This window comes from Nocardia sp. NPDC050413 (assembly GCF_040655475.1).
Lineage (GTDB): Bacteria > Actinomycetota > Actinomycetes > Mycobacteriales > Mycobacteriaceae > Nocardia > Nocardia coubleae.
The window spans coordinates 1-54421 of sequence record NZ_JBFAJZ010000001.1; the positions used below are offsets into that span (position 1 = coordinate 1).

Annotated in this window: 61 protein-coding genes (1 of these 61 cut by a window edge); 35 read left to right on the forward strand and 26 right to left on the reverse strand. The window is 68.1% G+C overall.

What is annotated here, in order from left to right:
- Positions 1-622: 622 nt before the first annotated feature.
- From AB0I19_RS00005 to recN, 5 genes are read left to right on the forward strand one after another with little or no spacing between them, the layout of a single operon-like run.
- Complete coding sequence (locus AB0I19_RS00005) at positions 623-1516, forward strand: HAD-IIA family hydrolase (protein WP_357142790.1); 894 nt, start codon at positions 623-625, stop codon at positions 1514-1516.
- 13 nt (positions 1517-1529) lie between these two features.
- Positions 1530-1814, forward strand: coding sequence for a hypothetical protein (locus tag AB0I19_RS00010; protein ID WP_357142792.1), 285 nt, complete (start codon positions 1530-1532; stop codon positions 1812-1814).
- Between the two features lies 1 nt (position 1815).
- Positions 1816-2637: a TlyA family RNA methyltransferase gene (locus AB0I19_RS00015; protein WP_357142794.1), complete on the forward strand. Its 822-nt coding sequence runs from the start codon at positions 1816-1818 to the stop codon at positions 2635-2637.
- Positions 2634-3590 (forward strand): NAD kinase, encoded by a 957-nt coding sequence (locus AB0I19_RS00020; protein WP_357142796.1) that lies wholly within the window; start codon positions 2634-2636, stop codon positions 3588-3590. Before AB0I19_RS00015 ends, AB0I19_RS00020 begins: the two co-directional genes overlap by 4 nt.
- A complete protein-coding gene (recN, locus tag AB0I19_RS00025; protein WP_357142798.1) occupies positions 3568-5340 on the forward strand; it encodes a DNA repair protein RecN in 1773 nt (590 codons plus the stop codon). The genes AB0I19_RS00020 and recN overlap by 23 nt, the downstream gene beginning before the upstream one ends.
- On the opposite strand, the gene AB0I19_RS00030 is transcribed toward recN, so the two are convergent.
- On the reverse strand, positions 5341-5760 hold the full coding sequence (locus tag AB0I19_RS00030) for an SRPBCC family protein (protein WP_067493939.1): 420 nt from the start codon (positions 5758-5760) through the stop codon (positions 5341-5343).
- A 114-nt stretch (positions 5761-5874) separates the two neighbouring features.
- On the opposite strand from AB0I19_RS00030, the gene steA reads away from it, so the two are divergent.
- The 11 genes from steA to der all read left to right on the forward strand — a co-directional run bounded on the left by steA (position 5875) and on the right by der (position 17661).
- Complete coding sequence (steA, locus tag AB0I19_RS00035; RefSeq protein WP_357142800.1) at positions 5875-7074, forward strand: putative cytokinetic ring protein SteA; 1200 nt, start codon at positions 5875-5877, stop codon at positions 7072-7074.
- A complete protein-coding gene (locus AB0I19_RS00040; protein WP_357142802.1) occupies positions 7071-8012 on the forward strand; it encodes a copper transporter in 942 nt (313 codons plus the stop codon). The genes steA and AB0I19_RS00040 overlap by 4 nt, the downstream gene beginning before the upstream one ends.
- A gap of 192 nt (positions 8013-8204) precedes the next feature.
- On the forward strand, positions 8205-9926 hold the full coding sequence (locus AB0I19_RS00045) for a CTP synthase (protein WP_067493949.1): 1722 nt from the start codon (positions 8205-8207) through the stop codon (positions 9924-9926).
- A gap of 18 nt (positions 9927-9944) precedes the next feature.
- Positions 9945-10598, forward strand: coding sequence for an NUDIX hydrolase (locus AB0I19_RS00050; protein ID WP_181698627.1), 654 nt, complete (start codon positions 9945-9947; stop codon positions 10596-10598).
- A 24-nt stretch (positions 10599-10622) separates the two neighbouring features.
- A complete protein-coding gene (gene xerD / locus AB0I19_RS00055; protein ID WP_357142804.1) occupies positions 10623-11561 on the forward strand; it encodes a site-specific tyrosine recombinase XerD in 939 nt (312 codons plus the stop codon).
- A 189-nt stretch (positions 11562-11750) separates the two neighbouring features.
- Positions 11751-12644 carry a ParA family protein gene (locus tag AB0I19_RS00060; RefSeq protein ID WP_067494410.1) on the forward strand — a complete coding sequence of 298 codons (894 nt, stop codon included), beginning with the start codon at positions 11751-11753 and terminating at the stop codon, positions 12642-12644.
- A gap of 17 nt (positions 12645-12661) precedes the next feature.
- Positions 12662-13537, forward strand: a complete 876-nt coding sequence (locus tag AB0I19_RS00065) for a segregation/condensation protein A (protein ID WP_357142806.1) — start codon at positions 12662-12664, stop codon at positions 13535-13537.
- Positions 13534-14190: an SMC-Scp complex subunit ScpB gene (scpB, locus tag AB0I19_RS00070; protein WP_357142808.1), complete on the forward strand. Its 657-nt coding sequence runs from the start codon at positions 13534-13536 to the stop codon at positions 14188-14190. Before AB0I19_RS00065 ends, scpB begins: the two co-directional genes overlap by 4 nt.
- A gap of 8 nt (positions 14191-14198) precedes the next feature.
- Positions 14199-15506 carry a pseudouridine synthase gene (locus AB0I19_RS00075; protein WP_357142810.1) on the forward strand — a complete coding sequence of 436 codons (1308 nt, stop codon included), beginning with the start codon at positions 14199-14201 and terminating at the stop codon, positions 15504-15506.
- A 68-nt stretch (positions 15507-15574) separates the two neighbouring features.
- Positions 15575-16249 (forward strand): (d)CMP kinase, encoded by a 675-nt coding sequence (cmk, locus tag AB0I19_RS00080; protein WP_357145022.1) that lies wholly within the window; start codon positions 15575-15577, stop codon positions 16247-16249.
- The gene (gene der / locus AB0I19_RS00085) at positions 16246-17661 is read left to right on the forward strand and encodes a ribosome biogenesis GTPase Der (RefSeq protein WP_181698632.1); all 1416 of its coding nucleotides are present in this window, start codon (positions 16246-16248) and stop codon (positions 17659-17661) included. The genes cmk and der overlap by 4 nt, the downstream gene beginning before the upstream one ends.
- Before the next feature lie 41 nt (positions 17662-17702).
- Here der and AB0I19_RS00090 read toward each other — a convergent pair whose 3' ends face one another.
- The gene (locus tag AB0I19_RS00090) at positions 17703-18299 is read right to left on the reverse strand and encodes a TetR/AcrR family transcriptional regulator (RefSeq protein ID WP_357142812.1); all 597 of its coding nucleotides are present in this window, start codon (positions 18297-18299) and stop codon (positions 17703-17705) included.
- A gap of 52 nt (positions 18300-18351) precedes the next feature.
- Between AB0I19_RS00090 and AB0I19_RS00095 the strand changes: the two genes are divergently transcribed.
- Together AB0I19_RS00095 and AB0I19_RS00100 are read left to right on the forward strand one after the other, a co-directional pair.
- Positions 18352-19281 (forward strand): alpha/beta hydrolase, encoded by a 930-nt coding sequence (locus AB0I19_RS00095; RefSeq protein WP_357142814.1) that lies wholly within the window; start codon positions 18352-18354, stop codon positions 19279-19281.
- Between the two features lie 113 nt (positions 19282-19394).
- Positions 19395-19670 carry a YggT family protein gene (locus AB0I19_RS00100; protein WP_357142816.1) on the forward strand — a complete coding sequence of 92 codons (276 nt, stop codon included), beginning with the start codon at positions 19395-19397 and terminating at the stop codon, positions 19668-19670.
- Here AB0I19_RS00100 and AB0I19_RS00105 read toward each other — a convergent pair.
- Entirely contained in the window at positions 19660-20781 is a 1122-nt protein-coding gene (locus tag AB0I19_RS00105; RefSeq protein WP_357142818.1) for an ACT domain-containing protein, read from the reverse strand. The genes AB0I19_RS00100 and AB0I19_RS00105 overlap by 11 nt on opposite strands.
- Before the next feature lie 202 nt (positions 20782-20983).
- Between AB0I19_RS00105 and AB0I19_RS00110 the strand changes: the two genes are divergently transcribed.
- Complete coding sequence (locus AB0I19_RS00110; protein ID WP_357142820.1) at positions 20984-22240, forward strand: aspartate kinase; 1257 nt, start codon at positions 20984-20986, stop codon at positions 22238-22240.
- Between the two features lie 6 nt (positions 22241-22246).
- Here the strand turns inward: AB0I19_RS00110 and AB0I19_RS00115 are convergent, their stop codons facing one another.
- Positions 22247-22966, reverse strand: coding sequence for a GNAT family protein (locus tag AB0I19_RS00115; RefSeq protein WP_357142822.1), 720 nt, complete (start codon positions 22964-22966; stop codon positions 22247-22249).
- 566 nt (positions 22967-23532) lie between these two features.
- Between AB0I19_RS00115 and AB0I19_RS00120 the strand changes: the two genes are divergently transcribed.
- Entirely contained in the window at positions 23533-23826 is a 294-nt protein-coding gene (locus AB0I19_RS00120; RefSeq protein WP_357142824.1) for a hypothetical protein, read from the forward strand.
- Here the strand turns inward: AB0I19_RS00120 and AB0I19_RS00125 are convergent.
- The 4 genes from AB0I19_RS00125 to AB0I19_RS00140 form a co-directional block, all read right to left on the reverse strand.
- Entirely contained in the window at positions 23802-23957 is a 156-nt protein-coding gene (locus AB0I19_RS00125) for a hypothetical protein (protein ID WP_157104676.1), read from the reverse strand. The two genes, AB0I19_RS00120 and AB0I19_RS00125, sit on opposite strands and share 25 nt — an antisense overlap.
- A gap of 12 nt (positions 23958-23969) precedes the next feature.
- On the reverse strand, positions 23970-24701 hold the full coding sequence (locus AB0I19_RS00130; protein WP_357142826.1) for a metallophosphoesterase: 732 nt from the start codon (positions 24699-24701) through the stop codon (positions 23970-23972).
- 5 nt (positions 24702-24706) lie between these two features.
- Positions 24707-25519: a nucleotidyltransferase gene (locus AB0I19_RS00135; protein ID WP_357142828.1), complete on the reverse strand. Its 813-nt coding sequence runs from the start codon at positions 25517-25519 to the stop codon at positions 24707-24709.
- 71 nt (positions 25520-25590) lie between these two features.
- Positions 25591-25791, reverse strand: a complete 201-nt coding sequence (locus AB0I19_RS00140; protein WP_067493983.1) for a hypothetical protein — start codon at positions 25789-25791, stop codon at positions 25591-25593.
- 2 nt (positions 25792-25793) lie between these two features.
- Between AB0I19_RS00140 and AB0I19_RS00145 the strand changes: the two genes are divergently transcribed.
- Both AB0I19_RS00145 and AB0I19_RS00150 read left to right on the forward strand, forming a co-directional pair.
- Complete coding sequence (locus tag AB0I19_RS00145) at positions 25794-25970, forward strand: hypothetical protein (protein WP_357142830.1); 177 nt, start codon at positions 25794-25796, stop codon at positions 25968-25970.
- Positions 25970-26464 carry a DUF6328 family protein gene (locus tag AB0I19_RS00150; protein ID WP_357142832.1) on the forward strand — a complete coding sequence of 165 codons (495 nt, stop codon included), beginning with the start codon at positions 25970-25972 and terminating at the stop codon, positions 26462-26464. The genes AB0I19_RS00145 and AB0I19_RS00150 overlap by 1 nt, the downstream gene beginning before the upstream one ends.
- A gap of 1 nt (position 26465) precedes the next feature.
- Here AB0I19_RS00150 and AB0I19_RS00155 read toward each other — a convergent pair whose 3' ends face one another.
- The gene (locus AB0I19_RS00155) at positions 26466-26879 is read right to left on the reverse strand and encodes a low affinity iron permease family protein (RefSeq protein ID WP_357142834.1); all 414 of its coding nucleotides are present in this window, start codon (positions 26877-26879) and stop codon (positions 26466-26468) included.
- Positions 26880-27022: 143 nt separating this feature from the next.
- On the opposite strand from AB0I19_RS00155, the gene AB0I19_RS00160 reads away from it, so the two are divergent.
- Positions 27023-27256, forward strand: a complete 234-nt coding sequence (locus tag AB0I19_RS00160) for a hypothetical protein (RefSeq protein ID WP_067493989.1) — start codon at positions 27023-27025, stop codon at positions 27254-27256.
- A gap of 8 nt (positions 27257-27264) precedes the next feature.
- Positions 27265-27735: an SRPBCC family protein gene (locus AB0I19_RS00165; protein WP_357142836.1), complete on the forward strand. Its 471-nt coding sequence runs from the start codon at positions 27265-27267 to the stop codon at positions 27733-27735.
- Positions 27736-27738: 3 nt separating this feature from the next.
- Here the strand turns inward: AB0I19_RS00165 and AB0I19_RS00170 are convergent, their stop codons facing one another.
- Positions 27739-28722 (reverse strand): NAD(P)H-dependent oxidoreductase, encoded by a 984-nt coding sequence (locus AB0I19_RS00170; protein ID WP_357142838.1) that lies wholly within the window; start codon positions 28720-28722, stop codon positions 27739-27741.
- Positions 28723-28821: 99 nt separating this feature from the next.
- Here AB0I19_RS00170 and sigJ point away from each other — a divergent pair, with 99 nt between their 5' ends.
- The gene (sigJ, locus tag AB0I19_RS00175) at positions 28822-29721 is read left to right on the forward strand and encodes an RNA polymerase sigma factor SigJ (RefSeq protein ID WP_357142840.1); all 900 of its coding nucleotides are present in this window, start codon (positions 28822-28824) and stop codon (positions 29719-29721) included.
- Between the two features lie 21 nt (positions 29722-29742).
- On the opposite strand, the gene AB0I19_RS00180 is transcribed toward sigJ, so the two are convergent.
- Positions 29743-30594, reverse strand: a complete 852-nt coding sequence (locus AB0I19_RS00180; RefSeq protein ID WP_357142842.1) for an SDR family NAD(P)-dependent oxidoreductase — start codon at positions 30592-30594, stop codon at positions 29743-29745.
- Positions 30595-30649: 55 nt separating this feature from the next.
- Between AB0I19_RS00180 and AB0I19_RS00185 the strand changes: the two genes are divergently transcribed.
- On the forward strand, positions 30650-31621 hold the full coding sequence (locus tag AB0I19_RS00185; RefSeq protein WP_357142844.1) for an alpha/beta hydrolase: 972 nt from the start codon (positions 30650-30652) through the stop codon (positions 31619-31621).
- A gap of 20 nt (positions 31622-31641) precedes the next feature.
- Here the strand turns inward: AB0I19_RS00185 and AB0I19_RS00190 are convergent, their stop codons facing one another.
- From AB0I19_RS00190 to AB0I19_RS00215, 6 genes are all read right to left on the reverse strand, one after another.
- Positions 31642-32232 carry a dihydrofolate reductase family protein gene (locus tag AB0I19_RS00190; RefSeq protein ID WP_357142846.1) on the reverse strand — a complete coding sequence of 197 codons (591 nt, stop codon included), beginning with the start codon at positions 32230-32232 and terminating at the stop codon, positions 31642-31644.
- Positions 32229-33023 (reverse strand): metalloregulator ArsR/SmtB family transcription factor, encoded by a 795-nt coding sequence (locus AB0I19_RS00195; RefSeq protein ID WP_357142848.1) that lies wholly within the window; start codon positions 33021-33023, stop codon positions 32229-32231. Before AB0I19_RS00195 ends, AB0I19_RS00190 begins: the two co-directional genes overlap by 4 nt.
- A gap of 98 nt (positions 33024-33121) precedes the next feature.
- Entirely contained in the window at positions 33122-33295 is a 174-nt protein-coding gene (locus AB0I19_RS00200) for a CsbD family protein (protein ID WP_067494014.1), read from the reverse strand.
- 99 nt (positions 33296-33394) lie between these two features.
- Entirely contained in the window at positions 33395-34111 is a 717-nt protein-coding gene (locus AB0I19_RS00205) for a beta-phosphoglucomutase family hydrolase (protein WP_357142850.1), read from the reverse strand.
- Complete coding sequence (locus AB0I19_RS00210; protein ID WP_357142852.1) at positions 34108-36435, reverse strand: glycosyl hydrolase family 65 protein; 2328 nt, start codon at positions 36433-36435, stop codon at positions 34108-34110. Before AB0I19_RS00210 ends, AB0I19_RS00205 begins: the two co-directional genes overlap by 4 nt.
- A gap of 33 nt (positions 36436-36468) precedes the next feature.
- Positions 36469-37947, reverse strand: coding sequence for a sugar porter family MFS transporter (locus AB0I19_RS00215; RefSeq protein ID WP_067494021.1), 1479 nt, complete (start codon positions 37945-37947; stop codon positions 36469-36471).
- A 247-nt stretch (positions 37948-38194) separates the two neighbouring features.
- On the opposite strand from AB0I19_RS00215, the gene AB0I19_RS00220 reads away from it, so the two are divergent.
- Positions 38195-38515, forward strand: coding sequence for a hypothetical protein (locus tag AB0I19_RS00220; protein ID WP_067494023.1), 321 nt, complete (start codon positions 38195-38197; stop codon positions 38513-38515).
- 35 nt (positions 38516-38550) lie between these two features.
- On the opposite strand, the gene AB0I19_RS00225 is transcribed toward AB0I19_RS00220, so the two are convergent.
- A complete protein-coding gene (locus AB0I19_RS00225) occupies positions 38551-38919 on the reverse strand; it encodes a DUF5313 family protein (protein ID WP_067639812.1) in 369 nt (122 codons plus the stop codon).
- The gene (locus AB0I19_RS00230; protein WP_357142855.1) at positions 38916-39377 is read right to left on the reverse strand and encodes a MarR family transcriptional regulator; all 462 of its coding nucleotides are present in this window, start codon (positions 39375-39377) and stop codon (positions 38916-38918) included. Before AB0I19_RS00230 ends, AB0I19_RS00225 begins: the two co-directional genes overlap by 4 nt.
- A 111-nt stretch (positions 39378-39488) precedes the next feature.
- Here AB0I19_RS00230 and AB0I19_RS00235 point away from each other — a divergent pair, with 111 nt between their 5' ends.
- Both AB0I19_RS00235 and AB0I19_RS00240 read left to right on the forward strand, forming a co-directional pair.
- Positions 39489-40598 (forward strand): glutamate--cysteine ligase, encoded by a 1110-nt coding sequence (locus tag AB0I19_RS00235; protein WP_357142857.1) that lies wholly within the window; start codon positions 39489-39491, stop codon positions 40596-40598.
- Complete coding sequence (locus AB0I19_RS00240) at positions 40595-41056, forward strand: VOC family protein (RefSeq protein ID WP_357142859.1); 462 nt, start codon at positions 40595-40597, stop codon at positions 41054-41056. Before AB0I19_RS00235 ends, AB0I19_RS00240 begins: the two co-directional genes overlap by 4 nt.
- 5 nt (positions 41057-41061) lie before the next feature.
- Here the strand turns inward: AB0I19_RS00240 and AB0I19_RS00245 are convergent, their stop codons facing one another.
- Positions 41062-43101: a CocE/NonD family hydrolase gene (locus tag AB0I19_RS00245; RefSeq protein WP_357142861.1), complete on the reverse strand. Its 2040-nt coding sequence runs from the start codon at positions 43099-43101 to the stop codon at positions 41062-41064.
- On the reverse strand, positions 43102-44385 hold the full coding sequence (locus tag AB0I19_RS00250; protein ID WP_357142863.1) for a hypothetical protein: 1284 nt from the start codon (positions 44383-44385) through the stop codon (positions 43102-43104).
- A gap of 129 nt (positions 44386-44514) precedes the next feature.
- Between AB0I19_RS00250 and AB0I19_RS00255 the strand changes: the two genes are divergently transcribed.
- From AB0I19_RS00255 to AB0I19_RS00265, 3 genes are all read left to right on the forward strand, one after another.
- The gene (locus AB0I19_RS00255; RefSeq protein ID WP_357142865.1) at positions 44515-45576 is read left to right on the forward strand and encodes a hypothetical protein; all 1062 of its coding nucleotides are present in this window, start codon (positions 44515-44517) and stop codon (positions 45574-45576) included.
- Between the two features lie 126 nt (positions 45577-45702).
- Positions 45703-46788 (forward strand): PQQ-dependent sugar dehydrogenase, encoded by a 1086-nt coding sequence (locus tag AB0I19_RS00260; RefSeq protein WP_357142867.1) that lies wholly within the window; start codon positions 45703-45705, stop codon positions 46786-46788.
- Between the two features lie 126 nt (positions 46789-46914).
- Complete coding sequence (locus AB0I19_RS00265) at positions 46915-47610, forward strand: type 1 glutamine amidotransferase domain-containing protein (RefSeq protein WP_357142869.1); 696 nt, start codon at positions 46915-46917, stop codon at positions 47608-47610.
- 36 nt (positions 47611-47646) lie between these two features.
- On the opposite strand, the gene AB0I19_RS00270 is transcribed toward AB0I19_RS00265, so the two are convergent.
- Entirely contained in the window at positions 47647-48069 is a 423-nt protein-coding gene (locus AB0I19_RS00270; protein WP_357142871.1) for a helix-turn-helix domain-containing protein, read from the reverse strand.
- A gap of 94 nt (positions 48070-48163) precedes the next feature.
- A complete protein-coding gene (locus AB0I19_RS00275; protein ID WP_357142873.1) occupies positions 48164-48886 on the reverse strand; it encodes an alpha/beta hydrolase in 723 nt (240 codons plus the stop codon).
- 94 nt (positions 48887-48980) lie between these two features.
- Between AB0I19_RS00275 and AB0I19_RS00280 the strand changes: the two genes are divergently transcribed.
- Positions 48981-49550, forward strand: coding sequence for a TetR/AcrR family transcriptional regulator (locus AB0I19_RS00280; RefSeq protein WP_357142875.1), 570 nt, complete (start codon positions 48981-48983; stop codon positions 49548-49550).
- Positions 49551-49559: 9 nt separating this feature from the next.
- On the opposite strand, the gene AB0I19_RS00285 is transcribed toward AB0I19_RS00280, so the two are convergent.
- Entirely contained in the window at positions 49560-49859 is a 300-nt protein-coding gene (locus AB0I19_RS00285; protein ID WP_357142877.1) for a DUF1905 domain-containing protein, read from the reverse strand.
- A gap of 163 nt (positions 49860-50022) precedes the next feature.
- On the opposite strand from AB0I19_RS00285, the gene AB0I19_RS00290 reads away from it, so the two are divergent.
- Positions 50023-50571, forward strand: coding sequence for a hypothetical protein (locus AB0I19_RS00290; RefSeq protein ID WP_357142878.1), 549 nt, complete (start codon positions 50023-50025; stop codon positions 50569-50571).
- Positions 50572-50616: 45 nt separating this feature from the next.
- Here AB0I19_RS00290 and AB0I19_RS00295 read toward each other — a convergent pair whose 3' ends face one another.
- On the reverse strand, positions 50617-52107 hold the full coding sequence (locus tag AB0I19_RS00295; protein WP_357142880.1) for an aminotransferase class V-fold PLP-dependent enzyme: 1491 nt from the start codon (positions 52105-52107) through the stop codon (positions 50617-50619).
- Positions 52108-52435: 328 nt separating this feature from the next.
- On the opposite strand from AB0I19_RS00295, the gene AB0I19_RS00300 reads away from it, so the two are divergent.
- Positions 52436-52726: a hypothetical protein gene (locus AB0I19_RS00300; protein ID WP_357142882.1), complete on the forward strand. Its 291-nt coding sequence runs from the start codon at positions 52436-52438 to the stop codon at positions 52724-52726.
- Between the two features lie 67 nt (positions 52727-52793).
- Here the strand turns inward: AB0I19_RS00300 and AB0I19_RS00305 are convergent, their stop codons facing one another.
- A protein-coding gene (locus AB0I19_RS00305) for a long-chain fatty acid--CoA ligase (RefSeq protein ID WP_357142884.1) crosses the window boundary here: on the reverse strand, positions 52794-54421 show its 3' portion. 178 nt of this gene lie beyond the right edge of the window; the window shows 1628 of its 1806 coding nt (coding positions 179-1806); its start codon lies off the right edge, out of view; the stop codon is at positions 52794-52796.

The window sequence follows — 54421 nt, forward strand, 5'->3', positions numbered from 1 at the left end:
CGCTTCGAGCGCTGTTCGCGCGGCCGGGCCGCTGCGCCGCTTCGCGGCGGACCCTCCTCGAGGTCGGGTCGTGCGGGGCTGGGAGGGCGGTCATGGCGGACTTAAGTGGTGCCGTGTGGCCGGGAGCCCGGTAGGTGGCGGACTCGAGTGGTGCCACACGGGCTGAGCGTGCGGTAGGTGGCGGACTCAAGTGGTGCCACACGGGCTGAGCGTGCGGTAGGTGGCTGACTCGAGTAGTGCAGCGGGGGCTGGGAGTGCGGTACGTGGCGGACTCAAGTGGTGCCGTGTGGCCGGGAGCGCGGTAGGTGGCGGACTCGAGTAGTGCCACGCGGGCTGAGGTGCAGTAGGTGGTGGAGTAGTGCCACGTGGGCTGAGAGTGCAGTAGGCGGTGGACTCGAGTAGTGCCGCGGGGGATGGGAGTGCGGTAGGTGGCGGACTCGGGTGGTGCCAGTGGGCGACGCGCCGGGGGGTGGGGTGAACATGGGCACTCTTGGGGTCGGGGGTGGTGGGGATGCTTGATCATGAAGGAGGCGAGGGCGATTCGGGGTGAGCCGAAATTGTCGGTGGTCTCGCTTAGGGTCGCAGATGTACTCGGCCCGGCACGACGACGGAGTGAGGGTGTGTGAATCGGCTACGGGATCAATATGAGGCCTTGCTGCTCGATCTGGACGGGACGCTGTACCGCGGGCCCGAGGTGATCGATGGCGCACCCGAAGCGCTTGTGCTGCAGGGTGATTCGGCGCAGCGGTTGGTGTATGTGACCAATAACGCCGCGCGTGGGCCCGCGAAGGTCGCGGGGCATCTGGCCGAATTGGGGTATCCGGCGGCTGCCGAGGATGTGGTGACGAGTGCGCAGGCGGCTGCGCGCATGCTCGGTCAGCGGCTGTCGGCGGGGGAGGAGGTGCTGGTTGTCGGCACCGATGATCTGGCGGCCGAGGTCGAGGCGGTCGGGCTGAAGCCGGTTCGCCGGTTCGCGGACGTGCCGCCCGCGGCTGTGGTGCAGGGGCATTCGCCGACCACCGCCTGGCCCGACCTTGCCGAGGCGGCCTACGCCCTGCGTGCGGGGGTGCTGTGGGTGGCTGCCAATACCGACCGGACTCTCCCGAACGAACGGGGGCTCGCGCCCGGCAACGGTTCGATGGTCGCCGCGCTGCGGACCGCGTCCGATCGCGAACCGCTGGTGGCAGGCAAACCCTACGCGCCCTTGATGGAAAACGCCGTCGAGCGGGCGGGGACCCGAAACGCGCTGGTCGTCGGGGACCGGCTCGACACCGACATCGAGGGTGCGAACGGTCTCGGCCTCGATTCGCTGCTCGTGCTGACCGGGGTGAGCACTCTCGACGAGGTGGCCGCCGCGTCGCCCGCGCAGGTGCCAACCTACATCGCGCAGTCCCTCGACGCCCTCAATGCCGAGATCGTGCCGGGCGTGGTCGCGCCCGCCGATGTCGCGGATCTGTTGCGGCAGCACCCGGGCAGGGCGGTACGGGTGCGCGCGGTCGATTCGGAAATCCGATAGCGTTGACGTCACGATGAGTACACCGAGTTCGCCGCCGCCCGGCGCGTCACCGCAACCCCGACCAGGGATCCCGACACCCGGCAGTCACCTGCCGGGTGCTCAGGCGCATCACGTACCGGCCGACCCGAACCGGATCAGATCCCAGGTCGCCGAGTTGCTCGCCGAACTCGGCGAGCGACCCGCGCCGGGACCGGCGGAGAACACCGAGACCGGGGCCGACATCACCCGCCGCGCGCGCATCCTCGAGCAGGCGCACGAGGTGCTGGTGGACGCCCTGGCGACCGTGGACAAGATCTGAGGTGGCCAGACGAGCGCGGGTGGATGCCGAACTGGTTCGCCGCGGATTGGCCCGATCGCGGGAACACGCGGTCGAACTGATCGGCGCGGGCCGGGTCTTGATCGCCGGGACTGTCGCGGTGAAGCCGGCTACCGCCGTGGAAGCGGGCACACCGTTGATCGTGCGGGAGGAACCCGACGAGGTGTCGTGGGCGTCGCGTGGCGCCCACAAGCTGCTGGGTGCCCTCGAGGCATTCGAGCCGCAGGGACTCGAGGTCGCCGGTAAGCGGTGCCTGGACGCGGGCGCCTCGACGGGCGGGTTCACCGACGTGCTGCTGAACAAGGGCGCGCGGGAGGTCGTCGCGGTCGACGTCGGCTACGGACAGCTGATCTGGCGTCTGCAGAACGACGAACGCGTGCGCGTGTTCGACCGCACCAACGTGCGCGGAATCACTCCTGAAACCATCGGCGGCACAGTCGAATTGGTCGTCGGCGATCTGTCGTTCATCTCGCTGGGACTGGTGCTGCCCGCGCTGGCGGCCTGCGTGAGCGACGGCGCCGATCTGCTGCCGATGGTGAAGCCGCAATTCGAGGTCGGTAAGGAACGAGTCGGTTCCGGCGGCGTGGTGCGTGACCCGGCGCTGCGGAGCGAAGTGGTGTGCGAGGTCGCGGCAGCGGCGGGCGCACTCGGTCTGCGCACCCTCGGTGTGGTCGCCAGCCCACTGCCGGGACCGTCGGGCAATGTCGAATATTTTCTGTGGTTGCGCAAGGTCGGACCGTTCGACTACGACGCCGAACAGGTGGCGGCGCTGGTCGCCCAGGCTGTGGAGGAGGGGCCGCAGTGAGTTCGCGTGAGAGCGGCCGCGAAATTCTGCTCGTCGCCCATCCGGGACGTGCGGAGATCATCGAAACGGCACACCGGGTGGCGAAGATCTTCGCCGCGGCGGGCATCTGCCTGCGCGTGCTGGCCGACGAGGCCGACAGCACCCGATTCGAGGACGAGCCGGGGGGATACCCGGTGCGCGTCGTCCCGCACAGCCCGTCGGCGGCCAAAGGTTGCGAGATGGTGCTCGCGCTCGGCGGCGACGGAACGTTCCTGCGCGCCGCCGAACTGGGCAGGCCGACCGGTGTGCCGGTGCTGGGAATCAACCTGGGCCGCATCGGTTTCCTCACCGAGGCCGAGGCCGAACACCTCGACGAAGCACTCGCCCAGGTGGTCGACCGCGACTACCGGGTCGAGGACCGGCTGACCATCGACGTCACCGTCCGGGTGGACGATGTCGTCACCGAACGCGGCTGGGCGCTGAACGAGGCGAGCATCGAGAACGCACAGCGCATGGGCGTGCTCGAAGTGGTGCTCGAAGTGGACGGGCGCCCGGTCTCGGCCTTCGGCTGCGACGGGATTCTCATCGCCACCCCCACCGGTTCGACCGCGTACGCCTTCTCGGCGGGTGGTCCGGTGGTGTGGCCGGAGCTCGAAGCCATGCTGGTGATTCCCAGCAACGCGCACGCGCTGTTCGCCCGGCCGCTGGTGACGAGCCCGGACTCGTTGATCGCCGTGGAAACGGTGGCCACGGGGCACGACGCGATCGTCTTTCTCGACGGGCGGCGCACGCTCGCCTTGCCGCGCGGCGGCCGTGCCGAGGTGGTGCGCGGCGAACGACCGGTGCGGTGGGTGCGGCTGGACTCCGCGCCCTTCGCCGACCGGATGGTGCGCAAGTTCCAGCTGCCGGTCACGGGCTGGCGGGGTAGACAGCGAACGGGGAAGGACACCGATGCTGACCGAGATCAGGATTGACGGACTCGGCGTCATCTCGACGGCCACCGCGCAATTCCACGAGGGACTGACCGTGCTCACCGGTGAGACGGGTGCGGGCAAGACGATGGTCGTCACCAGCCTGCACCTGCTCAGCGGCGCCCGCGCGGACGCGGGCCGGGTACGGGTCGGTGCGTCGAAAGCGGTGGTCGAAGGCCGTTTCGTCGTCGACGACGTGAACGACGCCGCTCGCGCCGCGATCGGCGAGGTGCTGGAATCGGCCGGTGCCGAGGCCGACGAGGACGGCAGCGTGATCGCCGTGCGCACCGTCAACAGCGACGGGCGTTCACGAGCCCACCTGGGTGGTCGTGGTGTGCCCGCGGCGGTGCTCGGCGAGTTCACCTCCCGGCTGCTGACCGTGCACGGACAGAACGATCAGCTGCGCCTGCAGCGTCCCGAACAGCAACTCGCCGCGCTCGACCAGTTCGCGGGCGACGGCGTGGCATCGTTGCTGCGCAAGTACCAGGTGCACCGCCGCACCTGGCTGGACGCGCGCACCGAACTCCTCGAACGCACCGCCCGCAGCCGCGAACTCGCCCTGGAAGCCGACCGGCTCAAGCATTCGCTCGCCGAAATCGACGGCATCGCACCCGAACCCGGTGAGGACACCCGGCTGGTCGCCGAGATCCGCAGGCTCAGCGACCTCGACTCGCTGCGTGAGGCCGCTGCCGGCGCCCACGAGGCGCTGTCCGGGCCCGCCGACTCCAGCGCCGACGGCGGCGGGGTGCTCGACCTGCTCGGTGGGGCGCGTGCCCGCCTCGACTCGGCCGACGACCCCGCCCTGACCGCACTCGCTCCGCGCCTCGGCGAGGCGATCGCGGTGGTCGTCGATGTGACGACCGAACTCAGCGGCTACCTGTCCGAACTGCCCTCGGACCCCAGCGCCCTGGACACGATGCTCAACCGTCAGGCCGAACTGAAATCGCTCACCCGCAAATACGCCCCCGACATCGACGGCGTGATCGCGTGGGCCGACGAATCCCGCGCCCGCCTCGACTCCCTCGACGTGTCCGAGGACGCGCTGGCCAAACTGGCCGCCGAGGTCGAGACCGCCGCGGGCAAGGTGCGCGAGGCCGCCCGCAAACTCAGCGCCGCCCGCACGAAGGCCGCGTCCAAACTGGCCGCCGCCGTGAGCACCGAACTCGGTGGGCTGGCAATGGGCAAGGCGCGCTTGGAAGTTCAGGTCCGGCCGCTGCGGGCCAGTGCCCAGGACTCCGCGCCGCTCGACGTCGACGGGACGACCCTGCACGCCGGATCCAACGGCGTCGACGAGGTGGAATTCCGGCTGTCGGCGCACTCGGGCGCGCAGTCGTTGCCGCTGAGCAAGAGCGCGTCCGGTGGTGAGCTCTCGCGCGTGATGCTCGCGCTGGAAGTGGTGCTGGCAGGCTCGGACCACGGCGCGACCATGGTGTTCGACGAGGTCGACGCGGGCGTCGGCGGTCGGGCCGCGGTGGAGATCGGCAAACGCCTCGCCCGCCTGGCGCGCACCCATCAGGTGATCGTCGTGACCCACCTACCGCAGGTGGCGGCCTTCGCCGACACCCACCTGGTGGTGAACAAGTCCGACGACGGAAAAGGCAAGGTGGACAGCGGAGTCCGCACCCTCACCGACGAGGAACGGGTGGTGGAACTGGCGCGCATGCTGGCCGGCCTCGACGACACCGAGACCGGCCGGGCACACGCGGAGGAACTGCTGGAGACCGCTCGATCAGAGCGAAGCGTCTCGCTCTGATCAGCGCAGCGCCTTGCGGATGCCGCCGATGAGCTGGTTGGTCAGCTGGCGCAGGCCGAACTCCATGGCCTTGGCCGGAACGGGCAGCGACGGCTCGGATTCCATGGTGTAGACCACGCGGGTGCCGCCCTCGGCGGTGTCGGCGAAGGTGATGATGCCGACGTGGCGCTTGACCGGCGCGCCTTTGACGATCTTGTACTCCATGCGCTCGCCCGGGACCAGCGCGGTGATCTCCTCGGTGACGCCGAGCTTGCCGAAGCCGAGCAGGTGCTGGGCGCCGACACCGGTGACCGCGTCGCCCTGCTTGACGAGCTTGACCTGGATAGGGAGGTGGGGGCTCACGCTCTCCCGCTCACTGAAGAGGCGGTAGACGATGTCGCGTGGGGCGTCGAGAACCGTCTCGACAGTGCTGCTCGGCATTGTTTTCTGCTCCTGATCGAAGTATCTGTGACAGGGAGCATACGGGTATCGGGGCGGTCGGTGACTCGGCGCGCCTCCACCAAAGGTTGAGGGTTTGGCTTCATCATCGGGCTCATGAAGATGCCGGCGTTGTTGTCACGGAACACCGAAATGCTGCCCGGTGTCGCCGGGATCGCGCGGGTGGATCGCAATACCCGGCGATTGCTGGGCCGGGTCGGTGCGGGCGATGTCGCGGTCCTGGACGAGACCGATCTGGATCGCCATACCGCCGACCGGCTCGTCGAGGCGGGCGTCGTTGCGGTGATCAACACGTCGCCGTCGATTTCGGGTCGCTATCCCAACCTCGGTCCGGAGGTGCTGGTCGCCAACGGGATCGTGCTCATGGACGCGGTCTCTTCGGATGCGTTCGGCAAGATCAAGGACGGTGCGAAGATCCGCATCGATGCCGGTGTGGTCTATGCCGACAAGCTGACCAAGAAGGAACCCGAGGTCCTGGTCGAGGGCATCGAGTTCGACGAGTCGACGATCGCCGACCGGATGATCGAGGCCCGCAACGGGCTGGCCGATCACCTCGACGCCTTCGCGGGCAACACCACCGAGTTCGTGCGCACCGAGAGCGCGCTGCTGATCGACGGCATCGGCGTGCCCGATATCGAACTGGATCTGCGCAACCGGCATGTGGTCGTGATCGCGGACGGGCCGGGCCATCTCGAGGAGCTGCAGCGGCTCAAGCCGTTCATCAAGGAGTACGCGCCGATCCTGATCGGAGTGGGGCGCGGTGCGGATACGTTGCGCAAGCTCAAGTACAAGCCGGATCTGATCGTCGGTGATCCGGACGAGATCAGCACGCCCACCTTGCGTTCCGGTGCGGAGATGATCCTGCCCGCCGACACCGACGGCCACGCCCGCGGGCTGGAACGCATCCAGGACCTCGGTATCGGCGCGACGACGTTCCCCTCATCGGGGTCGCCGACCGACCTGGCGTTGATGCTCGCCGATCACCACGGTGCGTCGCTGATCGTGCTGGCCGGTGCGCACGCGTCGCTGGAGGACTTCTTCGACCGTGGCCGCCGTGACAGCAATCCGGCGACGTTCCTGACCCGGTTGAAGGTCGGTGCGAAGCTGGTGGACGCGAATGCTGTGTCGACGCTGTACCGGCATCGCTCGACCGGCGCGGCGCTGGCGTTCGTGGTGCTGGCGGCGCTGGTGGCGGTGGTCGTGGTGATTCTGGCTTCGCAGAGTGGGTCCGAGGTGTTCGATGTGGCCGCCGGGTATTGGGACCGGCTCGTCGAGTGGGCGCGGGGCCAGCTGTGATATCGCTGCGTCAGCACGCCATATCGATCGCGGCGATCTTCCTGGCTCTGGCTATCGGGGTGGTTCTCGGTTCGCAGACGGTGGCCGCCGATCTGCTGTCGGGTCTGCGTTCGGACAAGGATGATCTCGGCAGCCAGGTCGAGGCATTGAGTGCCGAGAACGCCCAGCTCACCAGTCGTCTGGATGCGACGGACGGATTCATCGCCGGCGCGTCGGGCCGTATTCTGGCAGGCACATTGGCCGACCGGCGCGTGCTGGTGTTCACCACTCCCGACGCCGATCCCGCCGATGTCGACGGCGTGCGCAAGGCACTCGAAACGGCGGGCGCCTCGGTGACCGGCCGGATCGCGCTCACCGATGCTTTCGTCGACAGCGGTGAGGGTGATCGCATGCGGTCGGCGCTGACCAATGTCGTCCCCGCGGGCGCGCAGCTGCGCACCGGCGCTGTCGACCAGGGCAGCATGGCGGGCGACCTGCTCGGCCTGACCCTGTTCACCGACCCCGCGACCAACAATCCACGCGCGACCCCGCAGGAACAGGCCCTGCTCCTGGAAACCCTGCGCGGCGGCGGCTTCCTCGCCTACGGCGACACGCCGGCCGACCCCGCCCAGATGGCTGTCGTCGTCACCGGCGACGGCATCGCCGACGACTCCGGCCAGGGCGCGACCATAGCCCGCTTCACCGGCGCCGTCCGCGCCCGCACCGCCGCCACCGTCCTGGCAGGCCGCCCCGGCGCCGCCGAAGGCAACGCCCCCATCGCCCACGTCCGCGCCCAAGCCCCCCTCGCCACCACCGTCACCACCGTCGACAACATCGACCGCGAAACAGGCCGCGTAACAACAGCCCTCGCCCTCCCCGAACAACTGAACGGCGTAGCCGGGAGATACGGAACCGGCCCCTCAGCAACCTCCTTGACTCTCGTAGCCATGCCCCGCTGACTGAGACTCTCACCACCACAAAAGGCGAGATCTCGCGCCGGCGATCCCAACAAAAACCCTGATCTGGCAAGCACATGGGTAACTCGCCGGGTACGGGCTGAGTCCTCCCCACCCAACCGCAAGCGGCCGACGCGACAGTTAACCCACCTCGGTTGCGCTTGAAGTTCCGGGGAGGCGGTACTGTGGTGGTCCGTGGGTCATCAACGGAATCAGGCTCGAAATGCCACCAAGCACATCTTCGTGAGCGGTGGCGTCGCCTCCTCTTTGGGTAAGGGTCTCACCGCTTCCAGCCTCGGTCAGTTGCTGACCGCGCGCGGTATGCGGGTGACGATGCAGAAGCTCGACCCGTATCTGAACGTCGATCCGGGCACCATGAACCCGTTCCAGCACGGTGAGGTGTTCGTCACCGAGGACGGCGCCGAGACCGATCTGGATGTCGGTCATTACGAGCGTTTCCTCGATCGCGATCTGTCCGGTGCGGCGAATGTGACGACCGGTCAGATCTATTCGACCGTGATCGCCAAGGAGCGGCGCGGCGAATACCTGGGTGACACGGTGCAGGTGATCCCGCACATCACCGACGAGATCAAGAACCGCATCATGGCGATGACCGGTCCGGATCTGCAGGGTCATGTGCCGGATGTGGTGATCACCGAGATCGGTGGCACCGTCGGTGACATCGAGTCGCAGCCGTTCCTCGAGGCGGCGCGCCAGATCCGCCACGACGTGGGTCGCGACAATGTGTTCTTCCTGCATGTGTCGCTGGTGCCGTATCTGGCGCCCTCGGGTGAGCTCAAGACCAAGCCGACGCAGCATTCGGTGGCGGCGCTGCGCAATATCGGTATCCAGCCCGACGCGCTGATCCTGCGCTGTGACCGTGAGGTGCCGCAGGGTCTGAAGAACAAGATCGCGCTGATGTGCGACGTGGACGTCGAGGCGTGCATCTCCACGCCGGACGCGCCGTCGATCTACGACATCCCGAAGGTGCTGCACAGCGAGGGCCTGGACGCCTACGTCGTGCGCAAGCTGGGGCTGCCGTTCCGCGATGTCGACTGGACGGTGTGGGGCGACCTGCTCGAGCGGGTGCACTCGCCGCGCGAGACCGTCGAGGTGGCGCTGGTCGGCAAGTACGTCGATCTGCCCGATGCCTACCTGTCGGTGACCGAGGCGCTGCGGGCGGGTGGCTTCGCGCATCGTTCGAAGGTGCAGATCCGCTGGGTGCCCTCCGACGAGTGCGAGACCGAGGCGGGCGCGCAGGCCGCGTTGCGTGACGTGGACGCGGTGCTGATCCCCGGCGGTTTCGGTATCCGTGGCATCGAGGGCAAGCTCGGCGCCATCAGCTACGCGCGCAGGCGCGGTATCCCGCTGCTCGGCCTGTGTCTCGGCCTGCAGTGTGTGGTGATCGAGGCGGCCCGTTCGGTGGGCATCGCCGACGCGAACTCCGCGGAGTTCGAGCCCGACACCAAGAACCCCGTCATCTCGACCATGGCCGACCAGGAAGACGTGGTCGCCGGTGAGGCAGATCTGGGCGGCACCATGCGTCTGGGCGCCTACCCGGCCACCCTGCAGAAGGGTTCGGTCGTCGCGCAGGCCTACGGCAGCGAGCACGTGTCCGAGCGGCACCGGCATCGCTTCGAGGTGAACAACGCCTACCGCGACGCGATCGCCAAGAGTGGTCTGGTGTTCTCGGGCACCTCGCCCGACGGGCACCTGGTGGAGTTCGTGGAGTACCCGGCATCGGTGCACCCGTTCTTCGTCGCCACCCAGGCGCACCCGGAGCTCAAGAGCCGTCCGACCCGGCCGCATCCGCTGTTCGCCGCGCTGATCCACGCCGCGTTGAAATACAAACTGGCCGAACGCCTTCCCGTAGACTTCCCGGAGGAAGAGCTCGCGGAGCAGGCCGCGGAACTCTGAATCGGTGGCAAGGCGGCGATGAGCGAACCCGGTAAGCACGACTTCGAGACGGTATCGAGCCGGGTGCTCTACAGCGGCGCGATCGTGGCCTTGCGCCAAGACCAGGTCGCGATGCCCGACGGGCGGGTCGCCGAGCGTGAGGTCATCGAGCATCACGGTGCGGTGGCGGTCCTCGCGCTCGACGACGAGGGCCGGGTGGTGCTGATCCGCCAGTACCGCCATCCCATCCGCACCCGGCTGCTCGAACTGCCCGCCGGGCTGCTCGACATCGACGGCGAGGACCCGCTCACCGCGGCCAAGCGTGAGCTGGCCGAGGAGACGGGCCTGGCCGCCGCCGAGTGGTCGGTGCTGGTGGATGTGGCGTTGTCGCCGGGTTTCACCGACGAGGCGCTGCGGGTGTTCTTCGCGACCGGGCTCACCGAGACACATCGTCCGGATCCCGAGCACGAGGAAGCCGACCTGGAACTGGTGCGGATGCCGCTCGACGAGGCCGTGCGTGCGGCGTTGGCAGGCGAGATCGTGAACGCCACTGCCGTGGCCGGCGTGCTCGCGTACGCCTCGGCCCAGGCGAACGGGTTGACCCTACGTCCGGCCGACGCCCCGTGGCCCGGTCAGCCGACGGCGTTCCTGCGACGCAAAGCAGCCGAGGCGCGAACCGACGCCCGGTCGTGACGTGACACGGCGTCCTGGTCGCGGATGAGTGTGCTGGCGCGGGAGATCGACGCCTACCTCGACCATCTGGCGGTCGAGCGCGGCGCCGCGCGCAACACGCTCGGCGCCTACCGTCGTGACCTTGCCCGCTACCTGGCGTTTCTCACCATCCGCGACATCGAAAGCCTGCGTGACGTATCCCAGGGTGATGTCGCGGAGTTCACGATGGCTCTGCGGGCGGGCAATGAGGATCATCCGCCGCTGGCCGCCGGGTCCGTAGCCAGGGCATTGATCGCGGTGCGCGGGTTGCACCGGTTCGCGGCGGCCGAGGGAATCACCGACACCGATGTGGCGCACGCGGTCAAACCGCCCGCGCCGGGTCGGCGGTTGCCCAAAGCCCTGCCGTACGACCAGGTTCTGCGCGTGCTCGAAGCCGCGGGCGGCGAGGGCGGAGCCGACGACGGCGGACCGCGCGGCCTGCGGGACCGGGCATTGCTGGAACTGCTGTACTCCACCGGCGCGCGCATCTCGGAGATGGTCGGCCTCGACGTCGACGACATAGACACCGAACAGCGGTGCGTCGTGCTGCGCGGCAAAGGTGGCAAACAGCGCCTCGTCCCCATCGGCAGGCCCGCGCTCGCCGCCGTCGACGCCTACCTCGTGCGCGGCAGACCTTCCCTCGCCGCGAACGGAAAGGGAAGCGGCGGCGCCCTTTTCCTCAACAACCGGGGCGGCAGGCTGTCACGGCAGAGCGCCTGGCAGGTGTTGCAGACCGCCGCCGAACGCGCGGGCATCGGTGCGACGGTGTCACCGCACACACTGCGCCACTCCTTCGCCACCCACCTGCTCGACGGCGGCGCCGACGTGCGCGTGGTGCAGGAACTACTCGGGCACGCCTCGGTGACGACCACCCAGATCTACACCCTCGTCACGGTGAGCACCCTGCGCGAAGTGTGGGCGACGGCCCACCCGCGCGCCCGCTGAGGGTGACTCCCCGCTTCGGGTGAAGCGGTATCGTGCGAACACGCCCGGCGTTGCCATGCCGTACCCGAGCGGTGCGAGCGGTAGCGTCTACCCGGAGCTGGACCGTACGAAAGTGAGGTGGGTGGCGAACCGGCCTCGCTACCCTCGACAGGGGTTACCGGCAAGGAAACGTATAAGGAGCAGCGGATCGTGACGACAGCGGAAACACCGTGGGACGGTGGGCCGGAACAGGTCACCGAGGCCGTCGAGATCGGCCCGACGGGCCGCCCGCTGCGCCTGGTACCCGAACCACCGCAGGTCAAGCAGCACGGCGACGCGCTCGTCGTGGCCATGTGCAACCAGAAGGGCGGGGTGGGCAAGACCACCTCGACCATCAATCTCGGTGCGGCACTGGCCGAATACGGGCGCCGCGTACTGCTGGTCGACCTCGACCCACAGGGCGCGCTGTCGGCCGGTCTCGGGGTCGCCCATCACGATCTCGACCTCACCGTGCACAACCTGCTGATCGGCGGCAAAGCCTCCGTCGACGACGTGCTGCAGACCACCAAGGTCGACGGCATGGACCTGTTACCCAGCAACATCGACCTCTCGGCCGCCGAGATCCAGCTGGTCAACGAGGTGGGCCGCGAACAGTCCCTCGGCCGGGCACTCGCCGGAGTACGTGATCGCTACGACTACATCCTCATCGACTGCCAGCCCTCGCTCGGACTGCTCACCGTCAACGCGCTCGCCTGCTCCGACGGGGTCATCATCCCGATGGAATGCGAGTACTTCTCGCTGCGCGGGCTCGCCCTGCTCAACGACACCGTGGAGAAGGTGCGCGACCGTCTCAACCCCAGGCTGAGCCTGTACGGCATCGTGGTCACCATGTTCGATGCACGGTTGCTGCATTCGCGTCAGGTGATGTCGCGCGTGGTCGAGGTGTTCGGCGATCTGGTCTACGACACCGCCATCTCGCGCACCGTCCGGTTCCCCGACGCCAGCGTCGCCGGTGAGCCGATCACCACCTGGGCGCCGAAATCGGCGGGCGCGGAAGCGTATCGCGCCATGGCACGCGAGGTCATCCACCGGTCGGGCCGGTGATCGAGGCACAACCTGCGGTGCAAGCAGTACCCGAAGAGGCAGTACCCGAACCAGAAGCACCGGCGGAAACCAGCGGATTCCATCTGCGGCTCACCAACTTCGAGGGGCCGTTCGATCTGCTGCTGACGCTGATCAGTTCCCGCAAACTCGATGTCACCGAGGTGGCGCTGCACAAGGTCACCGACGAATTCATCGCCTACACCAAGGCATTGACCGCCGAGCTGGCCGAGAACACCAAGCTGCGCGCGGACAAGATCCTCGATCAGACCACCGAATTCCTCGTCGTCGCCGCGACGCTGCTCGATCTGAAAGCCGCGCGGCTGCTGCCGTCGGGGGAGATGACCGACGCCGAGGACCTCGAACTGCTCGAGGCCCGCGACCTGCTGTTCGCCCGGCTGCTGCAGTACCGCGCGTTCAAGCAGGTGGCCGAGTTGCTCGCCGAGCTGGAAGCGGCCGCGCTGCGCCGGTATCCGAGGTCGGTGGCGCTGGAAGATCAGTTCGCCGGCCTGCTGCCCGAAGTGACCCTCGGGGTGGATGTCGCCGCGTTCGCCCAGATCGCTGCCGCCGCGTTCCGGCCGCGCCCGGTCGCCGAGGTCGGGCTCGGACATCTGCACATGCACACCATCTCGGTGGCCGAACAGGCCGAGCTGGTGCTGGCCCGGCTCAAGGAACGCGGGCCAGGCGGGTGGACGACGTTCGCCGAGCTGGTGTCCGATTGCACTGTTCCGGTGGAAATCGTGGCCCGGTTCCTGGCGTTGCTCGAGCTGTATCGCGGCAAGACCATCGCCTTCGACCAGCCCGACCCGCTCGGCCCGCTGGCCGTGAGCTGGCTCGGCGAGCTCGACCCCGACGCCGAGGCGGCGGCCTTGACCTTCGAGGAGGATTACGGATGAGCGAGACAGTGGCTGAACTCACTTCTGAGCGGCTCGACGACGCGGAACTGCGGTCCGCGCTCGAGGCCATGCTGCTCGTCGTCGACGCTCCCGCGCCGGTAGAACAGCTGGCCGCGGCCCTGGACGACACCAGCGAACGGGTCGAGGAAACCCTGCGCGCGATGTCGGCGGAACTGACCGCGCGCGGCAGCGGCATCGACCTGCGTTTCGTCGGTGACGGTTGGCGCTTCTATACTCGACAGGAGTACGCGCCCTATGTCGAGCGGGTACTGCTCGACGGGGCCCGGACGAAGCTCACCCGGGCCGCCTTGGAAACCTTGGCGGTGGTCGCCTACCGCCAGCCGGTGACCCGCACCCGGGTCAGCGCGGTTCGCGGGGTGAACGTCGACGGAGTGATGCGCACGCTGCTGGCGCGGGGCTTGATCGCGGAAGCGGGTCAGGACCCGGAAACCAACGGCACGCTCTACCGCACCACCGAGTTGTTCCTCGAACGGATCGGGCTCGCCTCACTGGGCGACCTGCCACCGCTGGCGCCGCTGCTTCCCGGCGTCGATCTGATCGACGAGATCAGCGAGAGCCTGGACACCGATCCCCGGTACACCAGGCTGCAAAAACCCGCCGAGTCCGACATGGATCTCGGCACCGACGATTGACAGGACAGATGAATAATTCCGCTCGCCGAGATGGCACACCGGATCGAAGAAAACGCAGCGACCAGCCCCGTAGTGGCGCGAACCGAACCGCGGCTCCCCGCGGCGGCAGTGCGCGCACCGGTCAGGCCGGTTCCCGTGGCGAGGCCCCCGGCCGCCGCGGCACCAGCGCGGGTGGCTTCCAGCGCGGCAATCAGACAGCGGCCCGATCGGCCGGCTCCTTCCAGCGTGACGCCGAGTCCGGTGGTCGCCGTGGCTCGACCGGGGGCTACCAGCGCGACGATCGACGCAGTGCCCCGGCCGCTGGCGACCGTCGCGGCCCGTCCGCCGGTGGTTACCAGCGCGGCACCGGCGCTGCCAACGGTGGCGGTTACCCGCGTGGTGACGCCGACCGCGGACAGCGTGGCGACACGGCCGGGCAGCGCAGCGGCGCGTCGGCAGGCTCGCAGGCCTTCGCGGCGCGCAACAAGAAGTCCGCGAAACCGCAGCGCAAGGTCGTCGCCCCGACGATCCTGAACAACGCCAAGCCCGCCCGCCATCAGCACGCCGATACCGCCGAGGGCCCCAAGAAGCTCCCGTGGGGTGAAGGCGAACGTCTGCAGAAGGTGCTCGCCAAGGCCGGCGTGGCCTCGCGCCGCGCCGCCGAGGAGATGATCGCCCAGGGCCGCGTCGAGGTCGACGGCAAGATCGTGCGCGAGCAGGGTCTGCGCATCGACGCCGAGAACGCCGTCGTGCGCGTGGACGGCACCCGGGTAGTCGTGCGGGACGAACTCGTGCACCTGGTGCTGAACAAGCCCAAGGGCTGGCAGTCCACCATGTCCGACGACCTGGGCCGCCCCTGTGTCGGTGACATCGTGGCCGAGCGGATCGCCGCGGGTCAGCGCCTGTTCCACGTGGGTCGACTCGATGCCGACACCGAAGGCCTGCTGCTGCTCACCAACGACGGCGAGATGGCGCACCGCCTGATGCACCCGTCGTTCGAGGTGCCCAAGACCTACCTGGCCACCGTGTACGGCGAGGTGAACTACCGGCTCGTCGGCAAGCGGCTGCGCGAAGGCGTCGAGCTCGAGGACGGTCCGGCCAAGGTCGACAAGTTCATGGTGCTCGAGTCCTACGAGGGCCGGTCGCTGGTGAAACTGGTGCTGCACGAAGGCCGCAAGCACATCGTGCGCCGCCTGCTCGACGAGGTTGGTCACCCGGTGATCCGCCTGGTTCGCACGCACCTCGGTCCGGTGGCCCTCGGTGATCAGCGTCCCGGCACCCTTCGGGTGCTCGGCCGCGACGAAATCGGCAAACTCTACGAGGCGGTGCAGCTGTGAACGGAGTGGATTTCTCGGTGGAACCTGCCCAGGGCAGGCTCGCGGGCGACGGCACGCTCGTCGTCGCCATGGACGGCCCGTCCGGCACCGGCAAGTCCAGTGTGTCGCGCAAGCTGGCCACCCGACTGAACGCCCGCTACCTCGACACCGGTGCCATGTACCGGGTGGCGACGCTGCGGGTGCTGCGTGCGGGCGTGGATCTCACCGATGCCGAGGCGATCGCGCAAGCCGTTGCGGCGCTGCCGCTTTCGATCGGCACCGATCCCAGTCACGAGGTCGTCGAACTCGACGGTGACGACGTGTCGGCCGAGATCCGCGGTGACGCGGTGACCAAGGCCGTTTCGGCGGTGTCGGCGGTGGCGCAGGTGCGCGAGCAGCTCGTCGCCCTGCAGCGGGAGATCGCCGCCGTGGCAGGCCGGATCGTGGTCGAGGGCCGCGATATCGGCACCGTGGTGCTCACCGACGCCGACGCCAAGATCTACCTCACCGCCTCCGCGGAGGCGCGCGCCCAGCGGCGCAATGCCCAGAACATCCGCGAGGGACGCGGCGACGACTACCCGGCCGTGCTGGCCGACGTGCAGCGCCGCGACACCCTCGATTCCACCCGCAAGGTCTCGCCGTTGCGCCCCGCCGCCGACGCGGTGCTCGTCGATACCAGCGAACTCACGATGGAACAGACCATCGACGAGCTGTATCGCGTGGTGGCCCAGCAGCTTTCGGCCACGACAGGAGGGTCGCGATGATCGAGGACGTACTCGAGGGCGACGGTATCTGGACCGATGAAACCGACTGGGAGATCACCGATCTCGAAGGTGAGGGCGAGGGTGAGGAACACCTCGCCATGCCGACGGTCGCGGTGGTCGGCCGTCCGAATGTCGGCAAGTCAACCCTGGTGAACCGCATTCTCGGCAGGCGTGAAGCCGTGGTCGAGGACGTTCCCGGCGTTACCCGTGACCGGATCTCGTATGAGGCAAGCTGGGCCGGACGCCGCTTTCTCGTGCAGGACACCGGCGGCTGGGAGCCCGACGCCAAGGGCCTGCAGCAGCATGTGGCCCGGCAGGCCGAGGTCGCGATGGAGACCGCCGACGCGATCCTGCTCGTCGTCGACGCCACCGTCGGCGCGACCGCGACCGACGAGGCGGCGGTGCGCAAGCTGCGCCGCTCCAAGATCCCGGTGATCCTGGTCGCCAACAAGGTCGACGATCAGAAGGTCGAGATCGAGGCCGCGACGCTGTGGTCGCTCGGACTCGGCGAGCCGCGCATGGTCTCGGCCGCGCACGGTCGCGGTACCGGTGACCTGCTCGACGATGTGCTCGCCGCACTGCCCGAGACCCCGCGCGAAGGCACGGGTGTGGCCGGGCCGCGCCGGGTGGCGCTGGTCGGCAAGCCCAATGTCGGCAAGTCGAGCCTGCTGAACAAGCTGGCGGGCGACGAGCGTTCGGTGGTCCACGATGTCGCGGGCACCACCGTCGATCCGGTCGACTCCCTGGTGGAGCTGGGCGGCAAGGTGTGGAAGTTCGTCGACACCGCCGGTCTGCGCCGCAAGGTTTCCAATGCCACCGGCACCGAGTTCTACGCCTCACTGCGGACCAAGTCGGCGCTCGAGGCGTCGGAGGTGGCGATCATGCTGATCGACGCCTCGGTGCCGATCACCGAACAGGACCTGCGGGTGATCAGCCTGGTCGCCGACTCCGGTCGCGCGCTGGTGCTGGCGTTCAACAAGTGGGACCTGGTCGACGAGGATCGCCGCTACATGCTCGAGCGCGAGATCGATCGTGATCTCGTGCGGGTGCCGTGGGCACAGCGGGTGAACATCTCCGCGCACACCGGTCGCGCCGTGGCGAAGCTGGTGCCGCAGATGGAGACCGCGCTCGAGTCCTGGGACAAGCGCATCTCCACCGGCCGGTTGAACACCTGGCTCAAGGAAGTCATCGCGGCCACCCCGCCGCCGATGCGCGGCGGCCGCCAGCCCCGCGTCATGTTCGCCACCCAGGCCAGCACTCGTCCGCCGACGTTCGTGCTGTTCACCACCGGTTTCCTCGAGGCGGGTTACCGTCGCTTCCTGGAGCGGCGCCTGCGCGAGGAGTTCGGTTTCGACGGCTCGCCCGTGCGCATCTCGGTGCGCGTGCGCGAGAAGAAGGAACGCAGAAAGTAGTTCGACCCGACAAAGCCCCGGCGAATCCCGCCGGGGCTTTGTCATGCGTCGAAGACACGGTCGAGCAGGTGATCCACCAATTGTGTTGCGCGCGCGGCGTAGTCGTCGTTGGTGAGCATGCCCTGTGCGAGTCCGCCCAGGGCGAGCAGGATGACCTCGGCGTCGCCGCGGACCACTGACTCGTCCGCCTCCGGGCCGCGCGAGGCCCGCAGCTGGTCGGCAACGGCGTCGACGATGTAGTTCGGCGCCCCCACGGTGTCGGCGGTTCCGATGTCCGGGCCCGTCAGCGCGGCAGCGTGGAAGATTCCGAGGATGACGGCGTCCTGCCTGCTCGGCTCATCGAGGGGGAGTAGTCCGAGCAGGATCGTCCGGACGACGTCGCGTGGTCCGGCGCCAGGTGCGAGGCCCGCCAGTCCCGCGCCGAGCCGAGCGCCGGAATCCGCCACCACCGCGCGATGTGTGGCGAGCAGGAACTCCCGCTTCGTGCCGAAGTAGTACTGCACCGACCGCACCGACATCCCGGCCTCGGCGGCGACCGACTGGAATGTTGCCGCGTCGAGCCCACCCCGCGCGATCACCCGCCGCGCGGCATCGGTGATCACCCTGCGGCGCTCGTCATGGTCGGCCAAGCGTGGCACCCTGCCTCCTTCGTCTGTAACGGCGAATCTTTATGGTACGCCCATACCATCTATGTGGTACGTTTATATCATCAACGAGGAAGCAGGGGTGGTCATGGCCAAGATCGGGCGATTCAAGAACGATGCCGCGCGGGAGGAATATCTGCGGACCTATCGGGAGCTGGAGAAGCAGTGGCCCGTGCCGTCGGAAATGCTCGACATCCCCACCTCCTTCGGGATGACGAAGGTCCGCAAATCCGGTGCGGGGCAGGGCATTCCGTTCGTGCTGATGCACTCGCTCGGCGGGAACAGCCTGATGTGGAGCCACGTGGTCGAGGACTTCGCCCGCGATCACGTGGTGTACGCGCCGGAGATGATCGGGGCACCGGGGCTCAGTGTGCAGACCGCGCCGATCGATGAGACGAAGTTCGGTGCGTGGCTGGGCGAGGTGCTCGACGGACTCGGCGTCGACCGGGTGCATCTGGTCGGCTATTCGCAGGGTGCATGGCAGGCGATGGCTGTCGCGACCACTCAGCAGGCGCGGCTGGCGAGCCTGAATGTCGTGGAACCGAGCGGCACCTTGACGAAGATCAAATGGAGCCTGCTGTGGATGATGCTCCGGGTCGGTGCCCGGCCGACGGACAAGAACCTGCGCGCGATGAACGCACGGCTCAACCCGGGCGTCACCCTGACCGACGCCGAATTCGCCGGTGTGAAGGCGGCTCTCGGGTATGTCCCGACGATCGGCTATCCGAAGATGTTCACCGACGAGCGACTCGCGACGATCACGACACCGACCCTGATGCTGCTCGGGTCGGAGTCGTTGGTGGTCGATCCGCAACTGGCCGAACAACGCGTGCGCGACAACCTGCCCACGTGCGAGGTCGAGATCTTCCCCGGTGTGGGGCACGGGCTCTTCTATCAGATTTCCCGGCAGGTGACCGCGCGCATCCTGGACTTCGCCCGCCGCTACGAACACACCGACGCGCGCCACGCCGAATAACTGACCTGTCCGGACTGATAATCCGCTGAGAACGGTGCATAGTGGACACCTTCGGGGCGGCTGAGGCGTTGTTTCGGTAAGAGGTCGACGGTGGCCTCCGGAAGGAGTGCGTCATGAGTCTCATCGGAACCCTGCTCGGGTGGGTACTGACGGTGTTCTTGGTGCTGTTGATCGCGCGGATGGTGGTCGACTGGCTCGACACGCTCGGCAATCGGTCGCCGTGGGTGGGGAAGGTCCGGTCGGTGACCCATGCGTCGACAGAACCGGTGATCGCGCCGGTGCGCAAGGTGCTCAAGCCGGTTCGGCTGGGCGAGGTCTCCATCGACCTCGCTTTCACCGTGGTGTTCATCGCCGTGCTGATCCTGCGGGCGGTGGCGTTCAGCCTGTGACCGGCGCACCTTCCACCCGCCACCTGGTGAGCACCGCGCTCACACAGGTGGCGTCGGTGAGGGCGTCGACCGTGTCGGCCAGCGCTGATTCGCGGGCGCGGTGGGTGAGGACGATGAGGTGGGCGTCGTCGCCGTGGTGTTCCTGACGCACGCGCTCGATGCTCACCCCGTGGTCGGCGAAGATCGAGGCGACCTGTGCGAGCGCGCCCGCGTGATCGGTGACGCGCAGGTTCAGGTAGTAGCGGGTGGGAATGTCGCCGAACGGCGCGACCGGTAGCTCGGCGTAGTACGAGGCCCGTGGTGTCCGGCCACCGTTCACGCGGTTGCGCGCCGCGCTCACCAGATCACCGAGCAGTGCCGAGGCGGTGGCCCGCGTCGCGTCACGACCGGAGAACATCAGTCGCCCGGCGCCCTCGGCGTCCACCGTCACCGCGCTGAACGGCGCCTCCACCTTGGCCAGCGGGTGCGCGGCGGGCAGCAGTGCGGGATGCACCCGTACCGAGATCCATTCCTTGCCACCGTCTTCGGGCTCACTGATACGGGTGCACACGGTCAGCTGACGCAACCGCAACGACAACGCGTCGGCAGCCGCCAGGTCGTGTGCCGGAGCCACCCCGAACTCCTCGAAATGCACGTCGGTGACCTCCACCCGGGTATGGAAGGCCAACGTGGCGAGGATCGCCGCCGCGTGCGCGTCGGCGGCGGCGAAGACGCCGAGCACCTCGCGCACGCGATCGCCCGACAGCGACTGCGTGAGTGGCCGGACCACAGGCACCCCGCCCGCCACGGCGGCCTCGAAACACAGATCCGCCCCGAATTCCTCGGCGGCCGACATCAATTCGGCACCGTGCGAGGCGATGAGCGCGGTATTCGCGGTGACCACCGACCGGCCCGCCCGCAACGCGTCGAGGACGGGGCCCAGGCTCTCGGCGGTCGCGGTGGTGTCGACGACGAGGTCGGCCGCGGCCGTGTCGAGGGTCAATCGCGCCCCGGCTCGTGCGCTCAGCTCGTCCCCGGATTCGGCGATGATCCGCACCACCTCCCCGGCCTGCGCCCCGGTGCCGAGCACCGCGACACGCAACGAACGGGAACGAAAGTGCCGAGTAGTCATCCGAATTCGCCTAACGCCGAGAACCGCCGAACATCGGAGCCGACGCACTCGCGCCACCCCCATGCGGTCAGTATCCCGTCAGAAACGGCACGGCGGCACCACTTTTCGCGTCACAAACCGCCCAGCCACGCCCGGATTGCCGGGATACTCGACGGGAGTTACCCGCGAGTACCTCGCGGGCGAGCAGGGAGAGGACAGCGGGATGGCCCTGGTTGTACAGAAATTCGGTGGCTCGTCGGTCGCGACCGCGGAGCGCATCCGCCGGGTCGCCGAGCGGATCGTGGAGACCAAGAAGCAGGGCAACGACGTGGTCGTCGTGTGCTCGGCGATGGGCGACACCACCGACGAATTGCTGGATCTGGCGGGTCAGGTGGCACCGGCACCGCCGCCGAGGGAGATGGACATGCTGCTCACCTCGGGTGAGCGGATCTCGAACGCGTTGGTGGCCATGGCCATTCATTCCCTCGGCGCGGAGGCGCGTTCGCTCACCGGTTCACAGGCCGGGGTGATCACCACGGGCGCGCACGGCAACGCCAAGATCATCGAGGTCGATCCCGGCCGGGTGCGGCGCGCCCTCGACGACGGCGAGATCGTGCTGGTCGCCGGCTTCCAGGGCGTGAGCCAGGACAGCCGCGACGTCACCACACTGGGTCGCGGTGGTTCCGACACCACCGCCGTCGCCTTGGCCGCCGCGCTGCACGCCGACGTGTGCGAGATCTACACCGATGTCGACGGCGTGTTCACCGCCGACCCGCGCATCGTCGGCGACGCCCAGAAACTCGACCAGGTCTCCTACGAGGAGATGCTCGAGATGGCGGCGTGCGGTTCCAAGGTGCTCATGCTGCGCTGCGTCGAGTACGCCCGCCGCTATCAGGTCCCGGTGCACGTGCGCTCGTCCTACACCGACACCGTCGGCACCACCGTGTTCGGTTCGATGGCCGACATCCCCGCAGATCAGGCCGTGCTCACCGGCGTCGCGCACGACCGCAACGAGGCCAAGGTGACCGTGGTCGGTGTGCCCGACGAACCCGGCTACGCCGCGCAGGTGTTCCGGGCCGTGGCCGATGCCGAGGTTGGCATCGACATGGTCGTGCAGAACACCGGAACCGGCCGCACCGACATCACCTTCACCCTGCCCGCCGCCGACGGCGACCGCGCGGTCGCGCTGTTGCGCTCGCGTCGCGCCGAGATCGGCTTCACCGATGTGCGCTACGACGATCGCGTCGGCAAGGTGTCGCTCATCGGTGCGGGCATGCGCAACAACCCCGGTGTCACCGCGACTTTCTGTGAGGCACTGGCGGCGGCGGGCATCAATCTCGACCTGATCGCCACCTCCGAGATCCGCATCTCCGTGCTGGTCCGCGACACCGAACTCGACGAGGCGGTGCGCATCCTGCACCGCGCCTTCGACCTCGGCGGGGCCGAGGTGGCCGTCGTGCACGGCGGAACGGGACGCTGACCCGGTTCAGCCGATCGAGGCGGTGAGGGCGCGCAGCGCCTCGGCGGTGGCCGGGATGAGCGGCGCCCGCCGTTGCGTGGCGCGAGCGGCCAGTTGTTCCATGATCCGCTCGCGCACCCCCGGCCATTCGTCGCGCAGGATCGAATAGAACGCGGTGTCGCGCACCTCGCCGTCGAGGCCACGGGAATGCGCCCGGCGGACACCGTCGCTGACCGCGCCGAGCCGTTCGATGGCCGCCCGGGAGCGCAGGTTGCGGGCGTCGGCGCGCAGGGTCACCCGCCGCACCCGCCACGTGTCGAAGGCGTGGGTGAGCAACAGCAGCTTGGAGTCGAGATTCACCTGGCCGCCGCGCACGGCGGGGGTGAGCCAGGTGTTGCCGATCTCCACGGCGTCGGGAATCGCGCCGCCGGGGGAGGCGGTGACCGGTTCGGCCGACAGCGGCCAGGTGAGCGGACCCTGCCAGTAGTCGAGGCGGGTGAAGCGGGTGGCGCCGACCACGCATTCGTCACCGATCATGACGATGGCGAAGGCCAGCGCCGAACCCGCCAGCTGGGCGGCCTCGGCCTGGAAGACATACGTGCGCGCTTCCTGTTCACCGTGCGGGACAACGGTGAACCCCGGTTGGCCGCGAAGCGCCTGCGCGGCCGCTGCCAGACCGGGAACGTGGTGGGGTGCAAGGGGTTCCAGCCGTACGATGCGGCCGTCGAGGATAACGGGTGCGGGCATGGTGACCGGCGTCCTTCGTTTGAGAGGGTCACCGAATCACGAGGCGTGGATCCTCACGCGGCACATGATTCGGCGAAGCGACACGAACGATCCAGCAGCATCGAAAAGAAACTGGATGGACGATAGCCGAACGTGCGCCGTTCAAACACTCGAACGCACCCGTATGTCGCGCGCGTGTGCACGACACGAAATGGGCGCCGATTCGGGTGGCGCCGACTCGGTCCGGTCACAAACCGCTCCGATGTCAGTCTCGAGGCGCGTTTACGCACCTCAGTGGCTATAACGGTTCTATAAATCACACCATTGTCGGCTTACTGGGCAATTGTCCAGAATTGTCGGACTATTCCAGTTCGAACGCCTATTCCTGGGAAATGTAACAACCGTTACCGCTTCGTGTCGAACACTTATTCGATGTGACCCAGATCACATGATCTGTTATCCTCCGGTTAGACCTGGCACGCTCGATATTGCTGAACGTTAACCGTTTGTGATCACTGCGTGCGCCACCTGCGTGGTTTGACCTACCGGCTGTGTCGGGACGGCCGTCCGGAAGGGAGCTCGTGACTATGAGCAGCATCTACTTCGAATCGAACAGCAACCTGTCAGTTACCAGGCGTGACCGCCGCGTCACCGACGACGCCATCGCCCCGCTGGCGATCCCGAGCCTCGTGCTCGGCATGTTCCTGGTCGGCCTCGGTCTGATCGCGCTGCTTCGCCTCGGCGACTGGTTCGCCAACTATGGGCCCGAACTGGTCATTTCCGCCTATGCCCTCTACATGGCGGCGTCGGGTTGGCTGGTGGTCTGGAGTGCGGCGACCGTCCGGTCGCAGCGCGGTCACGGACCGGCCGGGTCGTCCTGATCGTCTCGGCCCGCCGCCGCGAGTGCCTCCGACAGTTCCCGGCGCAGACGCTGCGCCGTCGCCTCGTCGCCCGCGTCGGCGGCCGTGGTGATGTCCTGGCGTAGCTGGGCGATGGTGTCCTGCGAAACCATGAGAATCCTCCTTCAGATGTATGCCGACGACGTGGCGGGCGCCAGGTCGTAGACGGCGTATTCGGTACCGATCACCGGCTGCGCGACATTGCGCACCCGGATTCCGCCCGGGGTGGTGCCGCGTTCGGTGCCCGCGTGGGCGTGACCGTGGACCGCCAGGTCGGCGCCGCACGCATCGATCGCCTCCCCGAGCAGGTAGGAGCCCAGAAACGGGTAGATCTCCGGCGGCTCGCCGTGCAGGGTGTCCGACACGGGCGAGTAGTGGGTGAGCGCGATGGTCACATCGGTGTCGAGCCTGCTCAGCGCCGTGTGGAGCTGCTCGGCGAGCTCGACTGTGTGGGTCGCGAACTCGCGCATCTGCGGTTCGCCGAAGGCGCTCGCGCACTTGCCGGCGAACCCGCCGCCGAAACCCTTGGTTCCGGCGATGCCGAGCGTGCGTTCACCGATGGTGAGCACCGTCGAGGTGCCCTCGAGCACGGTGATGCCGTGCGCGGACAGCAGCGCGCTCATCTCCTGCTCGCGGTCGCTGTGATAGTCGTGATTGCCGAGCACCGCCACGACCGGGACGTCGAGATCGCCGAACTCGCTCGCCACCACCTCCGCCTCTTCGATGGTGCCCAGGCGGGTGAGGTCACCGGCGAGCAGCAACACATCCGCGTGCTCGGGCAGCCGTTCGAACACCGGCCTGCATCGACCACGCGAATCCGCGCCGAGATGCACATCGCCTACCGCCGCTATTCGCATCCCGCTCACCTCAGCACTTCCGGTTCGGCCGGTTCGGCGGGTCTGCGCACCCGCACGTCGTTGTGGACCCGCAGGTCACCGATCCGCTCGTGCAGCACGGCCTCCAGTGCCTGCCTGCTCTGTTCGTCGGCGACCTCGCCGGTGAGTACGACGACATCGGAGCGCAGCGTCACGTGCACACTCATCGTCGCGGTCCGTGGATCCTCGGCGAAGGCGCGGCGCAGGTTGGCGACCACGTACTGCGGTGGCTCGGCGGCAGGCGCGGGTGGCACGTGGTAGACGCCGAGGTCGTCGAGCAGTCCGAGAAATGCCCGCGCGTAAGGTGATCGGGCCGTGTCTCGGTACACCTGGGCCCAGTCGATCTGCTCGCGCAGGGCGCGGGCGACCTCGAGCAGGCGGGTGAAATCGAGACGGTGCGCGTCGAGCACCATGAGTTTGTCGACCAGCACGTCGGTGGCGGGCAGCACCGGTGCGGTCGCCGGGCCGACCGACATCGACTCGGCGCGGTCGAGCAGCTCGTCGTCGACGGTGCGATGGTTCGTGCGGAAGATCAGGTCGACGAGGATCTCGCCGTCGTAGACCTTGGTCAGCCAGTTCTCCGGTGGATCGACGGGCCGTAAGCCCTTGGCCGCCAACGCGTCCCGGGCGGCATAAGCGTCCTCGGCGCGGAGGAAGATGTCCACATCGTGATCGCTGGCCGGACCGCCGTGCGCGTACACCGCGCAGCCACCGGCCACCGCGAAGCGAATGCCGTTGTCGTGCAGGGTGTTGACCACACGGGTCAGCGTCTGCAGCAGGTCCGAGATCTCGGCGGTCATCAGGCCACCACCTTTCGCCGGGGACACCCCGGGCCCGGCATCGTGCCAGGCCCGGGGTCGGTAGCAGGGGGTCAGCGGCCGCCGTGGCTGTGCTGACCGCCCTCGCGCTTGGCCTCGGTGGGCTGCGCCTGGGCACCCTTGCGGCCTGCCTCGCGGGGGTCGGCGGAATTGCGATCGCCGAAGCTGCCGCTGCTGGCGTGGCCGCCTCGGGCCGCCTGCTCCTGGGTGTCGTTTCGGTTGCCGAACTGTCCAGGGTTGTTCGGGTCAGGCATGGATGCCCTCCTCGTGTCGTCTGGTCTTCTGGCATGTGGCCGTCGGTCTCGACCACACCGTCGCACTACCCGGCCGCGCGCCGCTCAATCACGGGTACGCCGGTCGGTGGCGGATTCGGGCGGTGTGCGCCGGGTATGCGCTCGAGGAGGGCGTCGGCCCGGGCGACGAGGAGCGGTGATGGACGGCGATGACACCGACTGGAATCGACGGGTGCGTGGCGAGAACACCATTCAGCGTCTCGACCGCAATTGGGCCTCCTTGCTGCAGGAACTGCGGGTGCTGCAGACCGGTGTGCAGGTGCTCACCGGCATCTTGCTGACCTTGCCGTTCCAGTCCCATTTCGACGCCCTCAGCACGGAATTGCGGGTGGTGTACCTCGTCGTGGTCACCGCGTCGATCGCCGCGACCGCCCTGCTGGTCGCCCCGGTGGCGCTGCATCGGCTGTTGTTCCGCAGGCACCGGCTCGATGCCCTGGTCACCGGCGCGCACCGGCTCGCGCTGGCCGGTATCGCCCTGCTCGGGGTCGCGCTCACCGGCATCGCGGTGCTGATCTTCGATGTGGTGGCCGGGACGGCGGCGGGCATCATCGCCGGGGTGGTGGCTTCGATCACCTTCCTCGGGCTGTGGGTCATCCAGCCGCTCGTCTATCGGAAGGGGTCGGAGACGGACTGAATCATTCGCTGCTCTCGCGATCTTCCAGTCCCACGGCGTCGGTCAGTTCCTCGCGCTCCCTGGCCAGGGCCGGATACTCGTTGCTCAGCTCACCCATCAGCGCGGCGAGACCCGCGGCGAGCGCGTTCAGCTTGTGCTGGGCGGCGTCGTCGTTGCGAGCCTGGGTGTTCTGCAGCAGCGCCACGAGCAGGAAGGTGACGATGGTCGTCACCGTGTTGATCACCAGCTGCCAGGTGTCGATGCTGGGGAACAGGAACACCGAGGGCGCCCAGATCAGGACCAGCGCGAGACAGGCGGTGAAGAACCACGCCTTGGACGCGAAATTGCTTGCCGCCGTGGCGAAACGGTCGAAGAAGGTTTTGTGGTCGGTGATGTCCGACGGCATCGTCGCCTTGTTCGACCTGCTTGCGGACATGTCGACCACTCACCTTCACCGGTTCGGGCAATGAGCTCTGTGATGGGCGAATATCCGTTCCGCAGGATTTCAACCAAAAGGTCGGTTCGGTTCGGCCGCACCGGGTAAACGCCCGCTGTCCACCGATCCGAAAGAGGTGAAGCATGGCCGTCTGTGAGACGTGTGGCAACGACTACGCGCGCGCGTTCACCGTGAGCCGCGACGGGCAGAGCTGGACATTCGACAGCATCGAATGCGCGGCGTCGAAGCTGGCGCCCGACTGCGCACACTGCGGCTGCCGGGTTCTCGGCCACGGGGTCGAGGCCGGACAGACCGTATTCTGCTGCGCCAACTGTGCCCGCCGCGCCGGGCACGACGCCCTCGTCGACAGCGTGTAGGAGGAGCCGTGCACGACGACATGATCTGGGTGCAACTCACCGTGCCCGCCCGAGTGGACGACGTCTTCGCCGTGCTCGCCGACGGGTGGTCGTATTCGGGCTGGGTGGTGGGCGCCTCGCACATCCGACGCGTCGACAAGGGCTGGCCCGCGGTCGGCACCCGCATCCATCACAGCGTGGGGCCGTGGCCGCTCGTGATCGAGGACACCACCGAGGTGCGGGCATCGGACGCACCGCACTCCCTGGAACTCGACGCGCGGCTGTGGCCGATGGGCGCGGCCGTCATCCGCTTCGAGCTACGCGAGGTCGCCCCGGCCACCACCGAGGTGCGGATGGGGGAACTGGCTGTGCGTGGGCCGGGCAAGCTCGTCCCACGCGCCGCGCAGGAGTTGCTGCTGACCCCACGCAACCGCGAAACCCTCGACCGGCTGTCGGACCTGGCTGTCGGTAGGAGCCGTGCCACCACGGCCGGGGGCTGACCGTCAGGGCTCCAGGTCGGTGAGCGCCTTGCCGCTCGGGATATCGAGCGGCACCGAGACCTGGTCGTGGGCGATCGACCAGCTGCCACGCACCTTGCGCAGGCACAGCGTCGCGCGCACCCACATGCCGTCGGTGACAGCGCCGTCGCGCAGTGTGCCGCGCAGCCTGCCGAAGCCGTGCCCGTAGGCCACGTCGGTGCCGGTCGTGAAGGTCAGGTCACGGAACTCGTAGCTCAGCGTGTCGAACACCTGGAACACTCGCGCCCAGTTCTCCAGCTTCGCCGCTCTGCCCCGGTGTTGCAGGGGCGGCTCGATATCGAACGAGACAGCGTCGTCGGTGTAGAGCGCGCCGATGCCGTCGAGGTCCTTGTTCCGCAGGCACTCGACCAGCCGGTCGATCTGCGCGCGGATCTCGGCGGTTTCGTCGACCGGCCGCCGCAGCGGTGCCAAGGCTGTCGTCCACGCGACGAGCTGGTCCAGCGTCTTGCGCAACGCGAGGTCGTGGTGCTCGCGCGCGACGAAGGTGGTGGCGTTCTCGAAATCGGTGAGTACGCCGATCGAGACCGAATGGCCGATGTCGGCCATCCCCAGCGTCCCGCACACGGTGCGCAACTGCACCACCGAGCGGGCGCCGCCGTTGACGCCGTACCCGACGAAGGCGACGGCCTTGTCGGTCCATTCCGCGAAGGCGTGGTCGAGGGCGTTCTTCAGGACACCGGGGACGCCGCCGTTGTACTCGGGGGTGACGATGACGAACCCGTCGAACGGCGCGATCCGGGCAGCCCAGGCGCGGGTGTGTTCGTTCTCCGACGGGCCGAACATCGGGGGCGAGGTCTCGTCGAAGTGTGGGAGCGGGTGGTCGCGCAGGTCGACGAGCGCGAATTCGGCGTCGCCGCGTCGCGACGCCGCATCCAGCACCCACTGGGCGACCTGGGCTCCGTTGCGGTTGGATCGGGTGCTGCCGAGAATGATGCCGATTCTGATCATGCCCTTCCGACGACGTGGACGCCGGAAATGTCAGGCCCTCACAGATCGGGGCGCTGTTTCGTCGGTCATGGTGAGGGAACCGACCGCGAGGAGCCGATCATGACCGACCCCCACCTGTCCGAGGTGATGAGTGAGCGCCGCCAGTTGCTCAATCTGGCTTACCGGTTGCTCGGATCGCTGGCCGAGGCCGAGGACGTGGTGCAGGAGACCTATGCGCGCTGGTACGCGATGAGCGAACAGCGCCGCGCCGAGGTGACCACGCCCGGCGCCTGGCTGACGACGGTGGCGGGACGCATCTGCCTCGACCTGCTCGGCTCCGCCCGCGCCCGCCGGGAACGCTATGTGGGCGAATGGATTCCGGAACCCGTCCCCGGCCGCTCCGACTTCTTCGGCGGCACCGCATCATCCGACCCCGCCGACCGGGTGACGCTCGACGAGTCGATCAGCATGGCCTTCCTCGTCGTGCTCGAGTCCATGACCCCCGCCGAGCGAGTGGCCTTCGTGTTGCACGACGTGTTCCGCTACTCCTTCGCCGAAATAGCCGAGGTGGTGGGGCGCACTCCGGCCGCGTGCCGTCAGCTTGCCTCGAGCGCCCGCCGTCGCATCGACACCTCACCGCGCCCACCCGAAACCGCGCGCGCCGAGGTGGTGCGGAATTTCAAACGGGCCTGGGAGGCGGGCGATATCGAGGGACTCGTCGGGTTGCTCGACCCGACCGCGATCGCGACGGCGGACAGCGGTGGGCTGGTTCCCGCTTTCCGGGAGCCGCTGGTCGGCAGCAGTGAGATCGCGACGGCGTGGATCCACATCGCCACCCGGTTGTCGACAGTGGTGCTGGTGGAACGCATGGTGAACGGGCAGCTCGGTCTGGTCGCCGAGGCCGACGGAAAGGTTATCTCGGTCTACTCGTTCGACATCGTCGACGATCGGATCAGCCGGATCTGGGTCATGCGGAACCCGGAGAAACTGCGCGCGTGGACCGGTGCTGCCGATCAGTGACGCGGTGGTCGCGCCCTGCGGCTAGGGGTCGTTGCGGGGAATGCGGCCGTCGACGTCGGTGAATCCGTACTGCTCGGCCAGATCGGCGACCTTCCACGCCTTTCCGGTGCGCGCGAGCCGGTCGGGGTCGGCGGCGAGGGCGACGACGGCCCGGCCGGGGAACCTCGGTGTCTCGGCGGCGTTCAGGTCGAACGTTCCCTCGCCGGGCAAGGTCACCAGGCGACGGCCCTGGTCGTCGGCGGGAACCATCTGCAGCAGTTCGGTATTCACGATGCCGGGCCAGAGGGATACCGCGGTGGTCGCGGTGCCGTCGAGGTCGTGGGCGAGGTCGGCGGTGAGCCTGTCGAGGGCGGTCTTGGCGACCCCGTATATGGCGTTGTGCAGGTAGCGCTGTGAGCCGGGGGAGGAGATATTGACGATCAAACCCTTCGACTCGATCAGCAGTGGCGCGGCGAAAACGCTTGCCGCGTAATGGGATCGGACACCGATGTCGAAGGTCTCGTCCCAGGCCGCAGGCGGCACCTCCCAGAATTTGCGGCCGAGCCAGCGGGCGGCGGCGGGGGAGTTGTAGACATTGTTCACCAGCACGTCGAGGCGCCCCTGTTCGGCGCGCACCCGCGTGAACAGTTCCTCGACCGCCCCGTCGTCGCGATGATCGCAGACCACCGCCACGCCGAGCCCGCCGAGGGCGGTCACCTCGGCGGCGGTGTCGTGCACGGTGCCGGGAAGCCTGCCGGCGGTGGTCGTGCGGCCGGTGACGTACACCGTCGCCCCCGCCGCGCCGAGTTCCTGGGCAATGCCTTTGCCGATGCCGCGGCTGGCTCCGGTCACTACCGCGACCCGTCCGCCGAGAATCTTGGGTGTTCCGCTCATGGCCTCGGGACACTACCTTGAAATAGGAACACGTTCTAGATTCTTGGAGGCGCTGGTGGAACTTCGGCATCGATTCCTGGACGCCGGCGACGTCCGGTTACATGTGACCGAGCAGGGACAGGGGTATCCGGTGGTGTTCTGCCACGGCTTCCCACACACCGGCTACATCTGGCACCGCCAGCTCGCGGCCGTCGCCGAGGCGGGCTTCCACGCGATCGCACCCGATCTGCGCGGCTACGGACGCACGCAGGCGCCCGACGATGTCGAGGCGTACACGAATGCCGCCGTGATCGGCGATCTGCTCGCCCTGCTCGACGACATCGGTGCCCGGCAGGCGGTTTTCGTCGGCCTGGACTTCGGCGCCCAGCTGGTGTGGGAGTTGTCGTTGCGTGCGCCCGAGCGAGTGGCGGCCGCAGTGGTGCTGAACAATCCCTTCGCACCGCGCCCGCCCCGCCCACCGTCCGATTTCTGGACCAAGGCCGCTCAGCGCCACTTTCTGCACCTGTCCTATTTCCAGGAACACGGTCGGGCCGACGCCGAACTCGCCGAGCGGCCCCGCGAATTCCTGGCCAGGGTCTATTACTCCCTCTCCGGGGACTACCACTACCTCGATACCTGGAAGAACCCACCGGGGCTCGGCTATCTCGATGTCCTGCCGAAAGCCCCCGACCTGCCGTGGTCCTGGCTCAGCGAGTCCGAATTCGACACGCTGGCCACCGAATTCGAGCGCACCGGGTTCACCGGCGGCCTCAACTGGTATCGCAACCTCGACCGCAACTGGCACCTCACCGAGTCGCTGTCCGGCCGTCCCGTCACCGTCCCGACCTACTTCCTCTACGGCGAGAACGACCCCGACATGGAAGGTTTCAGCGGCCGCGACCCGCTGGCCACGCTGCGCGCCAATGTGACCGATCTCCGTGCGGTAGTGCAGGTTCCGGGTGCGGGACACCTGGTCCATCTGGAACGCACGGACCCGGTGAACGAGTTCGTGCTCAGTGCACTCGGTGACGTAGCGCCGCAGCCGTAGCGGGCGGGGTCGCGGTCGGTTCAGCGTGCGCGGTCGTACACGAGGGCGAGCTCGCCGGATGTACCGGCGGTGTGGCTGGTCAGTGTCCACCGGGAAGCCGGCAGCCCGTCGGTGAAGAACAGCGCGCCGCCCCCGGCGATCTCGGGAACGATCATCAGATGCAGACGGTCGATCAGATCGGCGGCGAGCAGATCGGCCACGATCGTCGGGCTGGTGTTGACAAGGATGTCGCCGGTGCCGGAGCTCTTCAATTCGGTGATCACCTCGGCGGCGGGCGCGTTCACGACGCGCGTTCGCTCCCAGGGTGATTCGGTGAGGGTGCTCGACAGCACCACCTTGTCCACGTCGACGAGCCACTTGGCGTAGGCGCGGTCGCGCGGGTCGGCGTTCTCGTCGGCGGCGACAGTCGGCCAGTAGCCGAGGAATCCTTCGGCGTTGCCGCGCCCGAGAACCGCGGTTGTGGCGTCGGCGTGAATTCCGCTGAGGTAGTCGCGGGCGGTTTCGGTGCTCGCGTAGGTGACGATGGCGCCGAGATCGGCCGGGCCGGCCGGTCCGTGGTAGCGGCCGTCGAGGGTGAGGCTGATGTTGGTGGTGACGCGGCGAGTGCTCATGATCGGGCTTTCCTGTCGAGGTTGTCGAGGACCTGGGACCAGCCGGTTTCGATACCGGCGATGAAAGAAGCTGCCGCCACCGTGGTTTCGGCGACGACGAGGTCGAGCCGGAACCGGGTCCCTGACCCGTCGGGCTCGAAGCTGAGGGTGTAGTGGCCGGTGAAGGAGACCTCGCCTGCCGCGTCGAGTACCGACAGGTCGAAGGCGAGGCGGTGGTGTTCGTCGGCCTCGACGACTCGTCCGGCCGACCGGTAACGCCCGCCGTCGTCGTCGCGGTAGTCGAGTACCACCCGTCCGCCGGGAAACGGTTCGATCCGGCAGTCGGTGACGGTCATCGACGGCGGCACCCACCAGTCCGCGAGTGAATCCGGATCCACCCAGTGCCGCCACAGCACCTCGGGTGCGACTCCGAACGTCCGCTCGAAGGTGAAGCTGCGTCCGTCGGCCCACCGGTCATCCTGTGCGGCAGCGGTTTCGGCTTCGATGGCAGCCAGATAGCGCTCCACCACATCCCGCTCGTCGGCGTGCTCCTCGATGGTCGCGAGCATCGCGCGCAACCGATTGTCGAGCTCCCGCAACGGGCCGGGTTCCACGGCGTAGACCCGCCGCTGCCCCAGCGGGAACACCGAGACGAGACCCGCCTTGGCGAGCGTTTGGAGGTGCTTGGTCGTCTGCGGCTGACGCAACCCGGTGTGGGTGGCGAGTTCGCCGACCGACCGAGGCCGCTGCGCGAGAAGTTCGACGATGCGCCACCGTGCGCTGTCGCCGAGTGCGGCTGCGATCTCTTCCATGACCAGAAGTATTCACTATGAAGAATATTCCTGTCAAGGAATACAACTGTGGCCCCCGCTTGTCAGCTGGGGGCCACAGTGCGAAAAGGGGAGCCGGATCAGTCGCGGAAAGCGTCCTTGACCTTCTCGCCGGCATCCTTCAGGTTGGACTTGGCCTGGTCGCCGCGGCCCTCGTTCTGCAGATCGCGGTCGTCGGTGGCCTTGCCGGTCGCTTCCTTGGCCTTGCCTGCCAACTCTTCGGCCTTGTTCTTCGCCTTGTCTGCCAAGCTCATGGCATTCCTTCCGGACAGAACGCTCGACCACAGGTGATCGATGGGCCATCCTTGGGACCCACGGGGCGTCTACCCGGGGCCACCGAACACAAACAGGGCCTAGGTGAGAAGGTCGGCCAGATCACCGATCACCACATCGGCGCCCGCCGCACGCAGGGCGGCCGGGCCCGTGCCGCGATCGACCCCGATCACCCGGAAACCGCCGCGACGACCTGCCTCGACGCCCGATACCGCGTCCTCGATGACGATCGTCTCGGTGGGTTCGACACCCAGTGCCCCGGCGGCGGCGAGAAACATCGCCGGATCTGGCTTGCCCGCGAGCCCGTCACGCTCGGCGACGGCGCCGTCGACGATCACCGCGAATCTGCCGAGCAGTCCGGCGGTGTCGAGCACCAGCACCGCGTTGCGTGAACTGGATACCACTCCCATCGGAATCCGAAGCGCCGCAAGAGCGTTGACCAGACGCAGCGAGCCGTCGAACACGTCGACCCCGTCGCGGTGCACGATCTCGGTGAATCGCCCGTTCTTCCGGTTACCGAGGCCGTGCACGGTGGCCGCCTCGGGAACGTCGTCGACGGTGCCGTCGGGTAGTCGCAACCCGCGCGAGGACAGCACCGCTCGCACACCGTCGATCCGTGGTTTGCCGTCGACGAGGTTGTAGTAGTCGTCATCGGTGAACGGCGCGACCTGTGGTGGCAGGAACTCGGTGAACAGCGTGGTCCACGCGCGGCGGTGCACGGCAGCGGTATCGGTGAGTACCCCGTCCAGGTCGAACAGTACGGCGGCGGCCTGCTGTACGGCCACCCGCTCGGTCATGAGGCGACGCTTTCGGGCGCACGCACCTCGACGACCTCCCCCGGACGCACCTGCGCGGGATCTCCCCACACGCTGATGGTTTCGGCGGGGCCGTCACCGATCAGCTCGAACCGGGCGTCGTGGTGGCCGAGGTCGGCGCGCACCACCCGTCCGCGCCAGTGCACCGAGAACCGCAATCGCTGCCACGACGACGGCAGCGCGGGGGCGAACCGCAATCCGTCGCGCGTGGCCTGGAACCCGCCGAACCCATGCGTGGCGACCTGCCAGGTGCCCGCCGCCGACGCGATGTGCATGCCCTCTTCCGTATTGCCCTGGTTGTCGTAGAGATCGACGAATGCCGCCCGGCCGAAGTACCTTTCGGCCGTGTCCGCCTCGCCCACCCGCAAGCCGACGATGGCATGGATGGAGGGACTCAGCGACGACTTGTGCAGTGTGCGCGCCTCGTAGAACAAGTAGTTCTGCCTGCGTGTCTCGAGCGAGTACTCCTCGGGCAGCAAATGCATCAGCATCACCACGTCGGGCTGTTTGAGCAGTGAGGTGTCCTCGCAGTTGAAATGGTCGAAACCCGCCGGGTATCGCGGCATGTCGTTGTCGTCCCATTCGGTGATGGGGACAACGGTGCGATCGAAATAGCCGTCGAACTGCTCGATCACCCCGCAGTCGGGGTCGACCGGCACGCGGATTCGCCGGGCCGCGTCCACCCATTGCTCGGCTTCGGCCGCCGACAGCCCCAACGGTTCGGCATGGGCGGCAAGCAGTTCCGGCTGTTCGGCGGCCATCCGCCGATAGACCGCCGCGGCCTGTTCCAGATGCCAGCGCACCAGCCGGTTGGTGAAGGCGTTGTTGTCGACGTGGGAATGGAATTCATCCGGCCCCATCACCGTTCGCAGCACCAGCGCGTCGCCTTCGGGTTCGCATCGCTGTACCCAGTAGCGGGCGGTCTCGAACAGGATCGGCGCACCCTCGGTGAACAGGTACATGTCGTCACCGGTGACCTCGGTATAGCGGATGACGGCGTACGCGACATCGGCGGTGACGTGCAGTTCCTCCTCCCTGGTGTAGAAGCGGCCCGAGCCGTCGTGGGTGTACTGCGGGCATTCCTCGCGGCCCGTGTCGGCCGATTCCCATGGAAAGCGGGCACCGGTGGCGCCGTTGTCGGCGGCGACCGCACGGGCGCCGGGCAGGGTGTGGTGGCGGTAACCGAGCAGGGCACGAGCCGCCCGCGGCTGGGTGAACAGGTAGAACGGCAGCAGCATGATCTCGGTGTCCCAGAAGACGTGGCCGCGATACCCTTCGCCGGACAGGGATTTGGCGCCGATGCTCACCGTGGGGTCGTCGGGGTTGGCGGCGATGAGCAGGTGATAGACGGCGAAGCGCAATGCCTGGGTGACGCGGTCGTCGCCGACCACCTCGCAGTCCGATTCGGCCCACAACCGTTCCCATGCCGCCGCGTTCGCAGTGCTCGCCTGGTCGAAATCGGTGACCCGCGCGACGGTCGCTCGCACTCGATCGCCCGGTACCGCAGCGGCTTCCGGATCACGACTGGTGGCGACGCCGACGAATTTGTCGACGCCGACCGTCTCGCCCGCCGTCACGGCGAAGTCCACTTCGATCGCGATCGACTCGTGACTGCGCACCTCGACGCGGCGTTGCGGTGTCGTCGGCAGGTCGGTGCGCAACGCGTAGGCCAGGTCGACACCGCTGTCGATCGTCCGGCATTCGAGCATTCCCACGCCATCGGTGAATCCGGTTCCGGTGGAACGTAAGTGGGTGGACAGCGCCCACTTGTCCCACTTGCGGTCGTACCCGAACTCGGTGTCCTCACGGTAGGTGGGCAGTCGCTCGCGATTGCGCCGGTGCCCGTCGATTCCGGTGCGGATCGTCACCGTGGCCGCGCGATCCAGTGCGGTTACCCGAACCCGCAGGCAGCACAGATCGCGATCGGCCATACTCGCGAAACGTTCGGTGCGCAGCACGAATCGCGCACCGTCGGGCAGCGCGAAGACGGTCTCGCGGGTGAGGACTCCGCGGCGTAGGTCGAGCTCGCGGTGATGGCTGAGCACCGCCGCCGATTCGGTGTCGAGCCGGGTTCCGTCGGCGAACACCTCGGTGACCAGCCAGTCCGGCGCGTTCACCAGGTCGACGACCGGCGCGTCGAAGGCGTCGTACACCCCGGCCAGAAATGTGCCGGGCAGCGAGCCGGTATGCCGCTCCTCGAGTGAGCCCCTGGTGCCGAGGCGGCCGTTCCCGACGGTGAAGATGGTCTCGAAATAGTTGGCGCGGTGCGGATTCCATTCGTTCTCGACAACGGTCCACGGGTTCATGGCGGCCCTCCGGGAGGTGATCGAAGGTGCGGATCAGGCGGTCGCGGTCGGATGCTGGTAGCCGGTGGCCTCGTCCATGTCCTCGAGCGATTTGCCCTTGGTCTCGGGCACGAACCTGGCGACGAACAGCAGCGACAGCAGCGCGAACACCGCGTACATGCCGTAGGCGAAACCGAGCGAGAACGTCTTCAGGCTGGGGAAGCTGACCGTGATCGCCCAGTTGGCCGCCCACTGACCGGCGGCGGCGAGCGAGAGGGCCGCTCCGCGAATGCGATTGGGGAACATCTCGCCCAGTAGCACCCAGACCACCGGACCCCAGCTCATCCCGAAGAACACCACGAACAGATTGGCCGCGACGAGCGCGAGGACACCGGGTACACCGGTCAAATGCGGTTCGAGCACTCCCTCGGCATTGGGCACCTGCGGCGCGGTCCCGAAGCACACCGCCATGGTGGCCAGGGTGATGGTCATGCCGATGGAACCGGTGAGCAGCAGCGGTCTGCGCCCGACCTTGTCGACCAGCATGATCGCCACGATGGTTGTGGCGATATTGACCACCGAGGTGAACACACTGATCTGGAACGAACTGGACTCCTCGAAACCCACCGCTTCCCACAGCACGTTCGAGTAGTAGAAGATCACGTTGATGCCGACCGCCTGCTGGAACACCGAGAGCATCAGGCCGATCCAGACGATCGGGTAGATCTTGCCCGCGGGATTCTTCAGATCGCGCCACGACGGTTTGGTCTCACCCTCGAGGCTGTGCTCGATGCGGCCGATGGTCACCTCGAGGTTGCGCTGGCCGAACAGCGTCGACAGCACGCTGCGTGCTTCGGGAATCCGATGGGTCGCCACGAGGAAGCGCGGGGATTCGGGGATGGTCGAGGCGAGCAGGCCGTAGACCACGGCCGGAACCGCCATCGACAGGAACATCCACCGCCAGGCTTCGAGCCCGAACCACAGCTGCTCGCCCGCGCCGCCGGCCAGATGGGCCAGGACGTAGTCGACCAGCAGGGACAAGAAGATGCCGAGCACGATGGCGAGCTGTTGCAGCGAGCCGAGCCGGCCGCGAATGTTGGCGGGGGAGGTCTCGGCGATGTAGGCGGGCGCGATCACCGAGGCCACACCGACGCCGAGCCCGCCGATGACCCGGCCGAGCACCAGCACCCACAGGTCGGGGGCGAAGGCCGTGCCGATCGCGCTGATCAGGAACAGCAGGGCGGCGATCTTCATGACCTTGATGCGGCCGATGCGGTCGGCGATGCGCCCCGCCGTCATGGCACCGGCCGCGGCGCCGAGTAGTGCCGAGGCGACGGCGAAGCCGAGCGCGGCGTCGGCGACGTCGAATTCGTCTTGAATCGCGGCCACGGCGCCGTTGATCACGGCGCTGTCGTAGCCGAACAGCAAACCGCCGAGCGCCGCTACCGACGCGATGCGGACGACCTGCCCATTACTCGCGGAGTCGCCGTCCGGCAGGTCCGGCCGGTCGGTTGTCGCGCCACCCTCATGCATCGGTCCGATCCTCTCCGCGGCGAGACGTGTGCCTCGCGGGCCGACCGTGAACGCAGGTCACGGCCATGCCATCCGAATGGAACTGTGTACAGGCGGAACTCTCCGCCGATTGTCGCACTCCCGCAGGCGCACCGGCCGTCACGCACGCCGCGCCCGGGCGAGCCGTCGTCGTATTCGACCGGCCGAATTCGGGTAAAGCGGGCAACGAGGCCCGGATTGCCGGGCCCTTGCGAAGGAAAGGCGAACGATGACGCTACGGAGGAAGGCCTGCGCCACGGCGCTCGCCGTGGCCGCGCTCGGCACGCTCGCGGCAGGATGTGCCGAGGCGGAGAAGGCGGTCAACAAGGGTGGGGACACCCCGTGCAGTGAATTCACCGCGCAGGACACGGAAAAGAAGCGCACCACCGTCACCAAGTTCCTCGAGCAGGAACGGGGCGAGGACGCGCAGATCGATCAGAACACCATCGACCTGTCGATCGGCGCGATCGACCTGATGTGCAGTGCCCAGGCGAACCCGGACACGCCCATCAAGGAGGCCGATCTCACGGGTGCGCTGGTTCCGAAGTAGCCGGCTGCGGCGCAACGCCGGTGCCGCAGTGTGATTCAGGGACGATGGCGCTGCTCGTAGGCGGCCCGGTCGGCATCGGCGCGACGACGTTGCGCTGCGAAGGCGAGTTCGGGATCGAACCCGTGGCTGACCAGCCGGTGCCTGCGGTAGACGTACACCAGTGCGACGGTGAAGTAGATCAGCGGCAGATACAGCAGCGCCATCATCGACAACCCGATCCACAGCGGCCCCGGCGTCAACAGGAACAGGCACAGCAGCGGCAGCACCGGAACCAGGATGCGCAGCAGATAGCGTCGCGTCGCGCCGGGGCCGGTGAGGTCGGCCAGCACCCAGTCCGACATCGACGGCGGCAAGGTGGCACCGCCGATGTAGCGCAGACGCTGCCAGAGGTTCGGGGTGGTCATCGGTTCTGCCTCGATTCCTCGGCGCGGCGTGCGGCCGTGTTCACCCGGCCCAGCACATCGCGCAGTTCTTCCAGTTCGGCCAGGCTCACGCCGAGTCGTTCCACCACCGCGGGCGGGATGCGTTCGGCCTCGGTACGCAGTGCGCGGCCCGCTGCGGTGAGGTCGATCAGCAGGGTTCGCTCGTTGTTCGGGTCGCGGCGGCGGGTGATGAGCCCGGCGGTCTCGAGCCGTTTGAGCAGCGGTGACAGGGTGGCCGAGTCGAGCTGGACGGCATCGGCGACGGCTTTGACCGACATCGGCGTCTGGCCCCAGAGCGCGAGCATCACCAGGTACTGCGGATGGGTCAGGCCCATCGGCTCGAGCAGCGGGCGGTAGACGGCAAGGACCGAGCGGTTGGCCACGGCGAGGGCGAAACACACCTGCCGATCCAGCCGCAGCGGGTCGTCGATCTCGGTCACGCAGCCAGGTTAGCCCATGAACAGTTAGTGCACAAAGTATCTGTTGTTTGGCTCACTCACCTGCGGGTATCGTCCCAGCACGCTCGTTCACGCCGGTGGAGGAGGATCGCCGTGGGTAGGCCCGCACAGGTACCGACTGTCGGAGTCGAAGAGGAGTTCCTGCTCACCGACCCCGTCAGCGGCGCGCCCGCACCGAAGAACACCGAGGTCGCCGCGACCGCCGAGAAGGCAGGCTTAGATCTGCAGCTCGAGCTGACCAGCTGTCAGGTGGAGACCAGCACCGGCGTACACACCGACATCGGTGAGCTGCTCACCGAACTGCGCACCTCGCGCCGGCGGGTCGCCGAATGCGCCGCACAGCACGACGCCTCCTTGCTCGCGGTCGCCGTGCCGCCGACGGTTCCCGAGGGGTACCCGGTCACCGATACGCCGCGCTATCAGCGCATCGCCCACACGTTCGGCATGATCGCCCACGAGCAGGGGCTGTGCGGGTGTCATGTGCACGTCGGGGTGCCTGACCGGGCGACGGCGGTGCAGGTGAGCAATCACGTGCGTCCGTGGTTGCCGGTGCTGCTCTCGCTCACCGCGAATTCGGCGATCTATCGTGGCCGCGAGACCGGGTACGCGAGCTGGCGCAGCATTCTGTGGCGGCGCTGGCCGAGCGCGGGACCGCCACCGTATTTCTCTTCCCTGGACGAGTACGAGGCGATCGTGGCGATGATGCTCGCCAGCGGGAGCATCCTCGACAACAAGATGGTGTATTGGGACATCCGCCTGTCGGAATCCTTTCCCACGGTCGAGGTCCGGGTGAGCGACGTGCCCGCAACGGCGGAGGAATCGGCATTGCTCGCCGCGCTGATCCGGGGGATCGTGAGCACCGGATTGGACGCGATCGCCCGCGACGAACCCGCCACGGCGGTGCCGAGCGAGGTACTGCGGGCGGCGTATTGGAACGCCGCGCACTCCGGGTTCTTCGGTGACGGGCTCGACCCGATCGAGGGCCGGGTGCTGCCGCATCGTGAACTGCTCGCCGAGCTCATCGAACGGATCGGCCCCGCGTTGCGCGAGGCGGGCGACCTCGAGTTCGTGACGGAGGCGGTCGCCGCCCTGACCGAGCGCGGCAACGGCGCTTTTCGTCAGATGCGTGCTCTACGCTCGCGACACGAAATCGCCGATGTGGTCACGGAGTCGGCGAAAGCCACCCTGGAAGGATGCCCATGAGCCGCCACGTACAGATCACCTTCGACGCGCACGACCCGCGAGCGCTGTCGCTCTTCTGGCGCGAAGTGCTCGGTTACGTGCACCCCGGCCCGCCCGGTGTAGAACTTCCCGACGGCGCCGACCCGCTCGCCGCGTGGGACGAGTTCCTCACCCGTATCGGAGTGCCTGCCGAGGAACACAATTCGCGCTCGGCGATCGAGGACCCCGACGGGGAAGGGCCGCGCGTGTTCTTCCAGCGGGTGCCCGAGGACAAGGTCGCCAAGAATCGCGTCCACCTCGACGTGCGGGCCGCGCCCGGCCTCCAGGGCGAGCAGCGCATGACCGCCCTGGAAGCCGAGTGCGAGCGCCTGGTCGCCCTCGGAGCCACCCGCCTGCGGCGTTTCGAGCCGGAGCCGCCCATGAGCGCCGGGTTCATCGTGATGGCCGATCCCGAGGGCAACGAGTTCTGCCTGGACTGACGGGCTCAGACCAGATCGCGGGGTATCCGGCGGTGCCAGTTCTGTGAGTACACCCGGTTGCGCAGCGAGCGCGGGTCGGCGGGGGAGTCCTCCAGTTCGTAGGCGTCGAGCTGGGCGTCGATGACGAATTCGTCGGCGGTGCAACGCAAGACGGTGTCGGTCACCACCTCGGTTCGCCAGTCGTCGCGTTCCAGGCGGCGCACGGTGCGGGTCTGCCCGCGCACGGAGGTGACGTCGTTGTCCTGGAAGCTGAACCATTCCGTGGTGGCGCGGCGCACCGAGGTCCCGATGTCGTCGAGCACGATCGTGCCCTGGTCGTTCTCGATCTCCAGGGTCGATACCCCACTGGCCAGATCGCGCTCGACCTTCCAATGGTGCTGTCCCGGTTCGACATGCGTCGCGGGCGCGGGTGGCGCGGCCTCCGGTTCCCCGAAGGGGCGAAGGGTCGCGTCCTCGGGCCGGGGCGCGCGTTGCGGCAGGGTCAGTGTGCTCGTTCCGGTATTGATCGTGAGCATCACCGGTTCCGGCGACGGCCAGGCCAGCGGCCAGTACGACGACGACACCGAGAGCCGGATCCGGTGCCCGGGCGGGAAGGAATGCGCGATTCCGTTGAGCGGTAGGTGAACCCGATAGGTGCGCCCCGGTTCGAGCGGACGTGGTTCGGCGCTGCCGTCGCGGTGGGTGAGGTTGAGCAGGCCGTAGGTGACCCGGGTCGCCTCCCCGTTGGGCGCCACGTCCGAGAGCCGGGCGGCCAGCATCGCGTTCGGGCGGTCCGCCGAGACCTCGAGGTTCAGGGTCGGCAGGCCGAGGATCTCGCAGGGCTGGTCGAGGGGCTCGGTCTCGAACACCAGTGAGCCACCGTCCTCGTCGCGCTGGTCCGACGGCAGGTCCGGAGTCGCGGCGTAGGAGGCCCATTTGCCCGCGAACATGCCGACACTCAGCGGCGACTGCAGGCGCAGGTGATGCGTCGGTGCCGGCTCCTCGCCGAGGGCGTAGCGGCCGAGCACGAACCGGCGCGGTTCGATGTTCGGTGACGGCCAGCTCGGTTCGCCCACCCAGCGGCCGGGGCGGTCTTCGTAGGACGGGTGCGGGGACACACTGTCCTGCAACCACACTCGCAGCATCGGTTCGTCCATGATGGCGGTGTCGCGGCCCTTGAGCCAGTGATCCCACCACCGCACCATCTCCTGCAGGAACCCGATGGCCGGACCGGGTACGCCGAGATGGGGATACTTGTGCCCCCACGGGCCGATCAACCCCAGGCGCGGCACATCGAGGTGCTCGAGCAGGCGGAAGATCGCATTGGTGTACCCGTCGGCCCAGCCGCCGACGGCGAGCACCGGACACTGCACAGCGCTGTAGTCCTCGTTGACCGAGGCGCGCTTCCAATAGTCGTCGCGGCGTTGGTGTTCCAGCCATTGCTCGATCCACAGCCCGCTGCCCGCGAGACGCTCGTGCCACATCTCGCGCCACCGGTCGCCGACGATCGCCGGGTCCGGCGGGAGGCTGTTGAAGGCGAACATCACCGTCGCCTCGGACAGGTTGTCCGACAGCAGGCACCCGCCCATGTAGTGCATGTTGTCGACGTAGAGATCCTCCGTCGCCGAGGCGCTGACGACGGCTTTGAGCGCGGGCGGTCGGTGCGCGGCGACCTGCAGGCTGTTGAAACCGCCCCACGAGATGCCCATCATGCCCACGTTGCCGTCGCACCAGGGCTGTTCGGCCAGCCACGCGATCACGTCGCAGGCATCGTCATGCTCGGCGCGCAGGTACTCGTCGTAGAGCACACCGTCGGAGTCGCCGCTGCCGCGCAGATCCACCCGCACCGACACATACCCGTGGCCCGCGAGGTAGGGGTGGTTCAGCGCGTCACGGCCGCGGGTCAGGTCCCGCTTGCGGTACGGGATGTACTCGAACACCGCGGGCAGCGGTTCGTCGGTGACCGGTCGCCAGATGCGGGCCGCCAGCCGGGCGCCGTCGCGCATGGGGATGAAAACGTTCTCGGTGACCCGCACCTCGTACGGGAACGACTCGACCGTGTGCACTCAGTCGACCTCCTCGAATTCGAACGGCAATGCCTCGAGACAGTCCTGGTAGCGCTGCTCCAACTCGTCGTGGTCGGCGGCGCCGAGATAGAGGGTGGCCAGTTTGTAGCGGTAGGGGTCCTGGTTGGGCAGCTCCGAGAGCCGCTCACCCGGGGCCACATCGATGTTCACCACCGTGTCGGGGAACTTGCGGCGCAGGGCTTCGATCTGTGACTCGTCGGGCACGCGGGTGACGACACCGTCCTCGTAGCGCGGCACCATGCACTGCGCGGCGACGGCGAAACGCCCCTTGCGGTGCGGCATTTCGGGGGTGCGCCCGAGCGCGACGTCGATGGCGACGGCGTGGTTGGAGGTGCCGTCGACCTTGACGAACAGGTCGCTGTGCGACTGCGAGATGCGCGTGTTGATCTCGATCAACCACAACTTCCCGGTGTCGGCGTCCCACATGAACTCGGAGTTGAAGCAGCCGTTGTCGTATCCGACGTGGCGCAGATAGCGTTCGCTGACCTCGATCATGGTGTCGCGCACCGACTCCGGCACCGTGCGCGCCGGGTAGTCCAGGTGGGCGAAGCTGTGCCCGGTGGCGTCCTTGCGCATGTCGAACACGCCGTGCACCCGGTACTCACCGGCGGCCATCGACCCCTCGGGCGCTGCCTGGGTTCCGGTGACGATCTGCTCGGCCAGGCAGGTGCGGCCACCGGCCACGCGCACGTCCGCCGGCACTGTCACCCGGGCGAGGGCCTGGTCGAACGGGTCGGCGATGCGGCCGATCTCGGCGCGGATGGTCTCTGTCGCCGCCGCGAATTCCTCGGGATCGTGTACCTCGAAACCCAGTTGGGAGGAGTGGGCCTTCACCGGCTTGACCCAGAACGGGAAATCGAGATCAATGCTGTCGAGGGCGTTCGGGTCGAAGGGGTCGAACGCGCAGAAATCCGGAACGCATTCGGGTACCGACTCGCGTTGCAGTATCCGGCTCCACAGTTTGTGTTCCGAACGCAGCACGCTTTCGAGGCTTGGTGCGGGCAGGCCGCGTTCCGCGGCGAGGATGGGCACGATCACACTCGTGGGGAAATCCCAGTGGGCGATGACGGCGTCCACCGTGCCGTCGAAGGCATCCAGTTCGGTGCGGGCCCGGTCGAGCAACTCGTCGAAATCGGACTCCTCGGCCTTGACCAGCGAATCGTAGTCGAGCAGTCCGTGCAGGCGCAGGCCGCCGGGAATCTCGACTGTGCTGATCTCGGCTCGCTGCAACTCGGTCAGACCGGGGACGAAAACATTCTTCATTGGTGGCGTCTAACCGGAACGGGCGGTCCGAAACAGGGCGCGACCCGGCGATCACCGGTCGTTTCCCGGCGGCGGTTCAGGGAACGCGCGAGCAGTGAGATGTGCACGGCGAGGACAGGTGGTCGGTGGATGACGGAAGTGACGATCGGTGTACTCGCCGATCCCGACCTGGCTACGCGGCTCGCCCGCTCGCTGCGCGACGACCTGCCGGACGAACTCGCCCGGGTCGTCGGCGAACAGGTCGAGTGGCGGGTGCTCGTCAACGACGATCCGTTCGAGGCGATGTATCCCGACAGCGTCCACCTGATCGACAAAGCCCGCGAATACGTCCGGGAAACCACCTGGGACCTGGCGTTGTGCGTCACCGACCTGCCGTTGCGCGACGGACGATCGGTGCTGGTCGCCGATATCGACCCGGCGCATCAAGTCGCCCTGATCTCGCTGCCAGCGCTCGGTGGGATGCGGCTGCGGCAGCGGTTGCGTGAACTCGCGGTGCGAATCGTCGAAGCCCTGCGCTCGCGTCGCTCGGCCGCGCTTACGCGACCGAATGCGCGTGGGCTGCGCGTGGTGGAGCAGGGCGGCGAATTGCGATTGGTCCGGCCCGTGCGGTTCGGCTCGCTGTTTCTGCTGGCGGGGATGGTGCGCGCGAACCGGCCGTGGCAGCTGGTGGTTGGGTTGTCGTCGGCGCTGGCCGGTGCGATGGCCGGAACGGCGTTCGGGGTGCTGTACTCCTCGATCTGGTTGCTGGCCACGGCGATGGGACCGCTGCGGTTGACGGGAATCACGGTGTCGGCGCTTGTTGCCTTGTCGGCGTGGATCATTGCCGGGCACGGGCTGTGGGAGCGCCGGATCGACGGCCGGGACGATCGGTATCTGGCGTTGCGCAACGCGGGAACCGTGAGCACCGTCGCTGTCGGCACGATCGTGTTCTTCCTCGCGCTGTACGCGATCACCCTGGTCGCGGTGGCCGTCGTCATCCCGCCGGACTACCTGACCAGCACTCTCGGCCGCCCGTGTGGCCCCTCCGACTACCTGACGATCGCCCTGATGGCGACGGTACTCGGCACGGTGGCAGGCGCGGTCGGCTCGGGCCTCGAAGACGACGTGACCGTACGCAAAGCCACCTACGGCTACCGCGAACAAGAGCGTCGCCGGGTCGCCGAAGACCAGCGTCGAGCCCGAGAGCCATAGGCGCACAGCATGATCGGGACTGTGTCGGATCACGGGGCAACTGACCGGGCGTCGTCGGGGAGGCCACCGGATATCCTCGATACCGGTGGTGGTGAAGGGGCGCCCACCGGGACGGAGCGCTGGCTGATGGGCGTCAGGACTGTGACACGACGGCTGGTCGTCGCCGTTGCGGCGGTCGTCGTCGTGGCGTCGTGTGCGAACGAGCAGGGGAGCGCGCCGACCTCGCCGATCGCCTCCTCGACCGCGCCGAGCCGGTCCGAGGGCGTACCCGATCTCGGGGTGCCCGAGGTGGTCGCGCAAGGAATCGAAGTGCCGTGGGGACTGGCTTTCCTCCCCGACGGCACCGCGCTGGTGGCCGAACGGGACTCCGGGCGGATTCTGCGGGTGGTACCGGGCCGCACTCCAGAGCCGTACTTCGAGGTACCGGGTGTGGTGGCGCGCGGGGAAGGCGGCCTGCTCGGTCTCGCCGTCCGCGACGACTACGTGTACGCCTACTTCACCGCCTCCGACGACAATCGCATCGTCCGATTCCGGCCCGGCGGACCGGTGGAGGTGGTGTTCAGCGGAATCGCCAAGGCGGGCAACCACAATGGCGGGCGCATCGCCTTCGGGCCCGACGGAATGCTGTATGTGGGCACCGGGGATGCCGGGCAGCCGTCGCGGTCGCAGGACCCCGGCAGTCCGAACGGCAAGATTCTGCGGCTGACAGCCGAGGGTGCGCCCGCACCGGGAAACCCGACGCCCGGTTCACCGGTGCTGAGCACGGGTCACCGCAATGTGCAGGGCTTGGCCTGGGACCGGTCCGGCACGCTGTACGCGGCGGAGTTCGGGCAGAACCGCCTCGACGAGATCAACCGCATCGAACCCGGCCGCGACTATGGGTGGCCCGACGTCGAAGGCGGGGGCGGGGCCGACCAGGGCTTCACCGATCCGCTGCTCACCTGGTCGACCGACGAGGCCTCACCATCGGGTATCGCCATCGCGGGCGACACCCTCTACGTCGCCGCCCTGCGCGGCGAAAGACTTTGGACGGCAACCCTTTCCGGTGCAGACCTGACCGCGCCCCGCGACTTCCTGCGTGACACCTACGGCCGCCTGCGCACAGTCGCTGTCGCCCCCGACGGCGCCCTCTGGCTCACCACCTCCAACACCGACGGCCGGGGCGACCTCCGCGACGGCGACGATCGGATCCTGCGCTTCCCGGCCCGCTGAGCGACCCATCGATATTTCGATGTCCGATATCGGCAAGCCTATTGGTCATCGGATGCGGCCCGGCCTACCTTCGGGTGGCGGAACCGTTCGACAGGCGGTCTCCCCACTCAGCCCGAAGGAGCTTCGATGGCTAAATTTCTGTTCGTGATGACCGGCGCGGATCACTGGACCCTGGCCGACGGCACCGAGCACCCCACCGGCTACTGGGCCGAGGAATTCGTGGCACCCTACGAGGCCTTCACGGGGGCGGGCCACCAGATCGTGGTCGCCACCCCGGGCGGTGTCGTACCACCCGTCGACGCGGGCAGCCTCGAGGCGGAGGCCAACGGCGGCGCCGCCGGTGCGCAGCGTGTCAGGGAGGTGATCGACGGCGCGAAGGAACTGCACGAGCCGGTGCGACTGGAGGATGTCGACCTGGCCGAATTCGATGCCGTCTACTATCCGGGCGGCCACGGCCCGATGGAAGACCTTGCGGTGAACAAGGATTCGGGGGCACTCCTCAACGCCGCCCTCGCCTCGGGCAAGCCCCTGGCGGTCGTCTGCCACGCACCCGCCGCACTGCTGGCCACCACCGGCGACGCGGGCATCTCGCCGTTCGCCGGGTACCGCCTCACCGGCTTCAGCAATGCCGAGGAATCCCAGGCAGGCCTCGCGGACAAGGCGAAGTGGTTGCTCGAGGACCGCCTCGTCGCGCTCGGTGCCGACTACACCTCGGGCGAGCCATGGGCGCCGCACGTTGTCACCGACCGCAACCTGTTCACCGGTCAGAACCCCGCCTCGTCGGCCCCGCTGGCCGCCGCGGTCCTCAAAGCTCTCGCCTGAAGCCGTTGCGGCCGTGGATTATTCGTCCACGGCCGCTCAGGCGCCGGCGGTGATGTCCCAGCGGGCCCGCGCCGACATCACCTCGGCGCGGTGCCGCACCGACCACTCGGCGACCACGTCGAGGACCGTGAGCAAGCTGCGTCCGACCGGCGTCAAGGTGTACTCCACCTGCACCGGCACCGTCGGATAGATCCGGCGGGCCACCAGGCCGTCGCGTTCGAGTCGGCGCAGGGTCACCGTGAGCATGCGCTGGGAGATGCCGGGCACGCTCCGGTGCAGTTGCAGAAAGCGCCGTGCCCCGCCGATCAGCTCGGTGATCACCAGTACCGACCACTTGTCGCCGATCCGGTTCAGCACGTCGCGCACCTCGCACGCCGCGTGGCGCAGATCCGGCGCGCACCGGTCGGCGAGCAGCATCGTGCCCCCGCCGGTCCGATCGAAATCGTCGTGTCGAAGCATCCAATTTTCCTAACCTCGGGCTGTATCGCACCAGCTTGACGCCGCGAACAGCCCGGAACAACGACGATCTTCTCGCCGCAGCGGTAAGCCGGGCTTACCGATAGGAGGCGGCCTCGGCCGCTGTCGCGGCGTCGAGTACGAGTTCGGTGAACCGTTCCGGATGGATCAGGGGCAGATAGTGTCCGGCGTCGGCGACGACGATCAGGCGACCGTCGCGGCACTGCCGCAGGAATCGGCGCTCCTGCACGCGGAAGTGATCGTGGCGGCCGTTGACCAGGGATATCGGCCCCGCATAGGAGCCGAGGGCGGCGAGCACGTCGAATCCGCTCAGTTCGTCGACGACATCGGGGATGGCCTCGGTCGCGATACCCGCGTCCTCGACGGCGCGAGCGACGGCCGGCGGAAGGACCCGGTCGAACACGCGTGAACTCGCCCGGTGGCCACCGTCGGGCTGCCGCGAAAGCACTCGATGCATCACAGTAAACGGTGTCATCAGAGTTCGCGTGGGCACGCACGTCGAACCCGCGACCATGAGGCCCGCCACCTTCGCCGGAGCCATTTCCGCGGTGGCGATACCGACGTACCCACCCAGTGAATGTCCGACGACCAAGGCGCGGCCGCCGAGGGAATCTATTGCCTCGCAGACGGTTTCGGCAGATCCGGCGACGGTGAACCGTTCGCCGCGTCGGCGGCCGTGGCCGGGCAGGTCGACGGTGGTGACAGGGCGCACCCGGCCGACGCGGTCGGCGACCAACGTCCAGGCTGCCCCGCTCATCCGAATTCCATGGACGAAAACCACCGGTAGACGATCCGGCATAGCTACCCCTCCTCAGGTAATGCAACGCAACGTTGCGTTGCAAACGTACCTCTGCTGACGGTGCAACGCAACGTTGCGTTGTATTGTGGGGTGGGTGACGACCTCGGGCCCGCGAAAGGCTGAAACCATCTACCTCTGTGCTCTGGAGTTGCTGGCCCGGGACGGCTACGACGACCTGACGATGGAGGCGGTCGCCCGGCAGTCCGGTGTCAACAAGACAACGCTCTACCGCTGGTGGCCGTCGAAAGACGCGCTGCTCGCCGCGGCGCTGACTGTTGCCGCGCCCCTGCGCATTTCGATTCCCGACACCGGCAGCTTCGAAGGCGACCTCACCGCGCTCGGGCTCGAGATCGGCCGACTGCTGACCGCCGAGGACACCTCGCCGATCGTCACAGCGGTTCTGTCCGCGTCGGCCTCACGTCCCGAGCTCGCCGCGGTGGGGCATCGCTTCTTCAGCGATCGGCTCGAACGCGAGCAGGTGATCTTCGACCGCGCCGCCGCACGCGGGGAGATTCCGGCCGGACTCGATCCGGCGCCCGTCGTCGACCTGCTCGCGGGTTCGTTGTGGACGCACCTCGTGCTGCGCGGTGCAGGGTTCAGTGAGTCGTATGTGCGCACGGTGGTTGGTGTCATCGTGCGCGGGACGAGCCCGCGTCCGGCGTGATGCGCTCGCTTACCGGCCGGTGCGCAGCCGCACGTGCGCGGTATCGCCCTCGGCCAGCTCTTCGGCCTGCAGGACCGGCTTCTTCATGGGCAGGATGTACGTGCCGCGCTTCTTGTCCGGGAACACCGATGTCGACCAGGTGGTCGCGCCGACGGAGACCGTGACCGGGACGGCGCCGAAACCGGGTCCGGTGCGGGGATGCCGGTCGGCGATATCGTCGGCGACCGGCTCGGGGACCGCGACGAAATGCCAGGTGGCGCCTGGTGCCTGCCAGACCTCGGCGGCGAATTCGTACTCCCACGGCTTCATGCGCGCAGGATAGCGCCGGGCACCGACAGGTTCCGGTCGGCAACGGTGTTGTTGCGGGTTCGACTCGGTGTGGACCCGTGGAGGGTGGTGAGGTGGGAGCCGAGCGGCGGCGAAGTACTGTCTCGGGCGTTCATCAGCCCAGCAGGAACGACAGAGGAGACGAATGTTCACCCGATATCGTCTGACCGGAGCCGTTGTTCTCGCCACCGCGTCGATCGGGCTCGTCCCGTTCGCCGCACCGGGCATCGCCGCGCCACCCGGTGCGAACCAGGCGGAGCCGATCATCACCTGCACCCAGAACGGCACCGTCACCTGGGCGGGCGACGGGCTGGGGGAGAAGCCGACCCGCGTCGAATGGTCGGCCACCACCGAGTTCACCGACTGCGCGGGGTCGGCCGTCGACGAGGGCGGGCCGTACCCCGTGAGCATGGTGGAGCAGGGCACCGAGGTGGCCTCCTGCGAGGGGAAGGTGACCGTCCACGAGGGCACGGGCACCATCACCTGGTCCGACGGCAGCACGAGCACCACCAGCAGCAAAGCCGCGGGCAACCAGGCCAAGTCCAGAGGTGGTGGCCCGGCTACCTTCCCGATCACCATCGACTCCGGCACGCTCGCCGGGCACTCCGCCACCGACGACAACACCGTGACCACCGAACAAACCTGTCCCGGGGTCACCGAAGCGGCGCTGACCGGCACGTTCACCGTGCACTGACACCGCGAGCGTCGCCGGAACCCCTCCGGCGACGCTCGTCCGGCATCAGTTCGGCCCGGCGACGATATCGGCCCACTCGCTCAACAGCTGCCATGCTGTTGCCACGTGTTCGAGGCGGGTCGCGCAGCCACCGATCGCCACGCGAAGCGCGAACTGCCCGCGAACCATGGTGTGCGACAACAGGACCCGGCCCGTCGCGTTGACAGCGTCCAACAGGGCCCGGTTGACGTCGTCGGCGGCGCGCAGGCGGAAACAGATCACCGACAGCGGATGCGGCGCGAGCACGTCGAACCGGTCGTCGGCCTCGACCCATGCCGCGAACTGCTGCGCCGCCGACATGCTGTAGCGAATGTGCTCGCGCAAACCGGACGCGCCGTACCAGCGGATCACCGCCCACAACTTCAGTGCCCGGAACCGGCGGCCCACCGGCAGTTGCCAATCCCGGTAGTCCACCACCGCGCCGGATTCGGTCGCGCTGTTGCGCAGGTATTCCGGCAGTACCGACAGCACGTCCGTCAGCGCCGAGCGGTCGGCGAGGTAGCAGGCGTCGAATTCCAAGGCGGTGAGCAACCATTTGTGCGGATTGGTCGCGTAGGAATCGGCGAAGTCCGCCACGCCCTCGTTGATCCAGCGCAGCTCCGAACACATCGCGGCCACGCCCGCGTACGCCGCGTCCACATGCAACCAGGCGCCGAATTCGCGACAGACCGGGCCGATGAGGGGGACCGGGTCGACGGCGCCCGTGGAAGTGGTGCCGATCGTCGCCATCACCAGGACGGGTATCCGGCCGTCCGCGGCGTCGTGTGCCATCGCCGTACGCAGCGCCGTCGGGTCCATCGACAGGTCCGCGCGGGTATCGACGAAGCGGATGGCGCTGGAACCGAGACCCGTTATCCGCGTGGCCTTTTCGAAGCCGCAATTCGCTTCGGCCGAGGTGTAGACGACGTAGCGGCCACGCTCGACGCCCGCCCGGGCGACCTGTCCGCGCGACGCCCGCTGCAAGGCGGCCAGCAGGGCGATCAGCATCGCGGTGCTCGCGCCGTCCTGCACCACACCGCCACCGCCGCCCGCGAAGGTGAAACGCTCGGGTAGCCCGATCAAACCGGCCAGCCAGTCGAGAACGAGCTGTTCCAGCTCGGTGCACGCCGGTGCGGTCTGCCAGAGCATGCCCTGCATGCCCAGACCGGAGATCAGCAGTTCGGCCAGCGCCGAGGGGCCCGACGCCCCGCTCGGGTAGTAGGCGAGGAAGCCGGGATGCTGCCAGTGTGTCGAGCCGGGCACGACGATCCGATCCATGTCGGCGAGCAATGCCTCGAACGGTTCGCCGGTCTCGGGCGGCTCGGCAGGCAGTTGCGCGCGGACCTCACCGGGAACGACGCTCGACCGCACCGGCAGCGACTCCACCCGCTCCCAGTAGTCGGCCACCCAGTCCACCACTGCCCGGCCGTGCGCCCGGAACTGGGCAGCCGTCATATGCGGGGGCACGGGTGCGAGGACATGCCGATGTGCTGGAGCAACGCGCGGGGTGGTCGCCACCGATCAGAGGGTAGAGGTCCGCCGCGCCGATCCGCCGCGCTGCGAGGCGTGTCGGCACGGCCGACGCGGCGCTGAAACGGGTTCTCGTCCGGAAACGCAGGGATACGGTCCCGTTCAACGGGTGAGTTGAGACACGAAAGTGGTTGTCGGGCAACAGGATTGCTACACTCCTGCCTGGTGGAGCGAGCGGCGGGGACCGCAGACCTCGACGCTCTCTCCACCTCCGATTGTGCCCCTCGGTCAAGACCTATTCGAGTCGCTCCCGCCCCGTGCGCACGTCGATGGAATGCCGGTGTTTCGGTGGTTGCCGTCTGGGCAAGCGCACACCATGGCAACTGACGAGCAAAATGGCACCACACCGTCACCTGCGAGCGCGGCCGAGGACTTGGTCACCGTCGACATGTTGCGAGAACTACTCGGCGCCGACGACGCGCAAGCCTGCCTGGTTCTCGAAGGTGGACGGGTGCGGGTCACCCGAGGATCAGAGGACCAGCAGAGCGGGATGGTTGTCGCCAGCCGGGCGGAGGTTCAGCGGCGGCTCGGCGCGAACCCGGACCCGACCGCACTGACCGAACAGGCGGCCCTGCTGGACAGCGAAGTCCGCCTGCTGGGCGCCTGAACGCTGTCGGCGGACGTCGGGGATCTGGTCCTCGCCCACGCGGCGCCGATGCCCTGCCGATCGGCTCTCAGGCCCGGTACATGCCGTCGATCTCGTCGGCGAATCGCTCGGCGACCACGTGCCGCTTCACCTTGAGCGTGGCGGTGAGTTCGCCCGACTCCTCGGTCAGGTCGCGGTCCAGGACGACGAACTTCTTGATGGATTCGGCGTGGGAGACGGTGCTGTTGGCATCGTCGATCGCCTGCTGTACCTCGGCGAGCAGCGCCGGATCCGTACGGAGATCGGCGACGGTCGCCTCGGCCGGTCGATCGGCCGCTTCCTTCCATCCGGTGAACGTCTCCGGGTCGATGGTGATGAGCGCGGTGATGAACGAGCGACCGTCGCCGACCACCACTGCCTGCGAGATCAGCGCGTGCGAACGGATGCGATCCTCCATCGGGCCGGGGGAGACATTCTTGCCGCCCGCTGTGACGAGGAGGTCCTTCTTACGCCCGGTGATCGACAGGAACCCGTCGTCGTCGATGGCGCCGAGGTCACCGGTGCGCAACCACCCGTCGGTCAGCGCGGCGGCGGTAGCTTCCTCGCCGCGCCAGTACCCGGTGAACACGACGCCACCGGACACCTCGATCTCCCCGTCATCGGCGATGCGAACAGCGTTGCCGCCCAATGGTTGTCCCACCGTGCCGATCTTCACCGCACCCGGCACGTTCACACAGTGGGCGGCGGTGGATTCGGTCAGGCCGTAGCCCTCGTACACCGGAACACCGACACCTCGGAAGAAATGCCCGAGCCGAGGCGTCAACGCGCCGCCGCCGGAGATGACGAACTCGCAATCACCACCCAGCGCGGCCCGCAGCGGGGTGTACACCAGCCGGTCGCACAACGCGTACTCGGCACGCAGCAGGAGCGAGGGCGTGCGCGCGAATCCGCCGGTGTGGTCGAGGTTTTCACTCCACCGGACCGCGGTCTGCTCGGCGAACCGGAACACGGCCGCCTTGATCCTGCCGCCGTCGCGTGCCTTCTTCTCGGCACCGTCGCGCACCTTCTCGAACACTCGTGGCACGCCGAGGATCGTGTGCGGGCGGAAGCGGGTGAACTGACCGGTGATGGTTTTGAAGTCCGCCCAGTGGGCCTGCGTCATCCCGGCCTCGAACGCGGCCAGCGACACCGCCCTGGCCAGCACGTGCGCGAGCGGCAGGAAAGTGAGCATCCGCTGTCCCGGGCGGGCGACCTCACCGATACTCGCGGTCAGGATGCCGCGCACCTCCGACAGGAAGTTGCGATGGGTGAGCATGCAGCCTTTGGGGCGACCGGTGGTGCCGGAGGTGTACACCAGGGAAGCGAGGCCGTCGGCGCGTAGGCCGTCGAGCCGTTCCCGCAGGCAGTCGTCGGAGCGGTCGGTGCCCTCGGCGATCAGCAGTGCTTCGGCGCCGTCGTCGATGACCAGGGAACGTCGCAGCGTTGCCGGTGCGTTCGCGAGCAGATCCTTGTGCCGGGCGGTCTCCACGATCGCGAGCGCCGCACCGGAATCCTCGAGGATCCACCGCACCTGCTCGGCCGAAGACGAGTCGTAGACGGGGACGGTGACCGCACCGGCGGCCCAGATCGCGAAATCGAACAGCGTCCACTCGAAGCGTGTCGCCGACGCGAGTACCACCCGATCGCCCGTCTGAATACCGTTGGCGATCAAGCCTT

Excerpts from the sequence above, each read along its gene's own strand:
- AB0I19_RS00250 (WP_357142863.1), bottom strand. The coding sequence starts at position 44,385 with ATGAAGAATGTTTTCGTCCCCGGTCTGACCGAGTTGCAGCGAGCCGAG.
- AB0I19_RS00180 (WP_357142842.1), bottom strand. The coding sequence starts at position 30,594 with ATGAGCGGAACACCCAAGATTCTCGGCGGACGGGTCGCGGTAGTGACC.
- AB0I19_RS00205 (WP_357142850.1), bottom strand. The coding sequence starts at position 34,111 with ATGACCGAGCGGGTGGCCGTACAGCAGGCCGCCGCCGTACTGTTCGAC.
- scpB (WP_357142808.1), top strand. The coding sequence starts at position 13,534 with ATGAGCGAGACAGTGGCTGAACTCACTTCTGAGCGGCTCGACGACGCG.
- AB0I19_RS00220 (WP_067494023.1), top strand. The coding sequence starts at position 38,195 with ATGACGCTACGGAGGAAGGCCTGCGCCACGGCGCTCGCCGTGGCCGCG.
- AB0I19_RS00265 (WP_357142869.1), top strand. The coding sequence starts at position 46,915 with ATGGCTAAATTTCTGTTCGTGATGACCGGCGCGGATCACTGGACCCTG.
- AB0I19_RS00030 (WP_067493939.1), bottom strand. The coding sequence starts at position 5,760 with ATGCCGAGCAGCACTGTCGAGACGGTTCTCGACGCCCCACGCGACATC.
- AB0I19_RS00120 (WP_357142824.1), top strand. The coding sequence starts at position 23,533 with ATGAGCAGCATCTACTTCGAATCGAACAGCAACCTGTCAGTTACCAGG.
- AB0I19_RS00105 (WP_357142818.1), bottom strand. The coding sequence starts at position 20,781 with ATGACTACTCGGCACTTTCGTTCCCGTTCGTTGCGTGTCGCGGTGCTC.
- AB0I19_RS00170 (WP_357142838.1), bottom strand. The coding sequence starts at position 28,722 with ATGATCAGAATCGGCATCATTCTCGGCAGCACCCGATCCAACCGCAAC.
- AB0I19_RS00100 (WP_357142816.1), top strand. The coding sequence starts at position 19,395 with ATGAGTCTCATCGGAACCCTGCTCGGGTGGGTACTGACGGTGTTCTTG.
- AB0I19_RS00095 (WP_357142814.1), top strand. The coding sequence starts at position 18,352 with ATGTGGTACGTTTATATCATCAACGAGGAAGCAGGGGTGGTCATGGCC.
- AB0I19_RS00240 (WP_357142859.1), top strand. The coding sequence starts at position 40,595 with ATGAGCCGCCACGTACAGATCACCTTCGACGCGCACGACCCGCGAGCG.
- AB0I19_RS00130 (WP_357142826.1), bottom strand. The coding sequence starts at position 24,701 with ATGCGAATAGCGGCGGTAGGCGATGTGCATCTCGGCGCGGATTCGCGT.
- AB0I19_RS00110 (WP_357142820.1), top strand. The coding sequence starts at position 20,984 with ATGGCCCTGGTTGTACAGAAATTCGGTGGCTCGTCGGTCGCGACCGCG.
- AB0I19_RS00160 (WP_067493989.1), top strand. The coding sequence starts at position 27,023 with ATGGCCGTCTGTGAGACGTGTGGCAACGACTACGCGCGCGCGTTCACC.
- der (WP_181698632.1), top strand. The coding sequence starts at position 16,246 with ATGATCGAGGACGTACTCGAGGGCGACGGTATCTGGACCGATGAAACC.
- AB0I19_RS00210 (WP_357142852.1), bottom strand. The coding sequence starts at position 36,435 with ATGAACCCGTGGACCGTTGTCGAGAACGAATGGAATCCGCACCGCGCC.
- xerD (WP_357142804.1), top strand. The coding sequence starts at position 10,623 with ATGAGTGTGCTGGCGCGGGAGATCGACGCCTACCTCGACCATCTGGCG.
- AB0I19_RS00050 (WP_181698627.1), top strand. The coding sequence starts at position 9,945 with ATGAGCGAACCCGGTAAGCACGACTTCGAGACGGTATCGAGCCGGGTG.
- cmk (WP_357145022.1), top strand. The coding sequence starts at position 15,575 with ATGGACGGCCCGTCCGGCACCGGCAAGTCCAGTGTGTCGCGCAAGCTG.
- AB0I19_RS00075 (WP_357142810.1), top strand. The coding sequence starts at position 14,199 with ATGAATAATTCCGCTCGCCGAGATGGCACACCGGATCGAAGAAAACGC.
- AB0I19_RS00155 (WP_357142834.1), bottom strand. The coding sequence starts at position 26,879 with ATGTCCGCAAGCAGGTCGAACAAGGCGACGATGCCGTCGGACATCACC.
- AB0I19_RS00290 (WP_357142878.1), top strand. The coding sequence starts at position 50,023 with ATGTTCACCCGATATCGTCTGACCGGAGCCGTTGTTCTCGCCACCGCG.
- AB0I19_RS00145 (WP_357142830.1), top strand. The coding sequence starts at position 25,794 with ATGCCCTCCTCGTGTCGTCTGGTCTTCTGGCATGTGGCCGTCGGTCTC.
- sigJ (WP_357142840.1), top strand. The coding sequence starts at position 28,822 with ATGACCGACCCCCACCTGTCCGAGGTGATGAGTGAGCGCCGCCAGTTG.
- AB0I19_RS00285 (WP_357142877.1), bottom strand. The coding sequence starts at position 49,859 with ATGAAGCCGTGGGAGTACGAATTCGCCGCCGAGGTCTGGCAGGCACCA.
- AB0I19_RS00140 (WP_067493983.1), bottom strand. The coding sequence starts at position 25,791 with ATGCCTGACCCGAACAACCCTGGACAGTTCGGCAACCGAAACGACACC.
- AB0I19_RS00125 (WP_157104676.1), bottom strand. The coding sequence starts at position 23,957 with ATGGTTTCGCAGGACACCATCGCCCAGCTACGCCAGGACATCACCACG.
- AB0I19_RS00190 (WP_357142846.1), bottom strand. The coding sequence starts at position 32,232 with ATGAGCACTCGCCGCGTCACCACCAACATCAGCCTCACCCTCGACGGC.
- AB0I19_RS00260 (WP_357142867.1), top strand. The coding sequence starts at position 45,703 with ATGGGCGTCAGGACTGTGACACGACGGCTGGTCGTCGCCGTTGCGGCG.
- AB0I19_RS00225 (WP_067639812.1), bottom strand. The coding sequence starts at position 38,919 with ATGACCACCCCGAACCTCTGGCAGCGTCTGCGCTACATCGGCGGTGCC.
- AB0I19_RS00135 (WP_357142828.1), bottom strand. The coding sequence starts at position 25,519 with ATGACCGCCGAGATCTCGGACCTGCTGCAGACGCTGACCCGTGTGGTC.
- steA (WP_357142800.1), top strand. The coding sequence starts at position 5,875 with ATGAAGATGCCGGCGTTGTTGTCACGGAACACCGAAATGCTGCCCGGT.
- AB0I19_RS00195 (WP_357142848.1), bottom strand. The coding sequence starts at position 33,023 with ATGGAAGAGATCGCAGCCGCACTCGGCGACAGCGCACGGTGGCGCATC.
- recN (WP_357142798.1), top strand. The coding sequence starts at position 3,568 with ATGCTGACCGAGATCAGGATTGACGGACTCGGCGTCATCTCGACGGCC.
- AB0I19_RS00010 (WP_357142792.1), top strand. The coding sequence starts at position 1,530 with ATGAGTACACCGAGTTCGCCGCCGCCCGGCGCGTCACCGCAACCCCGA.
- AB0I19_RS00150 (WP_357142832.1), top strand. The coding sequence starts at position 25,970 with ATGGACGGCGATGACACCGACTGGAATCGACGGGTGCGTGGCGAGAAC.
- AB0I19_RS00255 (WP_357142865.1), top strand. The coding sequence starts at position 44,515 with ATGACGGAAGTGACGATCGGTGTACTCGCCGATCCCGACCTGGCTACG.
- AB0I19_RS00115 (WP_357142822.1), bottom strand. The coding sequence starts at position 22,966 with ATGCCCGCACCCGTTATCCTCGACGGCCGCATCGTACGGCTGGAACCC.
- AB0I19_RS00275 (WP_357142873.1), bottom strand. The coding sequence starts at position 48,886 with ATGCCGGATCGTCTACCGGTGGTTTTCGTCCATGGAATTCGGATGAGC.
- AB0I19_RS00215 (WP_067494021.1), bottom strand. The coding sequence starts at position 37,947 with ATGCATGAGGGTGGCGCGACAACCGACCGGCCGGACCTGCCGGACGGC.
- AB0I19_RS00200 (WP_067494014.1), bottom strand. The coding sequence starts at position 33,295 with ATGAGCTTGGCAGACAAGGCGAAGAACAAGGCCGAAGAGTTGGCAGGC.
- AB0I19_RS00270 (WP_357142871.1), bottom strand. The coding sequence starts at position 48,069 with ATGCTTCGACACGACGATTTCGATCGGACCGGCGGGGGCACGATGCTG.
- AB0I19_RS00300 (WP_357142882.1), top strand. The coding sequence starts at position 52,436 with ATGGCAACTGACGAGCAAAATGGCACCACACCGTCACCTGCGAGCGCG.